This is a genomic window from Pseudoalteromonas sp. Z9A6, from assembly GCF_011378805.1.
Taxonomy (GTDB): Bacteria; Pseudomonadota; Gammaproteobacteria; order Enterobacterales; family Alteromonadaceae; genus Pseudoalteromonas; species Pseudoalteromonas distincta.
Window position 1 is genome coordinate 1 of sequence record NZ_WTKZ01000023.1, and the last position, 57,671, is coordinate 57,671.

General features: G+C 39.5%; 55 protein-coding genes, 1 pseudogene and 1 riboswitch (1 of these 57 running past the window's edge). Of the genes and pseudogenes, 35 read left to right on the forward strand and 21 right to left on the reverse strand.

From position 1 onward, the window contains the following. Nucleotides 1–97 precede the first annotated feature (97 nt). From ruvX to GQR53_RS10385, 6 genes are all read right to left on the reverse strand, one after another. Nucleotides 98–547: a Holliday junction resolvase RuvX gene (ruvX, locus tag GQR53_RS10360; protein WP_002961947.1), complete on the reverse strand. Its 450-nt coding sequence runs from the start codon at nt 545–547 to the stop codon at nt 98–100. Nucleotides 548–584: 37 nt separating this feature from the next. Beyond that, on the reverse strand, nt 585–1,142 hold the full coding sequence (locus tag GQR53_RS10365) for a YqgE/AlgH family protein (RefSeq protein WP_149593913.1): 558 nt from the start codon (nt 1,140–1,142) through the stop codon (nt 585–587). A gap of 115 nt (nt 1,143–1,257) precedes the next feature. Further along, nucleotides 1,258–2,208: a glutathione synthase gene (gshB, locus tag GQR53_RS10370; RefSeq protein WP_154903711.1), complete on the reverse strand. Its 951-nt coding sequence runs from the start codon at nt 2,206–2,208 to the stop codon at nt 1,258–1,260. Nucleotides 2,209–2,262: 54 nt separating this feature from the next. Then, nucleotides 2,263–2,997 (reverse strand): 16S rRNA (uracil(1498)-N(3))-methyltransferase, encoded by a 735-nt coding sequence (gene rsmE / locus GQR53_RS10375; RefSeq protein ID WP_165743887.1) that lies wholly within the window; start codon nt 2,995–2,997, stop codon nt 2,263–2,265. 68 nt (nt 2,998–3,065) lie between these two features. Continuing rightward, a complete protein-coding gene (locus GQR53_RS10380) occupies nt 3,066–3,566 on the reverse strand; it encodes a hypothetical protein (protein WP_002961951.1) in 501 nt (166 codons plus the stop codon). A 65-nt stretch (nt 3,567–3,631) separates the two neighbouring features. After that, entirely contained in the window at nt 3,632–4,525 is an 894-nt protein-coding gene (locus GQR53_RS10385) for a hypothetical protein (protein WP_002961952.1), read from the reverse strand. A 77-nt stretch (nt 4,526–4,602) separates the two neighbouring features. Between GQR53_RS10385 and glnE the strand changes: the two genes are divergently transcribed. After that, nucleotides 4,603–7,398 carry a bifunctional [glutamate--ammonia ligase]-adenylyl-L-tyrosine phosphorylase/[glutamate--ammonia-ligase] adenylyltransferase gene (glnE, locus tag GQR53_RS10390; protein ID WP_165743888.1) on the forward strand — a complete coding sequence of 932 codons (2,796 nt, stop codon included), beginning with the start codon at nt 4,603–4,605 and terminating at the stop codon, nt 7,396–7,398. Between the two features lie 61 nt (nt 7,399–7,459). Here the strand turns inward: glnE and GQR53_RS10395 are convergent, their stop codons facing one another. The 3 genes from GQR53_RS10395 to tolC all read right to left on the reverse strand — a co-directional run bounded on the left by GQR53_RS10395 (nt 7,460) and on the right by tolC (nt 10,470). Beyond that, complete coding sequence (locus GQR53_RS10395) at nt 7,460–8,032, reverse strand: toxin co-regulated pilus biosynthesis Q family protein (RefSeq protein ID WP_165743889.1); 573 nt, start codon at nt 8,030–8,032, stop codon at nt 7,460–7,462. A 41-nt stretch (nt 8,033–8,073) separates the two neighbouring features. Further along, on the reverse strand, nt 8,074–9,003 hold the full coding sequence (lpxL, locus tag GQR53_RS10400; protein ID WP_149593920.1) for an LpxL/LpxP family Kdo(2)-lipid IV(A) lauroyl/palmitoleoyl acyltransferase: 930 nt from the start codon (nt 9,001–9,003) through the stop codon (nt 8,074–8,076). Nucleotides 9,004–9,114: 111 nt separating this feature from the next. Continuing rightward, the gene (tolC, locus tag GQR53_RS10405; RefSeq protein ID WP_165743890.1) at nt 9,115–10,470 is read right to left on the reverse strand and encodes an outer membrane channel protein TolC; all 1,356 of its coding nucleotides are present in this window, start codon (nt 10,468–10,470) and stop codon (nt 9,115–9,117) included. A 151-nt stretch (nt 10,471–10,621) separates the two neighbouring features. Here tolC and GQR53_RS10410 point away from each other — a divergent pair, with 151 nt between their 5' ends. From GQR53_RS10410 to GQR53_RS22260, 10 genes and pseudogenes are all read left to right on the forward strand, one after another. After that, nucleotides 10,622–11,248, forward strand: a complete 627-nt coding sequence (locus tag GQR53_RS10410; RefSeq protein WP_165743891.1) for an NUDIX domain-containing protein — start codon at nt 10,622–10,624, stop codon at nt 11,246–11,248. A gap of 26 nt (nt 11,249–11,274) precedes the next feature. Then, nucleotides 11,275–11,733 (forward strand): DUF1249 domain-containing protein, encoded by a 459-nt coding sequence (locus GQR53_RS10415; protein ID WP_002961958.1) that lies wholly within the window; start codon nt 11,275–11,277, stop codon nt 11,731–11,733. Beyond that, nucleotides 11,720–12,505, forward strand: coding sequence for a metallophosphoesterase (locus GQR53_RS10420; protein WP_165743892.1), 786 nt, complete (start codon nt 11,720–11,722; stop codon nt 12,503–12,505). Before GQR53_RS10415 ends, GQR53_RS10420 begins: the two co-directional genes overlap by 14 nt. After that, complete coding sequence (locus GQR53_RS10425) at nt 12,490–13,050, forward strand: YqiA/YcfP family alpha/beta fold hydrolase (protein ID WP_165743893.1); 561 nt, start codon at nt 12,490–12,492, stop codon at nt 13,048–13,050. Before GQR53_RS10420 ends, GQR53_RS10425 begins: the two co-directional genes overlap by 16 nt. Nucleotides 13,051–13,157: 107 nt before the next feature. Beyond that, on the forward strand, nt 13,158–15,047 hold the full coding sequence (gene parE / locus GQR53_RS10430; RefSeq protein WP_165743894.1) for a DNA topoisomerase IV subunit B: 1,890 nt from the start codon (nt 13,158–13,160) through the stop codon (nt 15,045–15,047). A gap of 29 nt (nt 15,048–15,076) precedes the next feature. After that, nucleotides 15,077–16,171 (forward strand): PQQ-dependent sugar dehydrogenase, encoded by a 1,095-nt coding sequence (locus GQR53_RS10435; protein ID WP_024605067.1) that lies wholly within the window; start codon nt 15,077–15,079, stop codon nt 16,169–16,171. A gap of 10 nt (nt 16,172–16,181) precedes the next feature. After that, nucleotides 16,182–18,476 (forward strand): DNA topoisomerase IV subunit A, encoded by a 2,295-nt coding sequence (parC, locus tag GQR53_RS10440; RefSeq protein WP_002961963.1) that lies wholly within the window; start codon nt 16,182–16,184, stop codon nt 18,474–18,476. Nucleotides 18,477–18,638: 162 nt separating this feature from the next. Continuing rightward, a complete protein-coding gene (locus GQR53_RS10445) occupies nt 18,639–19,352 on the forward strand; it encodes a 1-acylglycerol-3-phosphate O-acyltransferase (protein ID WP_165743895.1) in 714 nt (237 codons plus the stop codon). Then, a complete protein-coding gene (gene rraB, locus GQR53_RS10450; protein ID WP_002961968.1) occupies nt 19,352–19,687 on the forward strand; it encodes a ribonuclease E inhibitor RraB in 336 nt (111 codons plus the stop codon). The genes GQR53_RS10445 and rraB overlap by 1 nt, the downstream gene beginning before the upstream one ends. A 608-nt stretch (nt 19,688–20,295) precedes the next feature. Next, nucleotides 20,296–21,467 (forward strand): annotated as a pseudogene (locus GQR53_RS22260) (polysaccharide lyase family 7 protein). A gap of 57 nt (nt 21,468–21,524) precedes the next feature. Here GQR53_RS22260 and GQR53_RS10460 read toward each other — a convergent pair. Beyond that, nucleotides 21,525–22,496, reverse strand: a complete 972-nt coding sequence (locus tag GQR53_RS10460) for a zinc transporter ZntB (protein ID WP_165743896.1) — start codon at nt 22,494–22,496, stop codon at nt 21,525–21,527. A gap of 285 nt (nt 22,497–22,781) precedes the next feature. Here GQR53_RS10460 and GQR53_RS10465 point away from each other — a divergent pair, with 285 nt between their 5' ends. Genes GQR53_RS10465 through GQR53_RS10475 form a run of 3 tightly spaced genes read left to right on the forward strand, consistent with a single transcriptional unit; the run spans nt 22,782 to nt 25,169 of the window. Next, nucleotides 22,782–23,216 carry an ATP-dependent zinc protease gene (locus GQR53_RS10465; protein WP_007585784.1) on the forward strand — a complete coding sequence of 145 codons (435 nt, stop codon included), beginning with the start codon at nt 22,782–22,784 and terminating at the stop codon, nt 23,214–23,216. 2 nt (nt 23,217–23,218) lie between these two features. Next, complete coding sequence (rimK, locus tag GQR53_RS10470; protein WP_002961977.1) at nt 23,219–24,124, forward strand: 30S ribosomal protein S6--L-glutamate ligase; 906 nt, start codon at nt 23,219–23,221, stop codon at nt 24,122–24,124. After that, nucleotides 24,111–25,169: a succinylglutamate desuccinylase/aspartoacylase family protein gene (locus tag GQR53_RS10475; protein WP_165743897.1), complete on the forward strand. Its 1,059-nt coding sequence runs from the start codon at nt 24,111–24,113 to the stop codon at nt 25,167–25,169. Before rimK ends, GQR53_RS10475 begins: the two co-directional genes overlap by 14 nt. A gap of 88 nt (nt 25,170–25,257) precedes the next feature. Here the strand turns inward: GQR53_RS10475 and GQR53_RS10480 are convergent, their stop codons facing one another. From GQR53_RS10480 to recQ, 4 genes are all read right to left on the reverse strand, one after another. After that, nucleotides 25,258–25,830, reverse strand: coding sequence for a mechanosensitive ion channel domain-containing protein (locus GQR53_RS10480; RefSeq protein ID WP_165743898.1), 573 nt, complete (start codon nt 25,828–25,830; stop codon nt 25,258–25,260). Nucleotides 25,831–25,894: 64 nt separating this feature from the next. Then, nucleotides 25,895–27,604 carry a BamA/TamA family outer membrane protein gene (locus GQR53_RS10485; protein ID WP_165743899.1) on the reverse strand — a complete coding sequence of 570 codons (1,710 nt, stop codon included), beginning with the start codon at nt 27,602–27,604 and terminating at the stop codon, nt 25,895–25,897. Between the two features lie 169 nt (nt 27,605–27,773). Then, nucleotides 27,774–28,058, reverse strand: a complete 285-nt coding sequence (locus tag GQR53_RS10490) for a DUF3630 family protein (RefSeq protein ID WP_002961372.1) — start codon at nt 28,056–28,058, stop codon at nt 27,774–27,776. A gap of 7 nt (nt 28,059–28,065) precedes the next feature. Beyond that, entirely contained in the window at nt 28,066–29,889 is a 1,824-nt protein-coding gene (recQ, locus tag GQR53_RS10495; RefSeq protein ID WP_165743900.1) for a DNA helicase RecQ, read from the reverse strand. A gap of 133 nt (nt 29,890–30,022) precedes the next feature. Between recQ and GQR53_RS10500 the strand changes: the two genes are divergently transcribed. Together GQR53_RS10500 and rarD are read left to right on the forward strand one after the other, a co-directional pair. Further along, a complete protein-coding gene (locus tag GQR53_RS10500) occupies nt 30,023–30,478 on the forward strand; it encodes a thioesterase family protein (protein ID WP_024596241.1) in 456 nt (151 codons plus the stop codon). A gap of 51 nt (nt 30,479–30,529) precedes the next feature. Then, nucleotides 30,530–31,447 (forward strand): EamA family transporter RarD, encoded by a 918-nt coding sequence (gene rarD, locus GQR53_RS10505; protein ID WP_039488332.1) that lies wholly within the window; start codon nt 30,530–30,532, stop codon nt 31,445–31,447. A gap of 16 nt (nt 31,448–31,463) precedes the next feature. On the opposite strand, the gene GQR53_RS10510 is transcribed toward rarD, so the two are convergent. Both GQR53_RS10510 and GQR53_RS10515 read right to left on the reverse strand, forming a co-directional pair. After that, nucleotides 31,464–32,699: a response regulator gene (locus GQR53_RS10510; RefSeq protein ID WP_165743901.1), complete on the reverse strand. Its 1,236-nt coding sequence runs from the start codon at nt 32,697–32,699 to the stop codon at nt 31,464–31,466. Nucleotides 32,700–32,783: 84 nt separating this feature from the next. Continuing rightward, nucleotides 32,784–33,158: a DUF413 domain-containing protein gene (locus tag GQR53_RS10515; RefSeq protein ID WP_024596244.1), complete on the reverse strand. Its 375-nt coding sequence runs from the start codon at nt 33,156–33,158 to the stop codon at nt 32,784–32,786. 91 nt (nt 33,159–33,249) lie between these two features. Here GQR53_RS10515 and GQR53_RS10520 point away from each other — a divergent pair, with 91 nt between their 5' ends. The 8 genes from GQR53_RS10520 (at nt 33,250) to ung (ending at nt 41,395) form a co-directional block, all read left to right on the forward strand. Beyond that, nucleotides 33,250–34,119 (forward strand): LysR family transcriptional regulator, encoded by an 870-nt coding sequence (locus GQR53_RS10520; RefSeq protein ID WP_165743902.1) that lies wholly within the window; start codon nt 33,250–33,252, stop codon nt 34,117–34,119. Nucleotides 34,120–34,289: 170 nt separating this feature from the next. Continuing rightward, nucleotides 34,290–35,222, forward strand: coding sequence for a porin (locus GQR53_RS10525; protein ID WP_165743903.1), 933 nt, complete (start codon nt 34,290–34,292; stop codon nt 35,220–35,222). Between the two features lie 60 nt (nt 35,223–35,282). Then, nucleotides 35,283–35,417: riboswitch (cobalamin riboswitch) on the forward strand. Nucleotides 35,418–35,976: 559 nt separating this feature from the next. Further along, nucleotides 35,977–36,789: an ABC transporter ATP-binding protein gene (locus GQR53_RS10530; RefSeq protein ID WP_165743904.1), complete on the forward strand. Its 813-nt coding sequence runs from the start codon at nt 35,977–35,979 to the stop codon at nt 36,787–36,789. Between the two features lies 1 nt (nt 36,790). After that, nucleotides 36,791–37,795 (forward strand): iron ABC transporter permease, encoded by a 1,005-nt coding sequence (locus GQR53_RS10535; RefSeq protein ID WP_024604204.1) that lies wholly within the window; start codon nt 36,791–36,793, stop codon nt 37,793–37,795. Between the two features lie 4 nt (nt 37,796–37,799). Further along, nucleotides 37,800–39,284 (forward strand): cobyric acid synthase, encoded by a 1,485-nt coding sequence (locus tag GQR53_RS10540; protein WP_165743905.1) that lies wholly within the window; start codon nt 37,800–37,802, stop codon nt 39,282–39,284. After that, nucleotides 39,277–39,876, forward strand: coding sequence for a cob(I)yrinic acid a,c-diamide adenosyltransferase (cobO, locus tag GQR53_RS10545; RefSeq protein ID WP_024604202.1), 600 nt, complete (start codon nt 39,277–39,279; stop codon nt 39,874–39,876). Before GQR53_RS10540 ends, cobO begins: the two co-directional genes overlap by 8 nt. Continuing rightward, a complete protein-coding gene (locus GQR53_RS10550) occupies nt 39,876–40,736 on the forward strand; it encodes a cobalamin-binding protein (RefSeq protein WP_165743906.1) in 861 nt (286 codons plus the stop codon). The genes cobO and GQR53_RS10550 overlap by 1 nt, the downstream gene beginning before the upstream one ends. Continuing rightward, nucleotides 40,733–41,395, forward strand: a complete 663-nt coding sequence (ung, locus tag GQR53_RS10555; protein ID WP_165743907.1) for a uracil-DNA glycosylase — start codon at nt 40,733–40,735, stop codon at nt 41,393–41,395. Before GQR53_RS10550 ends, ung begins: the two co-directional genes overlap by 4 nt. A gap of 87 nt (nt 41,396–41,482) precedes the next feature. On the opposite strand, the gene GQR53_RS10560 is transcribed toward ung, so the two are convergent. Both GQR53_RS10560 and tal read right to left on the reverse strand, forming a co-directional pair. Continuing rightward, the gene (locus tag GQR53_RS10560; RefSeq protein WP_165743908.1) at nt 41,483–41,662 is read right to left on the reverse strand and encodes a DUF3545 family protein; all 180 of its coding nucleotides are present in this window, start codon (nt 41,660–41,662) and stop codon (nt 41,483–41,485) included. A gap of 190 nt (nt 41,663–41,852) precedes the next feature. Continuing rightward, nucleotides 41,853–42,803 carry a transaldolase gene (gene tal / locus GQR53_RS10565; RefSeq protein WP_165743909.1) on the reverse strand — a complete coding sequence of 317 codons (951 nt, stop codon included), beginning with the start codon at nt 42,801–42,803 and terminating at the stop codon, nt 41,853–41,855. Nucleotides 42,804–43,028: 225 nt separating this feature from the next. Here tal and yaaA point away from each other — a divergent pair, with 225 nt between their 5' ends. Next, the gene (gene yaaA / locus GQR53_RS10570) at nt 43,029–43,808 is read left to right on the forward strand and encodes a peroxide stress protein YaaA (RefSeq protein WP_039488339.1); all 780 of its coding nucleotides are present in this window, start codon (nt 43,029–43,031) and stop codon (nt 43,806–43,808) included. A 120-nt stretch (nt 43,809–43,928) separates the two neighbouring features. Then, entirely contained in the window at nt 43,929–44,885 is a 957-nt protein-coding gene (locus GQR53_RS10575; protein WP_024604199.1) for a mechanosensitive ion channel family protein, read from the forward strand. A gap of 571 nt (nt 44,886–45,456) precedes the next feature. Here the strand turns inward: GQR53_RS10575 and GQR53_RS10580 are convergent. Next, nucleotides 45,457–45,777 (reverse strand): BON domain-containing protein, encoded by a 321-nt coding sequence (locus GQR53_RS10580; protein ID WP_002961403.1) that lies wholly within the window; start codon nt 45,775–45,777, stop codon nt 45,457–45,459. 273 nt (nt 45,778–46,050) lie between these two features. Then, on the reverse strand, nt 46,051–47,277 hold the full coding sequence (gene srmB, locus GQR53_RS10585) for an ATP-dependent RNA helicase SrmB (protein WP_002961405.1): 1,227 nt from the start codon (nt 47,275–47,277) through the stop codon (nt 46,051–46,053). A 75-nt stretch (nt 47,278–47,352) separates the two neighbouring features. Between srmB and GQR53_RS10590 the strand changes: the two genes are divergently transcribed. The 4 genes from GQR53_RS10590 (at nt 47,353) to GQR53_RS10605 (ending at nt 51,037) form a co-directional block, all read left to right on the forward strand. Next, complete coding sequence (locus tag GQR53_RS10590; protein WP_138489641.1) at nt 47,353–48,051, forward strand: methyltransferase; 699 nt, start codon at nt 47,353–47,355, stop codon at nt 48,049–48,051. 61 nt (nt 48,052–48,112) lie between these two features. After that, nucleotides 48,113–49,822, forward strand: a complete 1,710-nt coding sequence (locus GQR53_RS10595; RefSeq protein ID WP_165743910.1) for a DUF4153 domain-containing protein — start codon at nt 48,113–48,115, stop codon at nt 49,820–49,822. 163 nt (nt 49,823–49,985) lie between these two features. Then, a complete protein-coding gene (locus GQR53_RS10600) occupies nt 49,986–50,432 on the forward strand; it encodes a DUF2147 domain-containing protein (RefSeq protein WP_154903693.1) in 447 nt (148 codons plus the stop codon). Nucleotides 50,433–50,569: 137 nt separating this feature from the next. Further along, nucleotides 50,570–51,037: a YHS domain-containing (seleno)protein gene (locus tag GQR53_RS10605; RefSeq protein ID WP_165743911.1), complete on the forward strand. Its 468-nt coding sequence runs from the start codon at nt 50,570–50,572 to the stop codon at nt 51,035–51,037. A gap of 77 nt (nt 51,038–51,114) precedes the next feature. Here the strand turns inward: GQR53_RS10605 and fldB are convergent, their stop codons facing one another. Further along, entirely contained in the window at nt 51,115–51,636 is a 522-nt protein-coding gene (gene fldB / locus GQR53_RS10610; RefSeq protein WP_007583764.1) for a flavodoxin FldB, read from the reverse strand. A 94-nt stretch (nt 51,637–51,730) separates the two neighbouring features. On the opposite strand from fldB, the gene xerD reads away from it, so the two are divergent. From xerD to lysS, 5 genes are all read left to right on the forward strand, one after another. Continuing rightward, nucleotides 51,731–52,657, forward strand: coding sequence for a site-specific tyrosine recombinase XerD (gene xerD, locus GQR53_RS10615; protein WP_002961416.1), 927 nt, complete (start codon nt 51,731–51,733; stop codon nt 52,655–52,657). Nucleotides 52,658–52,720: 63 nt separating this feature from the next. Further along, nucleotides 52,721–53,449 carry a bifunctional protein-disulfide isomerase/oxidoreductase DsbC gene (gene dsbC, locus GQR53_RS10620; RefSeq protein ID WP_002961417.1) on the forward strand — a complete coding sequence of 243 codons (729 nt, stop codon included), beginning with the start codon at nt 52,721–52,723 and terminating at the stop codon, nt 53,447–53,449. Nucleotides 53,450–53,527: 78 nt separating this feature from the next. Then, nucleotides 53,528–55,249: a single-stranded-DNA-specific exonuclease RecJ gene (recJ, locus tag GQR53_RS10625; RefSeq protein ID WP_165743912.1), complete on the forward strand. Its 1,722-nt coding sequence runs from the start codon at nt 53,528–53,530 to the stop codon at nt 55,247–55,249. Between the two features lie 144 nt (nt 55,250–55,393). Then, nucleotides 55,394–56,492, forward strand: a protein-coding gene (gene prfB, locus GQR53_RS10630; protein WP_100218355.1) for a peptide chain release factor 2 whose coding sequence is annotated in 2 segments (ribosomal slippage) — nt 55,394–55,468 and nt 55,470–56,492 — 1,098 coding nt in all. Because the reading frame shifts where the segments join, the coding sequence is not laid out codon by codon here. A 26-nt stretch (nt 56,493–56,518) separates the two neighbouring features. Then, on the forward strand, nt 56,519–57,671 hold the 5' portion of the coding sequence (gene lysS / locus GQR53_RS10635) for a lysine--tRNA ligase (RefSeq protein ID WP_002961420.1). It continues 383 nt past the right edge of the window; 1,153 of the gene's 1,536 nt are visible here — the first part of the coding sequence; the start codon lies at nt 56,519–56,521; its stop codon lies off the right edge, out of view.

Consider the following 57,671-nt stretch of genomic DNA (forward strand, 5'->3'; position numbering starts at 1 on the left):
ATCCCCATAAAAAGAAAAATGCCAGTCAGCTTAACTGACTGGCATTAGCCAATTGGCGCTTTTTTTATTTGTATAAAGGGTTATTTATATAGCCAGTTTATTCACCGTAACTAGATTCAAAAAAGCTTTCTAAAATAATAACCGCAGACATATTATCTACGTTACCTTTACCTAAGTTTTTATAGCCGCCACTTTCAAAAAGTCGCGCTTTAGCGTCCGCTGTCGTTAAGCGCTCATCCTGTGTTTGCACAGGAATGCCATAATGATTATGCAATCTGTTGGCAAACTTTTTTGCTTTAAAGGTAACCTCTTGTGATGTTCCATCCATATTTAGTGGTAAACCAACAACCATTAAGTCAGGCTGCCACTCGGCTACTTGTACGGCGATATGGTCCCAATTAGGAATACCATCTTGTGCTTTTACAGCCTTAAGGCTAGACGCACTGCCGGTTAACTCTTGCCCAATAGCAATACCAATACTTTTGGTGCCAAAGTCAAAGCCCATTACAGTGCGTTCGCCTTGCGGCTTAAGCGATTTTTTTGTCATGTGTATCTTGTTTAAGTTTGCTAAGGTTAAGTTACTATTATGCGTGACCAGCTTCAGGGCTAAGTTGGCTAATATCAAAGCCCAACATTGAAACTGCTTTTTCCCATCGTTTTTCAACGGGGGTATCAAAAATGATCTTCGGATCGGCTTCTATGATCAACCAGCTGTTATCAAGTAACTCTTGTTCGAGTTGTCCTTGCTCCCATCCTGAATAACCAAGTGTAATAATAAATTGATCAGGTGCTTGTGCAGTGGTTAAGTTTGCTAAAACGTCTTTTGAGGTAGTGATCATAATATCGCTACTGAGTTTTTGACTTGCTGAATAACCCGATTGGGGAGAGTGCAGTACAAAACCACGGTCAGTTTTAACGGGTCCACCTGCAAACACAGTTACTTTTGCTGCGTTTTGAGTTTTGTCGTTATCAATTTCTATTTTATCTAAAAGTTCGCCAACAGTAACATCAATAGGTTGGTTTATTACCAAGCCCATAGCCCCATCTTCGTTGTGCTCACAAATATAGGTAACAGCACGTTTAAAAAAAGGGTCTTGCATCGACGGCATCGCGATTAAAAAATGATTTTCTAATGACTGCATAGATTTCACCCTTTTTAGTTAATGAACTTTGAGTATGGCATAGTTATTTAAATTGACATAAAAAGCCCATTAATTGCATGAAAGGCTTAAACTAATGGGCTTTTTATTGTGGTAATTACTTACCTAATTTACGCTCAATTGCATCAAATAAAATACCTGTGATAGAAATATCATAAGCAGCTTCAATTTCGCGTACGCACGTTGGTGCAGTTACGTTAATTTCAGTTAATTTATCGCCAATAATATCTAAACCTACAAATATTAAGCCTTTTTCTTTGAGCGTTGGTGCAACAGCTTGCGCTATTTTTAAATCTGATTCGCTAAGTGGACGGGCTTCACCTCGACCGCCTGCAGCCAAATTACCGCGTGTTTCACCATTTTGTGGTATACGCGCTAAACAATATGGAATAACTTCGCCATCAACTACTAGTACGCGCTTATCGCCTTGTTTGATCTCTGGAATGTAATTTTGCACCATTGCGAAGCGGCTGCCGTGCTCGGTTAACGTTTCACAAATTACACCAATGTTGGCATCGTCTTCTCTGATGCGAAAAATCGATGCGCCACCCATGCCATCAAGCGGCTTTAAAATAATGTCTTTATGCTGTGCTAAAAATTCACGAATTTGTTTTTGGCTACGTGTAACAAGTGTGTCTGGCGTATGCTCGCTAAACCATGCTGTAAACAGCTTTTCGTTAGCATCGCGAAGGCTTTGTGGCTTGTTAATTATTAACGTACCTTCTTGTTCAGCTCGCTCTAAAATATACGTCGCGTAAATGTATTCAGTATCAAAAGGAGGGTCTTTACGCATTAAAATTACGTCAAGATCGGCAAGGGCTATAGTGGCTTTTTCTTCAAGCTCATACCATTTTTCTGCATTATTAAACACTTGCGCTTTAGACGCTGTAGCGTACGACTTGCCTTTACGAAGAGATAAATCGTCCATCTCCATATAATAAATTTCGTAGCCACGTTCTTGCGCTTGCATCATCATTGCAAAACCGGTGTCTTTTTTGATGTTAAATCCACTAATAGGATCTGAAATAATACCTAACTTAATTGCCATGCGCTGTGCCTTACTATAAATGTTACTGTTTATATGAGGGTGCTTTTAGTTATTTCAATTAGCTAAATCGCCAAATTGAAGTTGTAATGCACTTAAGACCGTTAAAGCGGCTGTTTCCGTTCGTAAAACGCGCGGGCCTAAGCGAATATCTACAAACTCTAGTTGTTTGGTTAGTGTCATTTCATCATCGGTAAAGCCACCTTCGGGGCCTACTAAAAAGCGTACGCCATCTTTAGGTACCGTAATGGTTTTAATGCTGTGCTCAGCACGAGGGTGAAGAGTGAGCTTAATTGCATCGGTTTGTTGTGCAAGCCATTGTTTTAAATCTATAGGTGGGTGAATAATTGGCACAAAATTACGCCCTGACTGCTCAGCCGCAGCAATTGCAATTTTTTGCCATTGTTGGTGTTTTTTCTCAAGGCGATCGCCCATTAGTTTCACACCACAGCGTTGACTAAAAATAGGGGTGATTTCGGTAATACCTAGTTCAACTGACTTTTGAATTGTAAAATCCATTTTATCACCACGGGATACACACTGACCTAAATGAATTTTAAGTGGAGATTCTACATCGTGAGGGTTAAGTTCTAATGGCATTACGACGACTGTTTTTTTTGTTACCTCAATTATTTCACTAAGGTATTCGCCACCTTCGCCATTAAAAATAGATACATGCTCGCCTACTTTCATGCGCAGCACTCTGCCAATATGCCCTGCAGCATCGTCATCTAAAGTTACAGGGGTGTTTAGGGCAATACTCGATGTTTGATAAATATGAGGAACTCGCATAGGGCGTCACTTACTACATAGCGTAAAATATATATTGCTATGGTAAGTAAGCTGGGGGCTGTGCGCAATTATTTATTTTTATTAAGTTGTTCGGCGAGATCTATTAAATCTTGTGGGGTATGCGCTATATCGTGATGATTTTGCGAAGGTTCCGTTAACGTCTCATCGGTAACCCGGCTTAGTGTATAGCCTGTATCATCAAGATTTATTAAAAAGCGTTCTTTATGCAATGAGTTATAAATAAAGCGTTGCTTATCACTTGCGAGTAAATAATCGGTGCTATTGAAAAGGACCCCGTGTAAATCGTGATGATCTTTTAAGTAATTAATTAACTCAGAAACGCTTATTTCGTTTTCAAGATCGCAATAACTATAGTCTTTAATAAGCTCGTCAAACATCATTTTTACTAATTGGCGGGTATTACTCCCTGCAGCAATAAGTGTACTCGCTTTTGTTATGCCATTACTATTTACATAGTATTCGGCAAATGCGCGGCTAAATTCGTTGTCTATGTCAATTAACAAATAGTTCGTTATTTCAGGCGGCATAGAGCTAGGACCTTGTTGCATCTAAGTAATTACCATTATTACTTAAATGCAGACGTTTTAATTGCTGTATTTTCAGTAAAAAAGATCTAAAGAGAAAACATACTAATAAGTAAATAACCTATAGCACAAAAAACAGCAAATTCTATGCATGCTACCCCAATATTATCTTGATGGTCTATTTCAAGAGCCGTATCAATATTTGGTAAAGAGATAACTTTTATCACATACGTTAAGCCGTAAAGTAGTATCCACATTACACCGCAATGCATTACAAGTGTAAATATGTTTTCAACCATTTTACCGTTTTGAAATGCTGCGCTAGATAAACCAGCATATACAGCCAACGCTAAGCCAATTGATTTTCCAGCATATCTTATACCAATAGATGTATTTTCTAGGTTAAAGTTACTTTGTAGTGACGCACCTTGGTTTGCTTTTGCAAAACGGTGTTCTCGTATTTTGCTATCAAGTGCAAACATCCCCTGAAGTGTAAAAAAGCTAACGCAAGCAATAAGTAAGTTGCTAAACCCTTGGGTGTGCGTCCACGTGTACAAGCCCAGAGCAATAATACAGTTAGCGATTAACATTCCTGAGTCTACCAATGCAGCACATACATTTTGTTTTAGTATGGCAGCTTCTTCATTAAATCTGTGGAGTATCCATTTTCTGTGAATTAAATGGCCCACTTTTATAAAAGTGAATAAGAGAACAATAATAATTAACACTTTTAACGGGTTTGACTGTGCAGTGCTTACGCTTATTTCGTCAAATAAAAAGGCTATAGTGGCTATAACAACCGATATTTCAGATGCAAAACTAATACCCATGGCAAAGTTGTCGTGTTGCGCTAACTCATCTTTAAGCGCTTGTTTTGCTTTGATTTGAGTGACAACTCGTAAACAAAAAATAGTTATGCAAATAACCGCAAAACTAATGGCAATCGCAATAAAACTAGTGTTAGATAAAGACAAATATGACATGGTGATCCTAATTAAGTTAACCTTTCTAGGTTTTAATCATTCTAGTACGGTTATTGATGATATAAAAGAGAGGATTGATGAGTAACGTAAAGCAACTTCCTATTCAATTACAAAAACTTGGCTTGATGCGCTTTGAACAGTTATACCCGCAGCAAAGTAAACAAAGTGAAGTTGTAAGGTTATTAGCATTAAGCGACTTTGCTTGGCGCAGTTTAGAGTCACAACCTGATTTAAATACCTGGCTATTATGCAAAGACGAAATACAAAATAGAGTAATAGATTCTCCTTTTAAAAACCTGAATTTAGCTGACCTTGATGAAGCACAGTGTCATAAAGTACTTCGTCAATATCGTGAAAAGTACTGGCTTAAAGTCGCCTTTTTAGATTTATGCTGTAATAACCCCATTGCCGATAGTATTAATTATATAAGCCAACTGGCTGACATGCTAATTAATAGCGCCAACCAATGGGCGCATGCACAGGTGGCAAAAGTAAATGGTGAACCGCTTGATGAGCAAAACCAAGCAATGCCGCTAATGGTATTGGGGATGGGGAAGCTTGGCGGACAGGAGCTAAATTATTCCTCTGATATTGATCTTATTTTTGCGTATCCGCGCAGCACAAAAACCCAAGGTGGCCGCAGAAGCCTTGAGGCCCAAGTGTTTTATACCAAAGTTGCACAAAAACTGATTGCAGCACTTAACCAAGCCACCGGTGATGGGCAAGTATTTAGAGTTGATATGCGCCTACGCCCGTTTGGCGAAAGCGGCCCTTTGGTTATGAGCTTTAATGCCATTGAAGATTACTACCAAGAACAAGGGCGCGACTGGGAGCGCTACGCAATGTTAAAAGGGCGCTTAATTGGCACGCCTAATAAATATTGGGATGAATTTATTAAGCTTTTAAAGCCGTTTGTTTACCGCCGATATATTGATTTTTCGGTGATTGAATCCTTGCGTAAAATGAAGCTAATGATTGCACAAGAAGTGCGCCGTAAACGCTTAACTAATAATATAAAGCTCGGTGCAGGTGGTATTCGTGAAGTTGAATTTATAGTGCAAGCCCTGCAAATGGTTCGAGGTGGGCGAGAGGCTAATTTACAAACTCAATCTTTACTCAAAGCATTAAATGAGTTGGCACTTAACCAAGTTATAGATGAGCAAGAAGCAAGCGAGCTTAAGCGCAATTACCTTTATTTACGTAAAGTTGAGCAGTACCTTCAAATATTTGACGATCAGCAAACGCAAACACTCCCCGATGATGAATTGAATCAGCAGCGCTTAAATTTATTATTAGAACAAGCTGATTTCTCTGCCACTTTAAACACTATAGAAAAGGTGATGAAGCAGGTTAACGGTGAGTTTGCACTTGTGATTGGCGAGGAAACTGCGCCACTTGATACCTGTGAAGGCGCATTTATTAGTGCTTGGGATCATGGTGATGTGAGCTTTTTAAAAGAGGCCAGAGATGAATGGCAAGCACCCCTTAACGATTTTAAATTAAGGCTGTCTAAGGTAAATATAGGTAACCGAGGGCGTGACACTCTTGATAAGTTAATGCCTGTTTTACTAAATCAATTAAATGACTTTAATGCCAGTGCAGCAGCTTTCACAATGGTTTGCCAAATTTTTAATAAGATAATTTCGCGTACTGCCTATTTAGAATTGCTTTACGAAAACCAAGGTGCATTAAAGCAACTTGTTTTACTGTGTTGTCATAGCAAATGGATAGGGGAGCATATTTCTCGCTACCCCATATTACTCGATGAATTAATAGACCCTGCGGTACTTTATAAGCCAACCCCATTAACGGCATATAAAGATGAAATAAGACAGTATTTTTTACGAATAGAGCATGACGATTTAGAACTGCAAATGGAGTCGCTTAGGCAATTTAAGCAAACTCATCAATTACGAATTGCTGCCGCCGATGCAACCGGTGTTCTTGACGTAATGAAAGTAAGCGATCACTTAACCGTACTAGCAGAGGCGATTGTTGACCAAGCTGTTAATATTGCATGGCATAACACTGTTAAGCGCTTTGGTATGCCCCCTGGCACAGATGATGAGAATAAAAGTTTTGCTGTTATTGCATATGGTAAAACAGGTGGCTTAGAAGTCGGGTACGACTCAGATCTAGATTTGGTGTTTGTGCATAATCATGATGGCTCAAGCCTAACTAATGGTGAAAAACCGATAGATTCTCGTCAGTTTTATTTAAAGCTCGCTCAGCGCTTAATGCATTTATTTAATACCCGTACTGCATCGGGCATTTTATACGAGCTTGATACGCGATTACGTCCTGAAGGAGCCTCTGGTTTATTGGCTATCAATTTAGAGAGCTTTAATCACTATCAGCAAACTCAAGCATGGACGTGGGAGCATCAAGCACTTGTTCGGGCTCGATTAATTTTAGGGCAAAACGATCTGATAGATCGTTTTTCACAAATTCGTAAAAACATACTTAGTCAAAAACGCGACGATGCCGCATTAAAAGCAGACGTGATAAAAATGCGCGAAAAAATGCGCGATCATCTAGCGAAAGGAAATACTGAGCAATTTGATTTAAAACAAGATGTTGGTGGCATGGCTGATATTGAGTTTATTACCCAATACTTAGTACTTAAACACGCAAACGAGTTTGAACAGCTTACAGTTTACTCAGATAACGTAAGAATATTAACGGATGCAGCAAATATAGGTTGTATTACTAAAGAGCAAAAACAGCAGTTGATAAAAGCGTATATTGATTATCGCTCGTGTTACCACGTGCTGAGCTTGGAGCAAAAAGGCAAGTTGATCCCACGAGAAACGTTTTTACAAGATATTACTAACGTAACTAATGTTTGGAATAGTATTTTTGAATTGAATTGAATTGAATTGAATTGAATTGAAAAACCCAAGCGCTTGCTTGGGTTTTTGTACGTGTAAACCCTTAAACCTTTATTTTTAAACAGTTTGTACGTACAAATTCTGATGGTAACTCGGTAATAACCGCGGCTCTTTGTTTATGGCAAAAGTAAGTATAAACCTCGTGCTCAAAGTCATCATTTATAGCGCGTCCAATTTGGTACAGTGCTGAAGTAAAGTTACTGTCTACTCTAAAATGATCTTTAACTACGTAATCTTTACTTAAGTACCAGTAAAGCTCAATCCCCTCATTTTTAGCATATTGATTAAGTACATCTTTAAGGGTTGTGCCATTTTCAAAGCGTCTAGGTTCAACCTCTCCAGTCCAAGTGGTCGGCATTGGATCAACTGTTCGCGCACGTTCAGCCAATACTCTATCCAAGGTTTGTTCTGGTGTTTTGAGTTTTAAAACAAATTGCTCTCGTTCTTTATTACTTTTTACTTGGTTACGAATGGAGGAGTAAAAGCGTGATAGTCCTTCGGCGGCTGCATTTTTAGATTTTTTAATATCAAATACAGAACCATCACCCACTAAAAAGTATACGGCGAGTGCTATTAGCACGGCTGCAAATGATAAATGTCTAATCCAAAACCACATGATTATTACCCACCTTATAAGTTCCTATTCTTGTTATACCATTACTTTTTGTAAAAAGAAGGGGTATTCTTATCCGGTCGAGTTTTAAAGCGACGGTGTAGCCACATGTATTGCTCTGGAGCTGCATTTATACATAGCTCTACGCGTTGATTAACGCGTGTTACATCAGCCTTGTCATCACCACTTGGGAAGTTTTCAAGCTCAGGCACTACCTCTAAATGATACTTACCATTTTCGTCACGGCGCGAGATTAAGCTCATAGTTTCGCAGTTTTTACTGCCAGCAAACATAAGAGTACCTGTTGTCGTTGCTGTGTCAGGGACTGCGTAAAATGGCACAAACTCACAGCGGTTACGGCCGTAATCTTGGTCAGGTAAGTAATAGCATACTTTTTTATTTTTTAATGATTTTAGTAAGCCTTTTACATCTTTCCTGCCAATTAAGTATTCGTTAGAACGAAGGCGGCCATTAGTTGTAAAGTATTCCATTAGAGCGTTGTTATGAGGGCGATAAAAGCCTAAACCTTGGCATTTTAATCCCATTACACGACTTGCCATTTCAAGATGCAAAATGTGGGGAACAAGTAATAAAACACCTTTACCAGATGCCTGTACGCGCTCAAAATGCTCCAAACCTTTGATTGAGCCATATACACTTTTTACTCGCCACTGCGGCCACCACCAAGCCATGCCTGTTTCAACCATTGCAATGCCGGTGTTTTCCATATTTTTTAGTACAAGTTTTTTTTGATCTGCTTCGCTCATATCAGGAAAGCACAGCTTAATGTTTACTTCTGCAATATGGCGACGGCGCTTCATAAATTTATGGACTAAGCGGCCAAGTTGCTTACCCATTGCCAGCTGTAGCTTTTGTGGTAGCCAAGAAATTAAGTATAAAAATAAAACGCCAACCCACGTTAGCCAGTATCGAGGGCCTAAAAAAGATGCTTTAAAAGGAGATGAGGTGACCACAAAAATCTCTCTGAGAATAAAAATGATAGTTTAACGCTAAGCGCTATAAAATACAAAAAGCCAGCTACATGCTGGCTTTGAATAAATTTATATTATGTTTAGCTGTAAAAGTTAAGCTGATTTTAAACCTTGGTTTATAGCAACTAAATCTTCACTTGTTAGTGTACCCGCTGCTTGTTTTAAGCGAAGGGTAGATAACACATAACGGTAACGCACATCAGCAAGGTTACGTTTTGCATCGTATAAATTTTGCGTACTCACAAGTACGTCAACAATGGTACGAGTACCTACTTCAAAACCGGCTTCAGTTGCTTTAAGGGCACTTTGAGCTGAAACAACCGCTTGCTCTAGCGCTTTATAAGTCGCAATATCTGAAACAACTTGATTATAAGATGTAATTACTGTGCGAGTGACTGCGCGGTAATTTGTTTCATAATCTTGGCTCGCTGATACGTAAAACGCACGGGCTTGGTTTGTTGCAGCAACCGTTGCACCACCTGAGTATAAAGGTACGCTAAAGTTAAGCCCAACAGAACTTGAGTCTGAACGCGGTTGGTCATCAAAATTAGCGCCATTTATTTGAGTGTCTGTAAGAGAGTCACCATAATTTGCACTTAGAGTTAGTTTTGGATAATGACCTGCTTTTGCTAATTCAATTTGATCTTTTGCAATATCAACCGTTACTTTAGAAACTTGTAAGTTGATATTTTTATCTTCAGCTACTTTAACAAAGTCGTTTGAGCGCTTAGTTGGTTTAGTTGTTGAGAAAGTATCTGTATTTAAAAAATCTAATTTTTCGTGGTATTTACCGGTTATCTCACGAAGTTGCTCGCGTGCTGTTTCTACAGCATTACTGGCAATAATTTCTTGGGCTACTGAGTTATCAAACTGAGCTTGTGCTTCGTGTACGTCTGTAATAGCTGTTAAACCTACTGCATAACGTTGTTTAGTTTGCTCAAGTTGACGTGCTATGGCACGTTTTTCAGCTTCGACAAATTCAAGGTTATCACTGGCACTTAATACGTTAAAATAACCTTCAGCAACGCGTACAATTAAGTTTTGTTTAGCTGCATCATATAGGCCGCTTGCTTGAAGCGCTTGCTTATCGGCAATATCTAACGTATTCCAAGCACCTAAATCAAACAATGTTTGGCTTAAACTTACACCACGAGAAAATTGGTCTGTGTCACTTTCAACTTTAACTTGGTTAGATAAGTCGCCAACGCTTTGGTACGACGTTGCATCGCTTTTTGTATAACCCATAGTTAAACCAATTTGAGGTAATAGTGCACTCATCGCCAAATCGCTTTGATAAGACTGCGCATCGGCTTGGGCTTTTGCTTTTAAAACAGTAGGATCGTTAGCTGTTGCTATTTCAAAAACTTGTAGTAAATCTTCAGCTTTCACTGCTGTTGCACCTAGTGCGCATGATAAACTAACTAGCGCCGCAAGAATATTCTTTTTCATGTGGGGTTCGGTCCTTAGACAATTTTTGTACTAAAAGCATGTTAACCTGTTTTACTGCATAACAAAAAAAATAATTAGTAAAACAGTATGTTCAAGTGTAACAGAATATATTAACGCATTTTAAAGCTTTAGATAAGTAGGAGGTAGGTACGTGGTTGATAAAAAGCTCGTTCAGTTTACACATAAAGATGTAAATCTAAAGCCAATAAAAAACCTTTATAAAGGTTTTTTTCAGGTTGATTTATACCAGTTTGAACATGCTCTTTTTGCGGGTGGAAAATCAGAGCTAATTAGCCGAGAAATATTAGAACGTGGCGATGCAATTGCAGTACTGCCTTACGACCCAATATCAGATACTGTTCTTTTAATTGAGCAAATACGTATTGGCGCTATTAAAAGTAAGCATTCGCCGTGGCTACTAGAATGTATAGCCGGAATGACTGACGGCAGTACGGATTACGAATCAGTTGTAAAAAAAGAAGCGTATGAAGAAGCAGGGCTTGAATTAACCGAGCTTGAATTTATGCTCTCATACCTATCAAGCCCAGGTGGAACAACTGAGCGCTTACACTTATATTTAGCACGTGCTGATTTAAGCCAAGTAGAATCAGGTGTATATGGTCTTGAAACTGAAGGCGAGGATATAAAAACTCATATTTTATCGGTTGATGATGCGCTAATGCGCCTCAATAACGGTGAAATGGATAATGCGGCAACGGTTATTTGTATGCAGTGGCTTGCGCTAAATCGCGAAAAAATGGCAAGCAAATGGGCATAAACTCTTACTAATATTATGGCGGAACTTTGACAGCACAATTAGCAACAAATCGATATATTCAAAGCCTCCCAAAGTATTTAACACTTTGTGAGCATAACTATGTGCGACTATTAAAGTTGTTACCGAGCGAGCGCAATATAGGAAGCATTCGTGAAGTAAAACTTGGCAACAGTGAATTTGCTACAAAAATTGATGGCAGCGCAAAATACACTATGGATATTTCAATTAAGCAGCTAACAGGAATGGTTAAAGGGATAGCGCCGCTGTATTTAACGGCTCGCTTGTATCACGATGCGAAAGTAGCTGAAATTATTCATCACGATTATCATCAACGCATAAAACCATCGTACGGATACCCCAACCCTAAAATGCATCAAAAAGATGAAAAGTATCAACTTAATGCTTTTTTATACGACTGGTTAGTGGCCTGTGTAGAGCACGGGCAAGCAACATTAAATTGGGATGTAAATAATGGCTTGGTTTGATGATGCATATACATTTGATAAATCATCTTTGTGCATTGCGCATATTACCGACAGCCATTTATTTGCAGATAAAAATGGTGAATATTTTAATGCAAATACTGCAGCTCATTTTGAACAAGCTTTGGCACACATCGCTGAGCAGCCAGTAGATTGCGTAATTTTTGGTGGTGATTTAACACAAGACCATAGTTTCGAATCGTACTTATTATTTAGTGAACTTATAAATGCCAGTGACATCACTTGCCCTGTATTTTGGGTACCAGGTAATCATGATGAACTAGTAATGCTTAATCGCATAAGTGGCGGAAAAATAAATTCGGCTAAACATATTATTGCTAACGGGGTTGAGCTGCTTCTTATTAATTCTAAAGGGCCCACGCCCGCAGGATGGGTTACTGGCGCGCATTTAGATGAAATAACTGATACTTTAGTCAACTCGAATAATAGTAAAGTTATCTTTTGTCATCATAATCCACTGCCAATAAATGGCTATCTTGATAAGCACTTATTAGAAAATGGTCCACAGCTTTTAAATATTTTAGTTAATAGTAATAATGTATCTGCGCTTTTTCATGGTCATGTACACAACGACTATGAACAAAATTTTAGAGGCTTGCCTATATATGCAAGTCCTGCCAGTTCAGTACAGTTTGTAAAATACACTCCAAAGTGGGAGCAAAAAAATGCGGGGCCTGCTTACAGAATGCTAAATCTAAAGAGTACAAAAGATAAAGTTGAAGTAAAAACGGAAGTGGTATGGCTAAGCGCGTAATTTATATTCACGGCTTTAATAGTTCACAAAAATCATATAAAGCTGTGCGCTTTGGTGAGCTTATGGCAAACTATGACGTTGATTATTGTGTACCGAACTTAAACCACGAGCCCCTACAAGCTATAATTGAGCTTGAACAATTGCTAACGCCAGATACCGTTTTATTAGGTAGCTCGTTAGGTGGTTTTTTTGCCACGTATTTATCGCAGCGTTATCAAATTCCTGCAGTGGTTATTAATCCCGCGGTCGCACCCTATAATTTATTACAGTCGTTACTTGGGCCTAATTATAATCCGTATCAAGATTATCATTACGATTTAAATAACAGTCATATTGAGGCGCTGAAATTACTCACTGTAGATAAATTAGCACATCCTGAGTTACTGTATTTATTACAGCAAACAGGCGATGAAGTGTTGAACTTTCAACACGCAGTAAAATATTATTCGCAATGCAAGCAATTGATAGAGTTTGGTGGCGATCATAGCTACGTTAAATTTGAACGCACCTTTGCAAGTATTGTAGATTTTCTTAAAATCACGTAAAACTAGTTAGCCTGAACTGAGGTTAGTTACTATATTAACGCTTTAGCGCATATAACAATAAAACTAGTAAACGTATTAGAGCCTTAGCGGATATAAAGACAAAAACTATGAGTGATCAAAATTATAACGCCGAAGCCATTGAAGTACTTAATGGATTAGATCCGGTAAAACGACGCCCAGGGATGTACACCGATACCGTACGCCCAAACCATTTAGGCCAAGAGGTTATCGATAACAGTGTCGATGAAGCTATGGCGGGTCATGCCACTCGTATCGACGTAATACTCCACGAAGATAACTCGCTCGAAGTGAGCGATGACGGACGTGGTATGCCTATTGATATTCACCCAGAGGAAGGTATCCCAGGGGTTGAACTAATCTTCACTAAGTTACACGCCGGTGGTAAGTTTTCTAATAAAAACTACCAATTTTCGGGTGGTTTACACGGTGTAGGTATTTCTGTAGTAAATGCGTTATCTACACGTGTAGAAGTAACGGTAAGGCGCGACGCTCAACAATTTAGAATGGCCTTTGAAAACGGCGACAAGGTAGAAGACTTGAGCGTAATTGGTACTGTTGGTAAGCGCAATACAGGTACCACCGTTCGTTTTTGGGCTGACGTTAGCTATTTTGATTCTCCAAACTACTCAATTACCAAGCTTAATCATTTATTAAAAGCCAAAGCGGTTTTATGCCCAGGACTGCGTATTAAGTTTGTTAATAAGCAAACGAAAGAAACCAAAGAATGGTTTTACGAAACTGGCTTAAAAGATTACCTAATTGAAGCCGTTAAAGGGTTTGAAACATTACCGCAAGACCCATTTGTAGGTGAATTTAAAAGCTCAATTGAAGGCGCTGATTGGGCTGTTGTATGGCTACCTGAAGGTGGCGAATCAATAGCGGAAAGCTACGTAAACTTAATTCCTACCGCGCAAGGTGGTACACATGTAAATGGTCTGCGCCAAGGCTTGCTTGAAGCAATGCGAGAGTTTTGTGAGTTTAGAAATTTACTACCTCGTGGCGTAAAGCTAACACCAGATGATATTTGGGAGCGTTGTAGTTACGTATTGTCGGTTAAAATGCAAGACCCACAATTTGCAGGGCAAACCAAAGAAAAACTTTCATCGCGCTCATGTGCCGCATTTGTATCGGGTGTTGTAAAAGATTCGTTTAGTTTATGGCTAAATGAACATACCGATACCGCAGAATTATTAGCTGAGTTATGTATTTCAAACGCGCAAAGCCGTTTGCGTGCAGCTAAAAAGGTCGTACGTAAACGAGTTACTGCAGGGCCTGCATTACCAGGTAAATTGACCGATTGTAGTGCTGCCGATAATGACCGAACCGAGCTGTTTTTAGTGGAAGGTGATTCTGCTGGTGGTTCTGCGAAACAAGCGCGAGACCGTGAATTTCAGGCAATTATGCCGCTACGTGGTAAAATTTTAAATACTTGGGAAGTAGAGTCGGGGCAAATACTAGCATCACAAGAAGTACATGATATTTCAGTGGCACTGGGTATTGACCCAGAATCAACAGATATGTCGGGACTGCGTTACAATAAGATTTGTATACTGGCCGATGCTGACTCGGATGGATTACACATTGCAACACTGTTATGTGCACTGTTTGTTCGTCATTTTCCAGAGTTAGTAAAAACAGGGCATGTGTATGTTGCAATGCCGCCATTATTTAGAATAGATATTGGCAAAGAAGTTTATTATGCCCTAGATGAAGAAGAGAAAACCGCTATTTTAGCGCGCATAGAAGCCGAGAAAAAACGCGGAAAAGTAAACGTACAACGATTCAAAGGTCTGGGTGAAATGAATCCGTTACAGCTTCGTGAAACCACTATGGATCCTAATACACGACGCTTAGTGCAGCTTACGCTTGATGAAGAAGTAGAAACCATGGAAATGATGGATATGCTACTTGCTAAAAAACGATCGCCTGATCGTCGTCAATGGTTAGAAGATCATGGTAACAAGGCGCTCGTTTAATTGCTTGTGCCTAACACTAGGAGAGACGAATGAAAAAATTACTAGGAAGTTTGCTGTTACTTGGGCTGACTAGCGCTCCTGCAATGGCTAAAAATATACTTGATAAGCTCACCGTAGCACCTGGGTTTGAAATTAGTTTATTTGCAAATGATGTAGAAAATGCACGTCAAATAGCTGTTTCAAAAAAAGGTATTGTGTATGTTGGCTCTCGTAAAGCAGGCAACGTATATGCGCTTATTGATCACAATAGCGACGGCGTAGCAGATAAAAAAATTGTTGTGGCTAAAGGCTTAAACATGCCCTCTGGCATAGCAATTAAAGATGGCGATTTATATGTAGGCGAAGTGCATCGTATTATTCGCTTTAAAAATATTGATACCCAATTAAAAGATCCAAAGTTTGATGTGGTCTATAACAAACTACCGAGTGAGCGTCATCATGGTTGGAAATTTTTACGTTTTGCACCAACGGGAGAATTAATCATTCCGGTGGGTGTACCGTGTAATATTTGTGCTGAGGATGAACGTTTTGGTCGTATTTTTGCCCTTAATGTAGAAACAAAACAAATAAAAACAATAGCTAAAGGCGTTAGAAACACAGTGGGTTTTGATTTTCATCCTGCTACTCAAGCTTTATGGTTTAGTGATAACGGTCGCGACATGATGGGCGATGATATTCCGCCTGATGAGTTAAACCGTGCAACGCAAGAAGGTGAGCATTTTGGTTTTCCGTATGTTCATGCCGGCGCAATTATTGACCCTGAGTTTGGGGAAGGTAAAAACATTGCCGATTACACATCGCCAGCACTTGCACTTCCAGCGCACGTAGCGCCACTAGGTATTCATTTTTATAACGGTAAGCAATTTCCAGCAAGTTATAAGCAACAATTATTTGTTGCTGAACATGGCTCATGGAACCGTTCTAAAAAGTCAGGCTATAAAGTAGGCCTTGCAACAATCGAAGTAGGTCGCGTAACTAAATATACGCCATTTATTACTGGCTTTATGAAAGACGAAACAACATTTGGACGCCCTGTTGCATTTGCAGAATTAGGTGACGGCAGTCTGTTAGTAAGCGATGATTACGCCAATGTAATCTACCGTGTAAGCTATAAGAAAAACTAGGTAAGCTTTAATGAGTGATACAGATACCTTGCTAATGCAAGGAATTGAGCAACAAACAATGGGGCGTTTTACCGAAGACGCCTATTTAAATTATTCCATGTACGTAATCATGGATCGTGCCCTACCGCATGTAGGTGATGGCTTAAAACCAGTGCAGCGTCGTATTATTTATGCGATGAGCGAATTGGGCTTGTCGGCTAACGCTAAGTACAAAAAATCAGCCCGTACAGTGGGTGACGTACTCGGTAAGTACCATCCACACGGCGACAGTGCCTGTTACGAAGCGATGGTATTAATGGCGCAGCCGTTTTCTTATCGCTACCCTTTGGTAGATGGACAAGGAAACTGGGGTGCGGCAGATGACCCTAAATCGTTTGCAGCAATGCGTTATACTGAAGCGCGTTTATCTAAGTTTTCAGAAGTACTGCTCAAAGAGCTTGGCCAAGGCACTGTTGATTGGACACCAAACTTTGATGGCACCATGGATGAACCTGTAGTATTGCCTTCACGTTTACCGCATATTTTACTCAATGGTATAACGGGTATCGCCGTAGGTATGGCAACAGATATTCCGCCACATAACGTACGTGAAGTGGCTAGCGCATGTTGTTTATTACTTGATAAACCAAAAACAGAGCTTGAAGAATTACTTGAGCTTGTACATGCACCAGATTACCCAACAGATGCTGAAATAATTACCCCAAAAGCCGATATTCATAAAATATATAAAACCGGTCGTGGGTCTATCAAAATGCGTGCGGTTTACACCGAAGAGCATGGCGATATTGTTATTACAGCGCTGCCGCATCAATGTTCAGGTGGTAAAGTACTTGAGCAAATTGCAGCGCAAATGAACGCTAAAAAATTACCTATGATTGCTGATTTACGTGACGAGTCAGATCACGAAAATCCAACGCGTATTGTAATTATTCCGCGCTCAAACCGCATTAAAGCTGAGCCATTAATGGCGCACTTATTTGCAACCACCGATCTTGAAAAAAATTACCGCGTAAACTTAAACATGCTAGGCCTAGATGGTCGCCCGCAAGTTAAAGACTTGCGCTGTATTTTAAGTGAGTGGCTAACATTTAGACGCGAAACAGTGCGTCGTCGTTTGCAGTATCGTTTAGATAAAGTATTAGCACGTTTGCATATTTTAGAAGGTTTATTAGCCGCCTTTTTAAATATCGATGAAGTGATTGAAATCATCCGCAGCGAAGACAAACCAAAGCCTGTATTAATGGAGCGCTTTGATTTAACTGATACGCAAGCAGAAGCTATTTTAGAATTAAAACTTCGTCATTTAGCAAAACTTGAAGAGTTTAAAATTCGCGGTGAGCAAGATGAACTAGCCAAAGAGCGTGATAAATTAGCGCAAATTTTGGGCTCAGAACGTCGTATGTCGACACTGCTTAAAAAAGAAATTCAAGAAGCCGCTGAAATGTACGGTGACGATCGTCGCTCGCCAGTGATTGAGCGCTCAGAAGCGAAAGCACTTAACGAAAAAGATTTAATTCCATCAGAGTCAGTCACTGTTGTGCTATCTGATAAAGGCTGGGCACGCGTTGGTAAAGGCCATGATTTAGATGTACAAGGCTTAAATTACCGTTCAGGTGATGGCTTTAGAGCCTCGGCTCGGGGTAAGAGCAATCAACCTGCTGTATTTTTAGATTCAGCAGGGCGGGCATTTGCAACCGATGCGCACAGTCTGCCTTCGGCGCGTAGCCAAGGTGAACCAATGACAGGTCGTTTTAACTTAACACCAGGTGCTAATTTTGAGCACGTGGTAATGAGTGAAGACGAGCAAGTATTGCTTATGGCGTCAGATGCAGGTTACGGCTTTATTACTGACTTTAAAGACTTAGTGAGTAAAAATAAAAATGGTAAAGCGCTGGTAAGTGTCCCTAAGGGTGGAATATTACTTTCTCCTATTAGGGTGAACGATGTTGCTAGTGATTACTGTATGGCTATTTCTAACGAAGGTCGCATGCTTTTATTCCCGCTACGTGACTTACCAAAACTTAGCAAAGGTAAAGGGAATAAGATTATTTCTATTCCTGGAGCTAAAGTACAAGCCCGTGAAGAGTTTGTAAAAGTGCTTGCTGTTGTGCCACAAGGAAGCAGTGTTACGCTTCATGCTGGTAAGCGTAAACTAACGCTTAAACCATCTGATTTAGAGCATTATCATGGTGAGAGAGGGCGTAGGGGTAATAAACTACCGCGCGGCTTACAGCGTGTTGACGAAGCCGTTGTTGAGCTAACCCCACAAGATGATGAACCAATAGAAGCCATTAACGAAGAGTAACCAATTACTTTTTTGTATAAATAAAAACGGTCTGCATTTGCAGGCCGTTTTTGTTTTAAAGTAAAGAGCTTGCATATTTCAGCGTACACTTGTGCGCTATTGACTCGTCTGTGTCACAAAATAACGCTATAATAATCATAATTGATCTTTGGAGAAACTCATTTGCTAGCTGTTATACGCGTTTTTATTATGCTGATGTTTATATTATTCAGTTGTATTTTTGGTTTATTACTTTCGATTGTAAGACCATTTCATCCCAATAATGTACATATAATAGCGGGCTGGTTTGGCTCAATGGCTAAAATGATTGGCGTTAAATTAGTTTTAATACGTCATAAAGATGCAATTGATGCAGGCCCTGCTGTTTATGTTGCTAATCATCAAAATAGCTACGACTTATTTACAGTGCCTGCAATGGTGCCTAAAAACTGCGTAAGTTTGGGGAAAAAGAGCTTAAAGTGGATCCCATTTTTCGGTCAGCTTTATTGGTTGTCGGGTAATATATTAATAGACAGATCGAATCGCTCCAAAGCAGCGGGAACTATCTCCAAAGCAGCCGAAAAAATTAAAAGTAATGGCTTATCTGTATGGATGTTTCCAGAAGGCACACGAAGCTATGGAAGAGGGTTGCTACCGTTCAAAACAGGTGCTTTTCACACCGCAATGAGCGCAGATGTACCCATAATTCCGGTATGTATGAATACAACACATAAAACCATTAAGCTAAATCGTTGGGATAATGGTACAATTTACATCGAAATGTTAGCGCCTATACCGCTTGATAAAGAAATTAGCGCGCGTGAGCATGCTAAAAGCGTGCATAGCATTATGGCTGCTAAAATAACTGAATTAGATGCTCAAGTGAGAGAAAAATAATGGAAAACTGGCGTGAAATAAGTGAAGACATCGTAAGTTCACTACTTGAAGATGGATCAGATCCTGAAATACTTTATGAAGTAGAACACCATTTTGTGTGTGAAGACTTCCCTAAACTAGAGCAAGCTGCATTGGCTGCTTTTAAATTAGGCTACGATGTTGAAGAGCCAGCAGAGCTTGAGCTTGAAGATGGCAGTAAAATTTGGAGCTTTGACATTGTAGTTGAAGCTGAGCTAGACGTAGACGTTATTATGGAAGACGTTGATAAGCTAGCGCAACTAGCCGTTGAGTGCGATGTTGAATACGACGGTTGGGGTACTTACTTTCAAGAGTAATTAATTATCCAGCATTAGAAAAATAGTAAAGGCGAGCATTTAACAATGCTCGCCTTTTTTAGTTTTACCCCCTGTTTAAGCTTTAAATACACTCACTAGCCTTTATATAAATCAAAAATGTACATTACCAATTTAAATCTGGTTGTTACCAATTTAAGATTGGCCTTTAATTTATCTCTATTTTTATTTTTTATTCATACTAAATTAATATTGTCCATAATTATTGGTAAGCAGTGTTATTTATTTTTTAATACTTATGTCTGAAATTAAAATTTATTTTTAAAAATTAATTCGTTACTTAATAAAATATAATGTGTTGATTAAATTGAAAATTAAATTTGTTTTTAAGTGGTAATAAAGGTGTAAGTAATACTTATTTGCTGTACCACACTGTGTTGACATATTGGTAACAATAAATGTAACCTTTATCCGCCTTCGGGCATACTTTTTGGTAATGTTAATTGGTAGGTTTTATTTGCCATTTAAATTACCATTACTATTCATACACAATTAAAAACCTGTATAGCGGTAAGATCTAAGTGTTAGTGAATTTCACTAACCTAAGTAGTTAGGTTGTTTTTATGTTCAGGTTTAAAGGAATAAAGATAATGATTAACCACGAGAAATTGTTTATTTGCACTGCAATTACTGCAACCTCAGCGTTATCTCACGCTGCAACTATTAATAACCCTGGCTTTGAAAGCGGTTTTAGTAGTTGGAACGAAACTGAGCCAGCGGCTATCTCATCTGATGCATATAGCGGATCTAAATCGTTAAAAATTCAGGGAAGTCCTGCACGTGTTTATCAATTAGTAATATTCAGCCAAACACTGAATATACGTTAAGTGCTTATGTACTTGGTAAAGGGCAGATTGGGGTTAACGACTTAAACGGTTTATTTAAAAACAAAACCTTTGATGTATCGTCTTGGACTAAGGTAACTAAAACGTTTACTTCAGTGAATACCAATTCACTGCAAGTATTTGCTAAGCATTACAATAGCTCAAGTGATGTACGCTTTGATAATTTTACATTAGTTGAGGGCAGTAATAATGGTGGTGGCACTGATGATGGTGCAGGATCTGGAGACGGTACAACGATTCCAAGCAGCATTACAAGTGGTAGTGTTTTTGATTTAGAAGGGGATAGCCCTAACCCGTTAGTTAACGATAGTACGTTAGTGTTTGTACCTTTGGAGGCACAGCATATTACGCCTAACGGGAATGGCTGGCGTCATGAGTACAAGGTAAAAGAAAGCTTGCGTGTTGCCATGACACAGTCTTACGAAGTATTTGAAGCAACTGTAAAAGTTGAAATGTCTGATGGCGGTAAAACAATTATTTCACAGCACCACGCCAGCGATACTGGGACTATTTCTAAAGTGTATGTTTCAGATACTGATGAATCAGGTTTTAACGACAGCGTAGCGGGTAATGGCATTTTTGATGTCTATGTTCGTTTGCGTAATACCAGTGGCAATGAAGAAAAATTTGCGCTAGGTACTATTACAAGCGGTGAGTCATTTAACTTGCGAGTGGTAAATAATTACGGCGATGTAGATGTAAGTGCACTAGGTAATTCGTTTGGTATTCCTGTAGAAGATGATTCTGAATCTTACTTTAAGTTTGGTAACTATTTACAGTCTCAAGATCCAAATACTCTAGATAAATGCGGTGAAGCAGGTAACTCTAATTCATTCAAAAATTGCTTTGAAGATTTAGGTATTACTCAATCAAAAGTAACAATGACTAATGTTACTTATACCCGGCAAACAAACTAAGTAGTCACTTAATTATGGCCACTCAATTGAGTGGCCATAATAAATATGCGTTTTAATTTACAGCCATTTTTTATTTTTAAAATACACACCAATACTGCCAGTGAGCACAATTAAAAATATGACAAAAGCACTAAACGCATAAGGGCTCTCTGTACCAGGAATGCCTCCTACGTTTACACCTAAAAGCCCCGTTAAAAAGCCCAGTGGTAAAAAAAGTGCTGCCACTACAGACATAACATACATTCGCTGGTTTAACTGCTCAGAAACTTGGTTAGTGATTGTTTGCTGAATAATTTGCGCACGTTCAACCGAACTATCTAGCTCTTCAAGATAACGAATTAATAAGTTAGTGGTTTCATTAAGTTTTGCTTTATCGTCATCTAATAACCATAGGTAGTGGTTATTTACCATTGAGCTAAGGGCTTCTTTTTGCGGTTTTAAATAACGTTTTAAGGCAATAGTTTGGCGTCGCAATTGTGATAAGCCTTGGTTGTCAAACTTTTTACTTGGTTCATCTATTTCTTCTTCAAACTCGTCGAGTGTTTCATCTAGTGAGTCAATAACGCTTTGCATACGTGAGGTTAATTTTTGTGTAATAGAGCACACTAATTCAGAAATGTTGCATGGGCCTTTATTTTCATTTAAACAGGCGAGCGTATCTTGCACCGATAATAAACGGCGCTTACGGGTAGTAATAAGAATGTCTTCGCTAATAAATAAACGAATTGAAACCATGTCTTCAGGGCTTTGTGCTGGATTTAAATTTACACCACGTAAAAATAACATGTGCCCGTTAGTTGTAGCCGTAATACGTGGGCGTGTTTCATCAGCAATTAAGGACTCTAATTCGTAGTCGTTTAAATGAGGTTGTGCCTTGAGCCATTCAACAGCCTCGCTTTGGCTATAGTCCATGTGCACCCAAAGTTTTCCGTGGCTTGGTTGCCAGCTATTTAGCTCATTAGTGCTTTCAATAGGGCGAGCGCCGCCTTGTCCATCAAGTACAAGTGCATGTAGTAAACCATTAATCATAATTATTTCTCATAATAGTGTATTTTTAATACCGTTAACTATAGTGTATCTACTTAAGTATTTTAAACTTACCTTTATTTTTAATAAGTTAAGCTTAAATAGCAAAATATATGCAGAGCCTTTGGGCTGAGTAAAGTGGCATAAAGTACTATTCAGCAAGGCGTGCATTGTGTGACCAGTTGTTTAAAAAGATCAATTTAATTTACTAATCGACTAGATAAATTTATTTCGTTGGTGTTTTTTTACCTGTAGCGTATAAGTCACTTTTTTATTAAGGGCACATTTATGACAGCAAAGATCACAGTTGGTTGGCGTGAGTGGTTAAGTTTACCTGGGCTTGGTATTAACGAGATAAAAGCAAAAATTGATACTGGCGCTCGCACTTCATGTATTCATGCAATTAACATTGAAGAATACGAAGTTGACTCAGAAAAATGGGTTAAATTTACGGCCCAGCCACTGCAAGATGATGAGCAAACGCAAGTCACTTGCAATGCAAAAGTTAAAAAAATGAAGTACGTAACCAGCTCAAGTGGGCAAAAAGAGTTACGTTACTTTATAGAAACTACATTGCATGCAGGCGAGCATAGCTGGCCTATCGAGCTTACTTTAACAAGCCGTGCAACAATGAAGTTTAGAATGTTATTAGGGCGTACAGCCATGGAAAATCGTATAGTCGTTGACCCGGCTTTATCTCAACTATTAGGTCGTAAGGTTTAACTATGAAAATCGGTATTTTATCTCGCAACAGAAAATTATATTCAACACGTCGCTTAATTGAGGCGGCAGAGGCACGCGGTCACGAAGTTAAAGTGATTGATGCATTGCGCTGTTATATGAATATCAACTCTGAGCAACCAGAAATTCACTATCGCGGTGAAAACTTAAAAGAATTTGACGCAATTGTCCCGCGTATTGGTGCATCGGTTACATTTTATGGCTGTTCGGTACTTCGTCAGTTTGAAATGATGGGTGTTTATCCTGTAAACGAATCAGTCGCTATTTCTCGTTCGCGCGATAAATTACGTTCACTTCAGTTACTTTCGCGCAAAGGCGTTGGTATGCCAGTAACAGGTTTTGCCAGCAAACCCGATGACGTAAAAGACTTACTAGAAATGGTAGGCGGTGCACCTGTTGTAATTAAATTACTTGAAGGCACACAAGGCATTGGTGTTGTACTTGCTGAAACACGCAAAGCAGCTGAAAGTGTTATTGAAGCATTTATGGGCTTAAAAGCTAATATTATGGTTCAGGAATACATTAAAGAAGCGGGTGGTGCCGATATACGTTGTTTCGTATTAGGCGATAAAGTAATAGCAGCAATGAAGCGCCAAGCACAAGAAGGTGAGTTCCGCTCTAACCTTCACCGTGGTGGTAGCGCTACATTAGTTCGCATTACTCCAGAGGAACGTAAAACGGCAGTAGCAGCGGCTAAATCAATGGGCTTAAATGTAGCGGGAGTTGATTTACTTCGCTCATCTCGTGGACCACTTGTGATGGAAGTTAACTCATCACCGGGTTTAGAGGGCATTGAAATAGCAACAGGTAAAGATATTGCAGGTATGGTGATTGATTTCATCGAAAAAAATGCCTCAAGTAAAGGAACAGCAACACGTGGCAAAGGTTAAAATTAACCGTCCTTTTTTCTTATTAGGAGAAAATGTAGGCGTAGGCGAGCGTAAAACGCTTGCCTTAGAAGCAGCTAAGCTTTACACCCATTCACCACTTAATATTCCTATTGAAGTGGTTAATGGTGTAATGGAAGGCCCTGTGCTTATGGTGTGTGCGGCTATTCATGGTGATGAGCTAAATGGTGTAGAAGTTGTGCGTCAGTTACTTGCTAAAATAGATCCAAGCCAACTGCGCGGAACAATAATCGCTGTGCCTATTGTGAATGTGTTTGGCTTTATTCACAAATCGCGTTATTTACCAGATAGACGCGATATGAATCGCAGTTTCCCAGGTTCTGAACGTGGTTCATTAGCTGGGCGTATGGCTTATATGTTTTTTAATCAAGTGGCAGTACATTGTACTCACATTATTGATTTGCATACTGGCGCTATTCATCGTACTAATTTACCGCAAATTCGCGCTAATTTAGAAGATGAAGCAACCGCTGAAATGGCTAAAGCATTTGGTACGCCGGCGGTTATAGATGCATCATTGCGTAATGGCTCATTACGAAGTGAAGCTGCAAACCTAGGTATCCCGGTTATAACCTATGAAGCTGGTGAAGCACTGCGTTTTGATCCAATCGCAATTGCGGCCGGTGTACAGGGTGTTGATTATGTTATGCGTCATTTAAAAATGATCCGTGGCAAGCGTCCTAAAAAGTTACCAGATCCTATTATTGCAGGTTCAACTAGTTGGATACGTGCCGAAGTTGATGGCATTGTGCGTGCACAAGTATCACTAGGGGAGCATGTAACTAAAGGGCAAGTGCTTGCATATATAAGTAGCCCTCTAGGGGATTCTGAGCTTGAGCTATTAGCGCCTAAAGGCGGTATTGTTATTGGTCAGCAAACTATGCCATTGGTAAATGAAGGTGATGCGGTATTCCACCTTGCTTACTTTGCAAATGATAATAGCCTAGTAGAGCAGCAACTAGAGAACTTTATTGATGAGATAAATGATTTAGATGACGAGCTTAAAACAGCTGAATTAAATAACTAGTAGCCAACCTGAACTCTATTTAGTTAAAGCATTAAAAAGCCGCAGTAGGTAATTACCTACTGCGGCTTTTTTGTGTGTTTATTTTAATTTAGGATTTTTTAGGTCCAATAATACGCTTTATAACGGGAGCTTTTGTTGGCTTTGGTTCTTTATTTAAAACCATGACAGGACGGGTCACAAATAAATTGTTAGGGTAAATTACACGGTGCCCATCAATATGTTCAAGTACTACATTCATTAAGCCCATTTCAACAATGCGCCCTTCAACATGATTCGCACCATCAATAATTCGTACCCAATAACCAACGCGGCAATCGTTTTGAATAAACATCAGTAAAAATGCGGTGAGGTTACTCAATAATGACCAGGCGGCAAAAAGTGCTACCCCTAACATGGCAAATAAAGAAGAGCCTAAAACCAATAAACCACGCAGCTCTATACCCCAAAATACTAAAACCAAACACAGTACTACAAAGGCGAGTATAATTTTTAGTAAAAGCTCTGCACGGTATTTTCGGTGTAAATCTACTTTGCCTTTAATCGCTTTTTCGAGTAGTTTTTTGGTTATTTTTAATAGAAGAGGGAAAACCAAAATAGCGATTATAGTTACAACTAACTTATATTGTGATGCAAACAATTCTAAAACTTCTATTATTTCCACATTAGGTCCTGAACTTTCATAACAATTTAATGCAATTGGTATTAGTTTAACGTGTTTGTATTATTTAAAAAGTGTTTTTAACGCTTACTAGCCACTGGACTGAGTCTACATCGTCGTAGCTATCAACAGGGGCGGCAATATCAATGTGGATCATGGTTCCTGAGTTTGCGCGACTTGGTGCTAAACGAAGACCAACGCCTACATTTTTCAATACATGTGCATTTTCACCGTTATCTTCATCGTTAAACCATGCTCTGCCTACATCTACAAAAGCTGCGCCACCCACTTTAAATAGTTGTAGTAAATCGTACTCCCAGTAATAGCGCTTTTCTAGATTAACTAAAAAGCTGCGATCGCCATGTTGATAATCCATCGGGTAACCACGCAGGCCTGTTTCGCCACCTAAAGTAAGCTGTTGATCAGCAGTCAGGTTTTTGGCGTATTGCACGCGGGCTTTAACATACCAAGATTGGTCTTCACTGGTATTTAAATAATATTGTACTTGGCTGGTGGCCATAAAGTTTTCGAGTTTTTTCTGTTCTTTATTCCAATAGCCATCAATATCAGCACTAAAACGCCATAAGGTATTATCGTTAGTAAAGTGGGCTTTTTTAAAGTTAAAAGAATACACCGCGCGGCTGTCGTCATTACTTAATGACTCATCTGAATAGCCAATTAAGCTTTTAATATTCCAACCTAAGTTTAAATCCTCAGTGCGAGATATACTGTCAAAATTGCGTACTTTTATGTAGTTATCTTCAAACCAATGGCCGCTTATAAAGGGATAACTTAAACTTCTGTCATCGGCAAGTGGTGCAAATGTAGTGTCTATAGCTTCAAAGGTATGCTGCTCGTCGGTATAACCTAAGGTTAAGCGTTGGGTCCAATTATTATTAAGCGCTTTAGAGTGTCCTATAAATGCACGGTTTAAATCAGTAGTTTGATCAAATTCGCTAAACTCTTCGCCGCGTTTATATAGTGACTCTTCGCGCTGCTCAGAATAGCTTAAAATACCGTAACTAAAAGGGGTGTCAATTGCGTAAAATGGATAGGTTAGCTCAAGCAAATGGCGCTTGCCGTCGCTGTTATCGGCGTACTCTAAACGGCCTCGGTAGCGAGTAGATAAAATATTAGGATCGTCGTAAACAAATAAGTAACCGCTGCGATCGCTGTCAGTCGTGCGCGAAAAAGAAAGGCGCTTACCCCAGCCAAGCAGGTTAGATTCTCTAAAACCTATACTCGATTTGTTTTCTCCACCGCTCCGACTAAAGTTCACTTCAGGTAAAAGTGTCCATAAATCACGGGTAACCACTTCTACATTAACGTCGCCGTCGCAGTTTTCGGTAGCACTAATTTGTGCATCATATAAGTAGCTTTCTTTGCGAAGTAAACGCTCAGATTCTGCGAGCTTTTTAGCGTCGTACTTGTCACCTGGGGAGAATAATAAAAGGTTATTAATGACATCGGGCTCTGTTTGAATGTGAGCGCGGTTAGCAAATCGGAATAGGGCATTATTTTCCTCTTCAAGCTCAGTATTAAATACATTAAGTTGCTTGAGCTTTATTGAGGCTATTTTAGCGTTACTATTACTGTGCGTGAGGGTTGTTTTGTCTTGAACTTCTCGGCGTAGGTTTTTATTTGTGCTTAAATCTGTCTGTTTTACAAGGCAGTTATCAGTTTTCATTGAAGATTGTTGTGCGAACGTATTAGGCACATAAAAGCTTAAAACCGTTAAACTAATACAACATTGTGCTATCCATTTCTTGCTCACCATTAAACCTCTTACTGCTACGTAGCAAATGACTATCGTAATATCAGCTTACATCATTGTTATTATAATGTAAGTAAAAGGTATGGATTTTGAAATTAATTAATTGTTACTCATATTCACTTTTGTTAATAGCCAGCTGGTTTGCAGCGACCTATGCGCTAGGCATTAAAAGCTAGCTTAAATAAAATGCTAAAGCGGCGAGTAAGTGTTCAGCTTCATGACCTTCGGCATTAATCCAGATGCTTTGGCTGTAATGCTCATAGTTTAAATTAAAGGTTTGATGATTATAGGTAAAGCGAACTTGATGTCGATCGGCGCCAGCAGAGTACTCATTGAGTGTTACTTCGTCTGAGTGTAAAAATAATGTACTCCACAGCTCAAAGTCTTCATCGTTTGGTAGCTCAATGGGATTAATCAAAATACATTTGTGTGTATGGTCATATTCTATTTGGGTCATAATGCTCTTAATTAGTAGCTAGGTAATGTCGAATTGCCGTTAAAAATTCGCCGCCGTATTTATTTAACTTAGTAAAACCAACACCTGAGACCTTTAAAAACTCACTGTCGTTTGTTGGCATAAGCTGCGCCATTTCGGCTAACGTTTTATCATTAAATACTACATAAGGTGGCACATCGTCGGCATCAGCAAGTTCTTTACGAAGTGCGCGCAGGCGAGCAAATAGCTTTTTGTCGTAATTAAATTGCGCTAACTTATCTTGATAAACGTGTTTGGCTTGCAGGCGTGGCTCGGCTAATTGCAGTGCGTATTCACCTTTTAAAATTACACGCGCGGCTTCTGTTAATCTAAGTGACGCACCTTGTGTTATATCTTGGCTAAGTAAGCCTTGATGAATAAGTTGGCGTAAAATACTAAGCCAAAACTCACTGCTTTTATCTTTACCTATGCCGTAGGTACTTAACTCATGATGATTATTATCGCGGATGCGGCTCGTATTTGCACCGCGAAGTAATTCAACAATATAACCAAGTCCAAAACGTTGTCCCGCTCTGTACACACACGAAAGTGCTTGCTGGGCGACTAACGTACCATCAAAGCTTTTTGGCGGATTTAAGCAAATATCGCAGTTGCCACAAGGTTCGCGTTGATATTCACTAAAGTAGTTAAGTAATATTTGACGACGACATGTTTGCGCTTCGGCAAAGCTTGCCATTGCGTTAAAGCGTTGTTCTTCTACGCGGCGGCGTTGTTCATCGTCTATGTCTTCAAAAAAGCGCCTTACGCGACCTATATCAGCTGGATCAAAATACATTATAGCTTCTGCGGCAAGTCCATCTCGCCCAGCTCGACCAGTTTCTTGATAGTACGACTCTATACTTTTTGGAATATCGTAATGCAGTACAAAACGCACATTAGGCTTGTTTATACCCATACCAAAAGCAACGGTTGCGACCACTATCTGTATATCGTCACGGGCAAACCCGGTTTGTACAAATTGTCGTTGCTCGTTACTCATACCAGCATGATAAGCGGCAGCGTTTAGTCCTGCATCTGCAAGCTTTTCAGCAATGTCGTCTACGCGTTTACGGCTGGTGCAATAAATGATACCGCTTTGGCTTTTTTGCTCCTTTAGGTAGCGAAGCAATTGCACCATAGGTTTAAATTTTTCTTCTATGGTGTAACGAATATTGGGGCGATCAAAGCTGCCAGTATGAATATAAGGCTGTTGTAGTTTTAATTGCTCAACTATATCAAACCGTGTGGCTTTATCGGCGGTGGCGGTTAATGCCATCATTGGGACATGTGCAAAACGTTGCTTTAATTCGTTTAAGCGAAAGTAATGAGGTCTAAAGTCATGACCCCAATGCGACACACAGTGCGCTTCGTCAATAGCAAATAAATTCACATTTAAATGCGATAAACGCTCTAAAAATTCGTGTTGTAATACTTTTTCAGGCGCCACATATAAGAGCTTAATTTGCCCCTGATGAAGCTGTTGATACACCAATTGCTGTTCTTCTCGTGCTAAGCTGTTATTAACGTAAGCGGCTTTTACCCCAAGAGCTTGCAGTTGCGTTACCTGATCTTGCATTAGCGATATAAGCGGAGATATAACAATGGTTACGCCTTCGAGTACTAAAGCAGGGATTTGGTAGCACACCGATTTTCCGCCGCCAGTAGGAAGCAATACAAGCGAGTCTTGACCGTTAATAGCGGCATCAATAACTGCTTTTTGACCGTCGCGAAATTCACTGTAGCCAAACACTTGTTTGAGGACAGTTTCGGGTTTACGCACAAGGGTGCTAGAAGGTGGAGTTGATGTATTCATTGGCGGGTATTTTAGTGGTTTTTTAGTGAGATGTCTTTAGCTGAGTTACTTGATAAATTATTTAAGTGGAGTCTCGTAGTTTTACACTATGTATGTTTTACTCATCTTACCTGTTTTGACATAGAGAATAATAATGAATAAAGAAATGTTAATTGAACAAGTGGGCGCGTTATTTGTAAATGGCATGCCGTTTAACCAGTTTTTACAAATATCGGTTGAGTCGTTAAGCCCTGAACAGGCCAAAATTACGTTCCCGTGGCAGGATGTACTAATTGGTAACCCTGCGCAAAAAATACTCCATGGTGGTGTTATTTCAGCCGTACTTGATAATGTAGGCGGTATGCTCGCTGCAGCAAGTGTAATTGATAAACTCACCGATTTAGATATTACAAGCGTGCAAACAAAATTAGCCACGCTTGGGACTATCGACTTACGTACTGATTATTTGCGCCCTGGTAAAGGAGAGAGCTTTACTGCCAGCGCAACACTTATTCGTTCAGGTAATAAAGTATGTGTATGCAGAATGGAATTACATAACGAACAGTCTGTTCAAATTGCTTTTGGAACCGGCACGTATTTAGTTGGATAAAACGCGTATGGCAAGTAAACTAGCGGCCTTTTAAATCACTAAGTGTTTATTATGTCGATTGATACTGAGCAGCGTAAAGGTGCTATTTTTGCTTGTCTTGCTTTTTTAATGTGGGGCCTTGCGCCAATATACTTTAAGTTAATTCAGCATGTTTCTGCTTTTGAAATTTTAATGCATCGGGTTATTTGGTCGGTTGTGTTTTTAGTATTGGTAGTAAGTGTTTTACGGTATTGGGGTAAAATTAAACGCATTATCGTTCAACCTAAGCTTTTGCTTATGCTTGTTATAACCTCTGCACTGCTTGGGTTTAATTGGGGTTTATTTATATGGGCTATAAATAATAACCACATGCTTGATGCAAGCTTGGGCTATTACATAAATCCTCTTTTAAATGTATTACTGGGTATGCTTTTTTTAGGCGAACGCCTGCGTAAATTCCAAGGCGTAGCAGTAGCCCTTGCCTTTAGCGGTGTAGTGCTGCAGCTAATTAGTTTTGGCTCGTTTCCGGTAGTTGCCTTTTCACTGGCTATATCATTTGCACTTTATGGTTTATTACGTAAAAAGTTACCGGTTGAAGCCTTGCCTGGCATTTTACTCGAAGCACTTATATTACTGCCTGTCGCACTTATTTACTGGTGGTTAATGGTGCCTACAGCAACATCAAGCCTGCCAGCTAATGATTGGCATACTAATGTACTACTGATTAGTGCAGGTATTGTAACTACATTACCACTGCTGTGTTTTACCGGTGCAGCTAAGCGTTTGCAATATACTACACTTGGCTTTTTTCAATACATTGGGCCAAGCTTAATGTTTATACTAGCTGTGGTGTTTTATGGTGAAGTGTTTGATGCAGAGCGTGTAGTAACATTTGCATGTATTTGGAGTGCACTGGCTATTTTTAGTTGGGACTCTTACCATCAATCACGCAAACGTAAAAAAGCGGCTATTACAGCCGCAGAAGTATAATTAACTAATAAAATGGTTAACTAACTACTTTATTACGACCAGATTCTTTAGCGTCGTAAAGCTTTAAGTCGGCCTGTTTTAAAAGTTCATCAATTTGATAAACAGGCCCGTTTGCAAAGCCAATAGAAATGGTGAATTTTATTTTAGCTTTACTAAACTCTTGGCTATTCATTTCTATAAAATACCTAAAGCCTTCAAGGCGTTTAAGGGCTTCTTGTTTATCTACATCTATAAAATAAACTGCAAACTCTTCACCACCTAAGCGCGCTACTAAGTGCTTTTTAAAGTATTTACTGAAGCAAATAGAGAGCCCTTTTAATACTTCGTCGCCAACATCGTGCCCGTATGTATCGTTAATTGATTTAAAGTGATCAATATCAAGCATAGCTAAAGCACCGTCACCTTTAGTATGTTTTATTTGCTTTAATGATTTTTCAGCTTCTTCAAAAAAGTAACGACGATTTGGTAAATTAGTTAAATAATCCGTGTTGGCTTGTCGCCTTATGGTGGCTATAAGTTCTAACATATCGACGTTTTGACTAAGCCTGCAGTAAAACTCTTCGCTATTAAAAGGTTTGTGCAAATAATCGTTTGCGCCATTTTTTAAAAATAAGCTAGAAAGCCCTACAGAGTCAGAACCCGAAATACCAATAATAGCCTTTTCATCATTGCTATATAAGCGGCGAATCTCGCTACATAGCTCATCGCCATTCATGTTGGGCATTTCATTATCAGTAATAATAACTGAAATATCAGGTGAAGCTTCAAGCAGATTTAACGCTTCTTGTCCGTCTTGCGCTTCAATAATTTGATACTTATGGCGCACTAATAAACTACAAATGTATCGTCGGGTCGATTTAGAGTCGTCAACAACGAGTACTTTTACATTTTCGTTACGAGGCAGGCGCTGTAACTGTTTTCCGAGGTACTGATAAGCTTGTTTATTTTCTTTAATGATGTAATCGATGATTGGGTATTTTTCTACAGTGTCGCGAGTTTTTTTATCAATATTGCCCGTCATTACAATAGTTGGAATGTCTGCATTAATAGTACAAGGTACAGCCTCACCAGATGGGGCATCAGGTAATATGAAGTCAACTACAGCGCAAAAATAGCTATTTTTACTTATAAGCTCTTTTGTTTGCGCTAATGACTCAGCTATATCAACTTCATAACCAGCCTTAAGCGCGATGTGCTTTTGCACTCGCGCCATGGCAGGTGTATCTTCAACTATTAGAATTTTTCGCGTCACGGAACAACCCTATATATTTTGCAAAAATATTTGCTTATACAAGTTGTAACTGTTAAAACGCAAAAAAGCAAATAACTTAAGTACTTACAGATTATCCGCTTCTGAATAATACTCTTGGCTAATCGGTGCCGGGCTCGACATTTTTGAACGGCCAAATAAAGTATGAAACTTAGTTTTGCAGGTCGTTAGTTTTAAGTATTTTACCCAAGCTCGTTCGATTGGGTTGGTAGGTTCTTGTGAGCCAGTTACGACTGCTACAAACTGTTCCTGGTGTTCGTTTTGCGGCTCAATTGTTTTACTGTATAAGCCTTTTAAAACAACTCCGTGTTGTTCAAGTATGCTGGCTTCTAATAAGGTGAAGTTTCCGCTGCGGCTAAAGCCTCGTGGAAAGTTTTGATCATCATAAAATTGACGTTGGCTAACAAATGCTTGGCGTAGTAATGAAATGTTATTGCTCATAGCTTTATCCTCATACCTTAGTAATTAGCTGGAGTATGATGCAAGTTTGGCAATTTATTAAACAAATTATTTTTATCGTGAGGATAAAAAATTGGATATCGATTTATTAAAAACATTCGTTGAGGTAGTACGTACGCGTCACTTTGGTAAAGCGGCCGAAAACCTTTATATTACGCAGTCTGCAGTGAGCTTTAGAATTCGCCAATTAGAGCAAGGGCTTGGTGTTAATTTGTTTATTCGCCAGCGTAATAACATTCAACTTACAGCACCTGGCGAGCGCTTATTACCCCATGCACAAATGATTATTACGGGCATGCAACGCGCCAAAGTGGATGTTGCGCTTGCCGATAATATGCATAAGCAAATTAGCTTAGCAGGAACGCCCAATATTTGGGATGCTTTTTTACAGTTTGGTATAACAAATATTGTCTCGGCGATGCCGGGGGTGTCATTAGTCGCAGAAGTTAAAGCACAACAAGAAAGCACTCGGCTGTTATTAGAACGCACGCTTGATTTGGCAATATTGTTTGATCCACCAAAAGTAGACGAGTTAGTGGTAGAGCGAATCTGTGAGTTGCCAATCATTCCCGTAAGCGGATACGACACTGCAACGAACGAAAACTTTTTTGATAATCAGTATGTATATGTTGATTGGGGAACTACTTTCTCACTTTGGCATGCACGCCAGTTTACTGGAAAAACCCCTCCTTATTTTAGAACTAGCACAGGACGTATTGCACTTGATTTAATACTGCAATGTGGCGGCAGTGCGTTTATACCTCAAGTATTGGTAGAAGGACATTTAGAAAAAGGTGAACTGTTTCATGTTAAAGATGTAGAAAATACCTCGCGAGACGTGTTTATAGCGTATCACAGAGACAACGAGCAAAAAGAGTTAATAGAAACCTTAGTTAATTTACTATCGCAAATGACCCCCAAGCTTGTCATTAAAGAAAAGTAAGTAAGTTCGGCCGTTTATTAGGCTTTCATGTTATTTTGATTTCAAATTTAATGCATTTTTATTAATAAAAAAAGACATTAATATTTCCATTGTAATATTACTGTCATTTAGCGGTGACAAAATGCAGCAGTTTTAAAAATTAGTCTTTTGTGATTATCCAAGGAAATAACATGAAATTTGTAAAATCGAGCTTATGCTTAGCACTATTAAGTGGTTTATCTTTTAATGCACTTGCCGATGTAGACATTTACGGTAAAGCGAATGTAACAGTGCAATCATCTGATGACGGCGAAGGGTCTTTTACTGAGATAAAAAGTAATGCATCTCGTCTTGGTGTTAAAGGTTCTGAAAAAATAAATGATAGTTTAGAAGCGGTATATAAGTTTGAGTTTCAAGTTGATGTGTCTGATGCTGATTCAAAAGGCGATAACGACGACAATATTTCTGCGCGTAACCAATACGTTGGTTTAAAAGGTGCGTTTGGCCAAGTGGTTATTGGTCGTAACGATACTGCGCTTAAACAATCTCAAGGTAAGTTAGACTTGTTTAACGACCTTGAAGGCGATATTAAAAATGTATTTAAAGGTGAAAACCGTTTAGGGAATACTGTTAGTTATTCATCAAACTCATACGAAGGTTTTAAAGTACTTGCTACTTTTGTAGCTGAAGATGATGTAGACGCTGATAACGGTTACTCAATGGCGGTTACTTACGGTGACGTGGCACTTAAAAAGAGCGCAGTATATGCCTCTATCGCAGCCGATAGTGAAGTAAATGGCTACGATGTAGTACGCGCGTCAATCCAAGGTAAAGTTGAAAACTTTAAGTTAGGTGCAATGTACCAAACACAAGAAAAAGTTGACGGCAGCGCAGAAGCGGATGGTTATCTATTAAATGCAGCTTACAGCATGGGTAACAACACATTTAAAGTACAATACCAAGACATGGACTTTGACGACAGCGACGATAAGTCAGCAATATCAGTTGGTCTTGAACACAAATTAAATAAAAACATTAAAGTATTTGGCTTTTACTCAAGCTTCGACATGGACAACAACGTTGACCAAGACTACGTAGGCTTAGGTATGGAATACAAGTTTTAACTATTCGCTAAATTAGTTAAAACACTCCCTTTTAATCGCGCTCTTTTGAGTGCTGTTTTTTTTGCTTTAAATTATTTACTTAGCCGCCCATAATAGAGCTTCATTTGGAATGAGGTGCGAGTCCTCGACTGTTCCCGCAACTGTAATTAGCGCAAAGCTTTAAGTCAGATACAAATGGTATAATACCAATTTTATTAAAAACATGATCTTTCTAGCGAATTATATAACTTACTAACTTCGTTAAAAATTATTTATATAGAAAAAGTATATGTCATAATTTCCGCCTTGTTATTAAGCTATTTATTTGTCGCTATAATAAATCACTAATTTAATACAATTGGTATGAATTCTTTTAACGAGAGGGTTTACTCATTTTTTCTTGTAGTGCATTAGTATTTTTATCGCATTTTTAGTGAGTTTAACCTAGGGTCTGTTGAACTTTGCGGATTAAAATTTGTTCAAACTAGGGGCTATTTAATCGCGGCTCGAGGTTTGTAACCTAGTGGGCTCGATAACTGCTCCTGCGTTATTCTAATGGCTTACATCCATGTAAGAATAAGTAAAAACCGAGTAACAAAGAGTAAATAGCCCCTAGGAAGAACCCTTTGGGCAGCGCCTGTTTGGCATTAATGCTACGTTATCGCCCATTTATGGGGAATAACCACACTACATAGGCTCTGCTTTGCCTAAATACCAAACAGACTGTTGCAAATTTAACCTTGAAAGATCAACAGACCCTATCTAGGACTGACTATTGTACACTCAAACGCCATTAAATATACCATTACTAAACGTTAAAAACGTATCGTGGGGTATTGGCAATAAAACGATCCTCAAAAAAATAAACCTTAAAATAACCACAGGTAAATTTGTTGGCTTAATTGGACCTAATGGCGCAGGTAAATCGAGCTTATTGCGTTGTTTATATCGTTTTAATAAACCCAGTAATGGCGTTGTAGAGTTTAACAACACCGATATTTGGCAGCTAAAAAGCGATGAGTACGCAAAAAAAGTAGCGGTTGTTTTACAAGAAACCCCGTCGCAATTTAACTTAAGCGTATTTGATGTTATTGCACTTGGGCTAACGCCTCATAAATCGCTATTTAGCTCAGTAACTAACATTGATAAACACAAAATTACCCAAGCTATCAACACTGTAGGGTTGGCAGATCATAGCGATCAAAGCTTTGAGTCACTTTCGGGTGGAGAAAAGCAACGTGCCTTGATAGCCCGCGCCATAGTTCAGCAACCTCAGTTGTTAATAATGGACGAACCAACTAGCCATTTAGATGTTAAATACCAAATACAGGTAATGGAGCTTGCTAAATCGTTGGGTGTAACGGTGTTTGCATCGTTTCACGATTTAAACTTAGCTTCTGCAATGTGCGATGAACTAGTGGTTATTAAAAATGGTGAAATTACACATACAGGCACGCCAAGTGAGGTATTAACCGAAAACATGCTAAGCGACGTTTTTGGTGTCTGCGCTCAAGTAAATAACCACCCGCAAATATCGGAGTCGGGAAATAGCATCCCTCATATCACTTACTTTTATGGTTACGAATAATATGAGCGCAGTTAATACTCGCCAATCACTTGCGCTATTTATCAGTGCTGCAGCTGCTTTATTTAGCTTATTTGCAGCACTTAGTTTTGGCGCAGCAGAGACCTCACTTCAAGATGTATTTAATAGCTTTTTACTCTCAAATGATGCGTCTTTTAATTCGCGTATTATTTTTGAACTAAGAATGCCACGCACATTACTCGCCTTTTTAGCCGGCTCTGGCTTAGCAATTGCGGGGCTTATTTTACAAACGGTAACGCGCAACCCTTTAGCCGATCCTTACTTATTTGGTATATCGTCGGGTGCTTCATTTGGGGTGGTGTTACTTATGGCATTAGCAGGTATTAGCGCAGGTTTTATGTTATCGGCAGCAGCATTGCTGGGTAGCTTACTCGCCATGAGTTTATTAATACTTATTGCAGGTAGGCAGCAAAGTGCACAGGTAGAATCAATGTTATTAGCTGGTGTTGCTCTGTCGTTTTTATTTAGTGCATTTACCAGCTTGCTGCTTTATTGGAGCGACCCTCAGGCGGTAGCCGCTATTTTATTTTGGACACTGGGCAGCTTTTCGCGTGCGCAGTGGGTTACGCTTTGGTTGCCTTTATTGGTAATTACATTGTGTACGTTTGTAATGCTGAGCTTTAGAAGGCAGCTAAATGCTATGTTACTGGGCGATGAAAGCGCAATTACATTAGGTGTGAGGGTTCAGCGCTTTAGAATACTTATGCTGGTTTTAAGCTCATTAATTACCGCTGTGCTGGTGGCTATGTGTGGTGGTATTGGGTTTGTAGGATTAATGGTGCCGCATATTGTGCGCTTTTTTATATCCCAAGGCACCATCGCTGGCTTACTGGTAACCAGCTTGGTGGGCGGTACATTTATGGTGTGGGTTGATGTACTTTCGCGCTCATTGCTGAAAAACCAAGAACTGCCCGTAGGTGTTATTACTGCAGCTATTGGTAGCGTGTTCTTTTTGAGTTTATTGTTTTTTAGAAAGCGAAGGGTGTAATTCCATGAAAACCTTAATGGTGCAAGGCACTACATCAGATGCTGGTAAAAGCACTTTAGTTGCTGCCCTTTGCAGGGTGTTTGCTAAGCGAGAGGTAAAGGTTGCGCCTTTTAAACCACAAAATATGGCACTTAATAGCGCAGTAACAAAAGATGGCGGCGAAATTGGTCGTGCGCAAGCTTTGCAAGCAATAGCAGCTAAAGTAGAGTCCGAAATAGACTTTAATCCTATTTTACTTAAACCTAATAGCGATACTGGCGCACAAGTGATTATTCACGGAAGAGCCATTAGTAATATGGAAGCGGGCAAATATCACGACTATAAAAAAGTGGCGATGGATGCAGTAATTACCTCACATAACCGCTTAGCTAAACGCTTTGATTTACTCCTCGTTGAAGGGGCAGGTAGCCCTGCTGAAATAAACCTGCGTGAAAACGATATTGCCAATATGGGTTACGCCGAAGAGGTAGATTGCCCAGTAATTATAATTGCTGATATTGATAAAGGTGGTGTGTTTGCACATTTGGTAGGTACGCTTGCGTTGTTAAGCGAGTCAGAACAGGCGCGCGTAAAAGGCTTTGTTATAAACCGCTTTAGAGGCGATATAGGTTTGCTGCAAGGCGGGCTTGATTGGCTTGAAGAATACACAAACAAACCCGTACTTGGCGTATTACCTTATTTACACGACCTTGCGCTTGATGCTGAAGACGCCGTCGCAATTGATAATAACGTAACCAACGCCTCAATTAATATTGCAGTGCTACTTGTTCCCCACATTAGTAACCACACCGATTTTGATGCACTGCGTTTGCACCCAAACATTAATATAAATTACGTGCGCCATACGCAAACGATCCCAGACGTTGATCTGATAATTCTCCCAGGCAGTAAAAACGTGCTGGGCGATTTAACCTTTTTGAAAAATGAAGGCTGGGACACTCAAATTAAACGCCACTTACGCTATGGTGGTAAAGTACTTGGCATTTGTGGCGGCATGCAAATGCTGGGCAATACGCTCAACGATCCCGAGGGTATTGAGTCATCATTAAAGCAAGTAAATGGGCTTGCTCTGTGCGATTTTGAAACCACGCTAACAACACAAAAAGTATTAACTAAAATAACCGCTACACTGCTTTTAAATAACCAATCAACACCCTGTAGTGGTTACGAAATACATGCAGGGATTAGCCAAGGTGCAGCGCTTAATAAGCCATTTTTAACCTTTGATAAAAGCCACCCACATGGTTTTGTGTTCGATGGCTTTATTAGCGATGATAACGCCATTGCGGGCACTTATTTACATGGCTTATTTGATGAAGCTGATGCTACATCGCAAATTTTAAAATGGGTAAAACCAAGCGCCTCAATTAACCCAATTAGTATTGCCACTCATCGCGAGCAGCAGTTAGAACGATTAGCAACCATGTGCGAAACGCATTTAAACATACAGCAAATTATCTCGATTTATGAAGGGCACAATAATGACTGAACAAAACAACGATAAGCACAAGCAGCGCCAACAAAAAGTAAAAGAACAAGTGGATGCACGTGTTGCCGCCGCACAAGATGTAAAAGGTATTTTTCAGGTAATTACCGGTAACGGTAAAGGTAAATCAACCTCAGGCTTTGGCGTTGTAGCACGCTGCGTAGGGCATGGTAAAAAAGCAGCCGTTTGCCAATATATTAAAGGTACGTGGGAGTGTGGCGAGCGTAATTTATTACAAAGTGCAGGCGTTGAGTTTGTTGTAATGAACACCGGTTTTACCTGGGATACACAAAATAAAGAAGCCGATACCGCAGCCGCCCAAGCAACATGGCAAGAGTCAAAACGCATGCTTGCTGATAGCAGTATTGATTTAGTATTACTCGATGAGCTTACGTATATGGTGACATACGGCTATGTTGATTTAGATGAAGTAGTAACAGCCCTTAATAACCGCCCGCCAATGCAGTCAGTTATTATCACAGGGCGTGCAGCACATCGTACTTTAACCGACCTTGCCGACACGGTAAGCGAAGTGCGTAATGTAAAACATGCATTCGACTCAGGCATAAAAGCGCTAGAAGGATTTGATTACTAATGTTTAAAGCGTTTTTTATTGGGGGGCTGCTTTTTTGTGTATCGGGCAGTGCACTTGCAGAGCAGGCTAATGATTCTAAAAAACTGCGAATAATCGCGCTTGCACCACATATAGTCGAAAACCTATTTGCCATAGGTGCGGGCGATAATATTGTGGGCACGGTTGATTACGCCGACTACCCAAGTGAAGCCCAAAGTATTGAGCGCATAGGGGGTTATTACGGTATCTCACTTGAAAAAGTGTTAGCGCTTAAACCTGATTTAGTAATTGCGTGGAAAAGCGGAAACCAAAGCGAAGATTTAGCCCAAATAGAGCGTTTAGGTATAAAAGTATATTTGAGTAATCCCACCACAATCGCTGGTGTAGCCGACGAGTTACTTACTTTTGGTGAATTTACAGGGAATATTGAGCAAAGCCAGCAAGCGGCAAATGCATTTACACAAAAACTAAACGCGATTGTTAAAAGCCAGCAAGATAAAAAAAATATTACCGGATTTTATCAGTTATGGGCTGAGCCCATGATGACAGTAAGTAAAAATACGTGGATAAGCCAACTGATTGAAACATGCCATGTAAGTAATGTATTTGCACAAAGCATTACAGATTACCCGCAAATTAGTATCGAAAATGTCATTGTTACTAAGCCACAAGTTATTATTATCCCTGATGAAAAATCAAAAACACCACAGCCGATTGTTAATTGGCAAAAGTGGCCAGAAGTACCAGCAGTTAAAAATGATCAATTTATTAGCGTAAATGCCGATTTATTACATCGTTTTACCCCGCGCATGCTAGATGGACTCGCGGATATGTGTGATAAAATAGACGCATCACGTAAACAGATTAAGAGTACACAATGAGCAATTGGGCTACATTTTTAGAAAGTGAATTACAGCAAACTTACATGCAGCAAACGTTAGAGTATGTGGCTAATCGCCGCAATGAAGGTGTTGCTGTTTACCCGCCTGAAGCTCAAGTATTTAGTGCTTTTGATGCCACCGCACTTAATGACATCCGCGTTGTAATTTTAGGACAAGACCCATATCACGGAGAGGGGCAAGCGCATGGCTTGTGTTTTTCGGTATTGCCTGATGTAAAAAAGCTGCCGCCGTCGCTTAAAAATATGTACAAAGAGTTAGCTGTCGACATCAGCGGGTTTATTATTCCTGAGCATGGTTACCTGCAAAGCTGGGCAGATCAGGGCGTGTTTTTACTCAATACAGTATTGACCGTGGAGCAAGGACAAGCGCATTCACATAAGCATTTAGGATGGGAGCAATTTACCGATAATGTAATTGCCCATATTAATAAGCACTGCGAAGGTGTGGTATTTATTTTATGGGGTGCACATGCACAAAAAAAGGGTAAAGGCATAGATAGCGCTCGCCATCATGTTTTAAAAGGGCCGCACCCATCGCCGCTTTCGGCGCATAGAGGCTTTTTTGGTTGTAAGCATTTTTCACAAACGAATGAGTTATTGCAAGCCCAAAAAGATAAGCCAATTAACTGGCAAATCTAATTTATTCTAAAGAACTCAAATTGTTTAAACCATTAAAAAAGGCTTCCAGATTCTGGAAGCCTTTTTGTTTAGTTGGGGCGTATTGAATTAAAAATCGAGCTCATCAATTGCAATACTGTCTGTAAAGTAGTCTAGTTCTTGTAGTTCTTTACATAGGCGCTGTTTGTCTTTTATTGCTTCTATTTCACGCCATTTTCTTTTTTTATTTTTTTGAGAGGTTTTTCTTGTTGTATCTGGTCCTTCTAATATCTCGTTTAGGCTATCCATGAACTTCTCCTATTGATTTTATTGACCTCAAGAATACCTATACCACAGGCCTAGTTAAAATAGAATAAAAAAGTGTCAGTTATGTTACATAAGTGTGATTGATTGATGAAGGTTAAATAGAGAAGTAGCCTATTTTAGGCATAAAAAAACGCCGCTATTGCGACGTTTTCTAAAACACGATTATAACAAATTACATTGCTTTAAAACGCGCTTCTAGTTGTTCTTGTGCATCAGCAAAAGAGCGAATACCTTCAGCTAGTTTTTCAGTAGCCATAGCATCTTGGTTATGTAACCAACGGAACTGCGCTTCTGTAAGTGGCTCTGGTTTTGGCTCTTTAGGAATATCTGTTTCTAGCAAGTATTCCTGTGCGCCTTCAAGGTTACCTAAATCTTCTAAAAGATTAGGGCTAATTGTTAGCTTGTCGCAACCAGTAAGAGCAATAATTTCGCCTGTATTACGGAAACTTGCACCCATCACAACTGTTTTGTAGTCATGGCGTTTGTAAAATTCAAAAATGCTGCGTACAGACTGAACACCTGGATCTTGTAGCGGATCGGTTGGTTTTTCCATACCGTTAGCAACGTGCCAATCTAAAATACGCCCTACAAATGGCGAAATTAGAAATACGTTTGCATCGGCACATGCGCGGGCTTGGGCATCGCTAAATAATAAAGTAAGGTTACATTTAGTCCCTTCTTTTTCTAGCTGCTCAGCGGCTTTAATACCTTCCCATGTAGATGCTACTTTAATTAAAATTTTGTCTTTGCTTACACCTTCTTTTTCGTAAAGGCTAAGTAGGGTATGTGCTTTATCAATCGTAGCTTGCGTATTAAACGAAAGGCGTGCATCTACTTCAGTAGAAATATAACCAGGTACAATAGCGCTAATTTCTTTACCTAGTAATACGGCAAAGTAATCACATGCTAGTTCAAGTTGTTTAGCTGGCTCTTGCTCGGTTTCTTTTGCATAGCTCCAAGCTTTATCTAGGTAAGGCTTATATGCTTCAATCTCGCTCGCTTTTAATAAAAGCGACGGGTTTGTAGTTGCATCTTCTGGTTGATGCTTTTTAATAGCTTCAATATCACCAGTATCGGCTACGATAGATGAATGTTGTTTTAGCCTTTGTAGAGCTGAAGTCATTTGCTTTCCTCATTCCAAGCAAGTTAAAAGAAAAATCTAATCACTCTTAATATATACAATCCATACTGCAACAGTGTGACAATGCTTGATAGGTCTTATGTCCTTATCAATAGAAAAACGGCAATGCATGGGTTATTAAGAGAGGATTTATTTAAACAAAACGTGCTTTTCGTTTCATTTAATGTTGAAATTGACACTAAATAAATTACAAGTCAATAGCTAACTATGATCACTGTTATTTCACCTGCAAAAAATCTTGATTACGAAACGCCACCCGCAACAGACAAGTTCACTCAACCTGAATTACTAGAGCACAGCGAAGAGCTCATGAAAGTATGCCGTGAACTAACACCAGCGCAAATTGGCAGTTTAATGAAAATTAGCGATAAGCTATCTGGGCTTAACGCTGCACGCTTTAGCGAGTGGGCGCAGCCGTTTACACAAAGTAATGCTAAACAAGCAGTGCTTGCCTTTAATGGCGATGTATACGGCGGTTTAGATGCAAGTACGCTTAAAGCTAGCGAGCTTGATTACGCACAAAATCATTTGCGTATCCTTTCTGGCTTATACGGCTTATTAAAACCACTTGATTTAATGCAAGCTTACCGTCTTGAAATGGGCACCAAGCTTGAAAACTCGCGTGGCAAAAACTTATACGAGTTTTGGGGCAGCGTAATAGCGAACAAACTAAACGAAGTATTAAAAGCACAAGACGCACAATACCTCGTTAACCTTGCTTCAAACGAATACTTTAAAGCGGTAGATAAAAAAGCGCTTAATGCACAAATTATTACCCCACACTTTAAAGACTGTAAAAACGGTCAATACAAGGTAATTAGCTTTTACGCTAAAAAAGCACGCGGCATGATGGCGCGATACATTATCGAAAATAAAGTAACGCAATTAAGCCAACTTAAAGAGTTTACTGTGGCGGGTTATTACTTTAGCCCTGAGGCAACAGTTAAAGAGCTTGAGCCGGTATTTATGCGCGACGAACAAAATTAGGTCATAAGCCTAAATAAACAATTGAAAAGCCATGCATTGCATGGCTTTTTTGATACTGGCGTTATATTTGCAATCTCATCTAATATTAATGAGATTATTAATTAAAGAGGTGCAAACAAAATGATCAGTATTCCGTCAGTTGGCGAAGCCGAAAAACTAATAGAAGAAAAGCTCGGAGGGTGGTTTGATGTTGTCATCAGCCATATCCCTAATTTTATAGTGGCAATTGTAATTGCCATAGTATTTTCAATATTGGCACGCTTTGCTGGCAAGCTGATGAAAAACGTATTACGCCGCTCACTCGACTCAACGCAAATTGCCGATTTAATGGCGTCAATATTTAAAGTTATTGTGTTGTGCATAGGTTTATTTATAGCGCTCGATTTTGTTGGCTTAAAAGGCACCGTTACTTCGCTACTTGCTGGTGCGGGTATTGTGGGTTTAGCCATTGGTTTTGCGTTTCAAGACATGACCGAAAATCTAATTGCTGGTATAGCAATGGGTGTACGTAAGCCATTTAAAACAGGTGATGTAATAGAAACCGATGATGTGTTTGGTTCGATACATTCTATAAACCTACGTAACACGCTAATAGAGAGCTTTTACGGGCAACTAATACTTGTACCAAACAAAGTCTTATTTAGAAATGTACTAAAAAATTACACCACGCTAGGTATAAGACGTATAGAAGTACCTGTAGGTATTTCGTACGGCGATGACATAGAAAAAGCAAAAGACGTTATAGTCGAAAAAATTAACGAATTTGACTTTGTAATACGTAAAGACGAAACCGCTGTATACGCTGAAGGTTTTGGCGACAGCAGCATTAACTTACTGGTGTGGTTTTGGATTAAATACCCAGGCGAGCCTGACTTTATGACGGTACGCCACAAAGGTGTTGTTGCCGTTAAGCAAGCATTAGACGAAGCTGATATTAGTATTCCTTTCCCAATTCGTACGCTCGATTTTGGCATTAAAGGGGGTGAAAAACTCGATGCCATGATAAGCGATAAAATAAGCCAGCAATCATCAAATAAAGACAGTAGCGACGGTGCTGACTCTAGCCAAAGTGAGTAATTTAGTTAAAGCTCATTAGGCAAAAGCATTGGGAAATAGTTACTTACCAACAGCGCATTTTTACAGAGTAAAAATGCGCTTTTTTTATAAACGGATTATTAGCTAAAAGTTTAAATACCTAGTTTTGTGTTTATTGAATATCAATTCTAATTAGTTGCGTTTGGCCATGGGAGTATTAACAAGTAAAAGTAGTGTTTACCCAACGATTTTCTCACTGCCTTTGCTGCACACTCTGAAATAACGCCCTCATCTATTTCAATAACTAAATCATCCTTTTAAGCCCGTTAGGTCGGCTAAAGAATCAGTGTAAGTTTTTACAATATTAATTGAGTTAACTTAAGGGCTAAAAAACAAAGACAAACACGCCAGCATCAATTCTAAATCACTCTTCTTCAGTATAAGTGTGAGCTATCGATTTTAGGGGGAGGGATAATTGGATTGCCTGGGCTTTATTTTATCTTTTTCACAGCAGCAATGCTTGCCTTAAACAGAATATAAAAAAGCGCAGCTTGTGTTGGAGTAACAAGCCGCGCTTATGAATTAGTTATACAAATAGGTTTTGTGGTGCGTATTAAATAACGCTAATTTTGTTACGAATGATTTTAACCCCATCTATATTTTCTAAAAACTTTTGAGCTAGTGCGCGCTGAAAACCAGTTTGTGCTTCACCGTATAAATCTACTTCACCATTTTTTACCTGCACACGAATATCACTTAACGCCAGGTTAGGGTTAGTTCGTAGGGTGTTGGTGATAGTTTGTTGTAGGTTAGGTTGAGTGGCTACACTGCTTACTACGGCCATATTGGTTGCTGCACTTACCTTTGTAGCGCAAGCTAATAAAAATAAACAACAAAATGATACTAAAGCGATAGTTAACTTGAAGCGGTTCATAACTTAATCCTTACATTACGGTGAATAGTGCAGCCACAAAATGGAAATTCCATCGGCTAGGTTATCTTTGTAGTTACAATTTCGGTGCCAATATTAACGCTATGAAATATAAGGTGATTTTATTAAGTGGGAATTAAGGTGGGCAAAAATTACATTTAAATGAGTATGAGTTACATGCTTGGGTTACATATGTAACAGGTACAAACACCAGAGCCTGTAAGGCTTGCATTAAAAAAGCCGACAAAAGTCGGCTTAGAATAAAAATATGTTAGGTTACTTTTTCTTTTTAACCTTGGCCTTTTTCTTGGCTTTCATTTTTACTGGATCTTTACGCTTTTTAGCCGGCGGCTTAGCTTCTTTATGCTGTGGCTCAACACCTTTAATTACACGGCGTTTTAGTTTTTGTTCAACGTAGCGCTCTACTTTATACAAAATACCAATGTCGTGTGCTTCAACTAATGATATTGCAATCCCTTTTTTACCAGCACGGCCAGTACGACCAATACGGTGTACGTATACGTCGGCAGTGCGCGGCATATCAAAGTTAATAACGTGGCTAATGTCAGATACGTCAATACCACGTGCGGCTACATCGGTCGCAATTAATATACGTGTTTTGCCACTGTGGAAGTTTTCCATGGCTTTCATACGTTTGTCTTGTGGCATTTCGCCGCGTAACCAAGCTGCTTTAACGCCGTTATTGGTTAGCTCGCCAATCAGTGTTTCTAAACGCTCACGGGTTTTAACAAACACAATTGCTTTAGTCACATCTGGACCATTTAAGGTATTTACTAAAAGCTCTAGTTTATGATGATAGTCATCGGCTAAATGTACCCACTGGTGAATTTTAGCTTTTTCTTTACGTGACGATTCAGCTTCTAATAGAGCAGGGTCGTTTAATGTTTTTTCAGCAAACCTTTCTACGCTGTCACCTTCGAGTGTTGCTGAGAATAAGAAACATTGGCGACGATTTTTAGCTTCGTCACAAATACGGCTCATTTCTTTTTTGAAACCCATGTCTAACATGCGATCTGCTTCATCAATAATAAGCATTTCTACGTGTTCAGCATGAAAGTTTTCGGTTTCTAGGTATTCCATTAATCGACCTGGTGTGGCGATTAAAATATCATTATTTTTTTCGAAAATTTCTTTATGCGTGCCGTAGTTAATACCGCCTGTTACTACACCAATTTTTAGGTGTGTGCGTTTAGCTAGCAGTTCACATTGTTCATGAATTTGATAAGCCAACTCACGAGTCGGGGTCATAACGAGGACGCGCGCAAAACCAGGATCACGACGTGGGAAATCCAGTAAGTACTGAATAGCCGGAATTAAAAATGCCGCTGTTTTACCTGTACCAGTAGGCGCAGATGCTAAAATATCGCGCCCCTGAAGTGCTTCAGGAATAGCTTGTTGTTGAATGCTGGTTGGCGTCTCGTAGCCCATTTTATTAATGGCATCGAGTAGCTTGTTATCAAGATCAAATTCAGAAAATTGCATAGAGTGTCTAAAATAAGGGACAATTACCCTGATTATACGCGCTATGCTGCGCTTGGTGAATGAAAAGGTGAAAAAATGTCTGGTTTTGTATTTAAACAATTTAAAGTTGAACACGACCACTGTGCAATGAAAGTTTCTACCGATGGCATTTTGCTTGGCGCATGGGCTAATTTAAGCGGTGCAAAGTCATTACTTGATATAGGCACTGGCACCGGCTTACTAGCATTAATGTGTAAGCAGCGCAGTAATGAGCTTGATATAACTGCGGTAGAAATTGACGAAAGCGCCTATACCCAAGCATTACAAAATGTAGCTAATAGTCCGTGGCCAACAATAAGTATTAAGCACCAAACTATTCAAAGCTTTAGTAGCGAAGTTAAGTTTGATGTTGTTATCTCTAATCCACCGTATTTTAATCACAGTTTAAAAGGCGATAATGCTGCGCGTAATACCGCACGCCATACCGACGGCTTAAGTTTTGAAGAGTTAATAAATGCCTTTAAACGCTTAAGCCATAGTCGCTCTCGCTTTAGCTTAATACTCCCAAGCGTTGAAGGTGCATTATTTATAGAGCTTGCTACTCAAAATGGGCTTTATTTAAATGCTCATTGCCAAGTAAAAGCCACGCCTAATAAAGATATTAGCCGCAGTTTAATGGCATTTAGCTACGTAAAAAGCGATTTAGAATCATCAACCCTGTGTATTAGAAACTTAGATAATACCTACACCGCTGATTATATAGCCCTGTGCAAAGCATTTTATTTGAAAATGTAAAGCAATTGTAAAATAGGAACGAATAACGCAAACTGACTAAAACCTATTGTTGAGAACAGATATGGATAGTCAGTTACCAAAATCTTTTATAATTATACTTGCCGTATTACAGGCTATTGCTCTTACCCTTTTGTATAGCAGTATAGAAAATAATGTGTGGCCAGCAACAAGCCCTACATGGTTAGTCTCACTTATTACATTTTCTATGAGCTTTCCTTTATTAATGCTAATGACCGTTAATAAAAATAATATAAAAACGTCGTTGCTTTTAATCCTTCCTTTTTCCTTGTTGTTATCTTTATTGGGGGCGTATGTTGGCTTTCAGCAAGAGCCTCAAGAGTACGTAAGTAATAACACTTTAATGTCAGTTTTTATTTTTACTAGTTTAATAGCTGGCTTTAAAGGCCTTATGTACATACAACAATTTGGTAGCTCAGAAAATGTTAGTTACAGTCGTTTATTTAAGCTCTCTTGGCGTAATTTTATAATATTTGGAGAATGCTGGCTGTTTGTACTTATTTTTTGGGGAATTCTAAATTTAGGTGCGGCTTTATTTGATATTTTAGATATAGAATTTTTCTCTGAGCTACTAAGAAATGAATGGTTTTGGATCCCAACCTTAACGCTCGCATTTGCCTTTGCGAGTGTCATATTTAGAAAGCTTTTGAACATTGAAGATAATATCGCTTTTTTACTACAAACTTTAATTAAGTTTTTATTGCCTGTTTTATCAGTTATTTCTCTCGGTTTTTTAGCAACACTTCCTTTTACCGGACTCAATAAATTATGGGAGACCGGAAGTGGCAGTTTATTAGTAATGTGGCTGCAGGTGCTCACGTTGTTTTTTGTTAACACTGTTTATAAAGATGACTCATCAGTTCGCCCTTATCACATGCTCTTGCACCGACTCGTTTTTATAAGCGTTGCGTTACTTCCAGTTTATAGTGTTATTTCTGCCTATGGAATTTACTTACGGGTAGAGCAGCATGGGCTAACAGTAAATCGTTGTTGGGGCATTTTAATTTGGTTTTTATTGGCGTGTTTTTCGTTTAGTTATCTTGTTGGAATTATAACAAAGCGAGACAATTGGCTAGAGCCGCTTAGCAAAATAAATATTGTGATGGGGTGGGTGGTGCTCGTTAGTATGCTTGCTGTTAACTCCCCTTTATTAAATTTTCAAAGCTTATCTACAAACAGCCAAATAGCGCGTTTAGATGCAGATAAAGTAACAATAGAAAAGTTTGACTATTACTATTTTGAGCACAGCTTAGGTCGCCAAGGTTATTTAGCTATGCAGTTATTAAAACAGAAAATTGAAACGAGTCACCCAGAGCAATACGCTATCATCGATAGGATGTATGTAAATAATGAGTTTGCTTTAACGCTTGAACACACAGTCGATGATTTTATTGAGCGCAGTGTATTTTGGCCATCACAAGTGCTAATACCTCAAGGTTTAATAGAGGCAGTATTTTCTGAACAACATTTTTACGATCGTAACTCTTTAAAAGAACATACTTACTATTTCATTGGCATGGATTTAAACAAAGATGATGAACTCGATTTTATAGTGATTGACGAAAGTAATGAAAATATATCCGCATATTTCTGGTTATTCGACATGGGTAAGTGGCGCTCAAGGTATATGAATGTCGAAAATCCTGAAGAGATTAGATACCTTAAAAGCATGATTGATAATAACGAATTATCTTTAGTTGAGCCTGAATATTCAAATCTAAAAATAGGGGATGTTGTTTTTAAAGTGAGGTAATACGTAACTTTTTTTATGCTACTGCCCCTTAAACCTAAACTAATGATTATTAGTTTAGGTTTTTTCTTTTAGTTTTTTATTTTATGTACAGCGCTTTAATAGTGTGTTTATAAATCACCTGATATGATTTAGCCATTGGCCACTTAATTTAAAAGGCAACACAATGAAAAAGTTAAATAAATTAGCATTACTTAGCACGTTAACAACCACCATTTTTGCAAGCCAAGGTGTGTTTGCTGCTATTACGCCAGTAGGCCTTTGGAAAACAATTGACGAGGATACAAACCAAGCTAAGTCGTATGTACGTATTAGCCAAACCAACGGTACTTTAAGCGGTAAAGTTGAAACTATTCTAGACCCTGCAAAACAAAACGATATATGCAGTAAGTGTGATGATGAGCTAAAAAATCAGCCTATTTTAGGAATGACCATAATCACTGATGTAAAAGCACAAGATGATGGCACCTGGGGAGACGGTGAAATACTCGACCCAACAAATGGTAAAACCTACACCTTACAATTAACCCCGCAAGATGAAGGTAAAAAGCTCGAAGTGCGCGGTTACATTGGCTTTTTTTACCGAAACCAATATTGGCTAAGAGTAGAGTAAGTTTTACTACTTACTTAATTACTAAACGTTAAATAATTAAGCATTAACTGAAATCATTTTTGCGCTTTGCCTTTCTTACTCATTAAGCCTGCCATATTTAATTGGCATAAAATTTTGAGTAAATAAAAGGGTAAAATATGATTAAGTACATAGTTGCTTTAATAATGCTTAGCGCACTGTTAATAAGCGGTGGGGCAAACGCAACGGATGATGCGGTAAACACTGGCTGGTTTAATAACACGGCTATTAAAGGGTACGACAGTGTTGCTTATTTTACCCAAAATAAAGCCATTAAAGGCAATGACAAATATACGTTTAGTTATTTAGGTGCCGACTGGCATTTTTCGAGTGAAGAAAACAAAACGGCATTTGCAGAAAACCCAAAGCGTTATGCACCGCAATACGGTGGTTGGTGTGCTTATGCAATGGCTGATGAGGGTAATGCTGTAGGGATAGACCCAGAAGCATTTTATATTCACGAAGGTAAGCTTTACTTAAATTACAGCCAAAGCGTACAACAAAAATGGTTAAGTAATTTATTGCCGTACATTGTAATGGCTGATGGATATTACCCACAAACGACCAATGTTATGACGTTTCAATAAATTACTCATATTGCTAATCAAAAGCCCGCAACTAAACTAGTTGCGGGCTTTTTTCTTTTTATTTATTAGCTTATTAATTAAAGCGTTTCGCCGTATTCAGTCATTACCTGTTCAACCCATGTTGCAATGCGGTCGTCGCTTAGCTCGTATTGACTGTCTTCGTCGAGCGCGAGTCCTACAAACTGTTTACCATCAGGCGTTAATGCTTTTGAAGCTTCAAACTCGTAACTACTGTCGTTTGGCCAAAAACCAAGTTGAGTAAATGTTTGCGTATTTATTTCGTCGTGTAGCATGCCTAGCGCATCTTGAAACCACTGCCCGTAACCTTGTTGATCGCCCATGCCAAATAAAGCAATGGTTTTACCGTTTAGGTTTACGTCGGCTATGTCGTCCCACTTTGACTCCCAGTCTTCTTGTATTTCACCAAAATCCCATGTTGAAATACCAAAGATGATAAAGTCGTACTGCTCTGCATTTTTTAGTGGCTCGTCTTTAATATTGTGCAGGGTAACTATATCGGCACCAATAATGTCGCGAATCTTTTCTGCTGCCATTTCGGTGTAGCACGTAGTAGAACCAAAAAATAAACCAATTTGCATCGTATTTATCACTGTGTAATTGCCTGATATGATAGGCTCAAGTTTACCGTAAGGTATTTTTAATTGATACCTTAGCAAAGCATGAGAGCATAATGTGACAACGCTATCTGACGATTCTTTTGAAAATAACAGCAGTATGAGCAGTAATAGCGACTACCTAGAAACCTTTTTAGATAGCCTGTACTTAGAACAAGGCGTAAGCGAAAATACATTAAGCGCTTATCGCAGTGATTTAGATAAGTTTTGCCTATTTTTAAAGGGCGAAAATTTAATGACGGTAACGGGGCTAGACATAGAAAGCTACTTAGCCCATCGAGTTGATTTAGGTTTAAAACCACGCAGTACAGCACGTAGCATTAGTGCGCTAAAGCGTTTTTATCAGTACTTTGTGCGCGAAAAAATAATTAGTGATTCGCCCATGCTAAACATTGCTCAACCAAAAGCCGGACAGTCGTTACCTAAAACACTCTCAGAAGCTGAAGTTGAGGCATTGTTAAATGCGCCCAACACAGAAGAAGCGATGGGGCTGCGCGACAAAGCCATGCTAGAGCTACTTTATGCAACGGGGTTGCGTGTAAGTGAGCTTGTTGGGCTTCGTATGGAGCAAATTAATTTGCGCCAAGCGGTGGTGTTTGTAAAAGGCAAGGGTAACAAAGAGCGCTTAGTGCCACTGGGTGAAGAAGCCATGTATTGGCTGGAGCAATTTTTAAAGGGTGGGCGTGCACAAATGATAAAACACGCCACTGATTTTGTGTTCCCATCTAAGCGTGGAGTAGGCATGACGCGACAAACCTTTTGGCATAGAATTAAACACTATGCTATTTTGGCATCAGTTGAGTCTCCATTATCGCCCCATACCATGCGCCATGCTTTTGCTACGCACTTATTAAATCATGGGGCAGATTTACGTGTGGTACAAATGATGTTGGGCCATAGCGATTTATCAACGACGCAAATTTATACCCATGTTGCCAATGAACGGTTAAAGTCGGTACACGCAGAGCATCATCCGCGAGCGTAAGTTTGAAAGTAAATATTATTAAGCCGGTCAATATATTAAGTATTTTTAGGATAGAGAGAAGTTATGAAAAAATTAATGTTAGCGGGTGCCATGTTGTGCACAAGTATTAGTGCATTTGCAAATGGCGTTGCTGTAACACCAGATGCTAATGATCCTATTATTACTAAATTTGCCGAGCTTGGTGTAACTGTAAAGCAAATTAACCCAAGCCCAGTAGCGGGTTTAAAAGAGTTGATCACTAATAAGGGCGTGCTTTACGCAAGTCCAGATGGTCAATTTTTAATGCAAGGTACGTTAATCGATTTAAATAATCGTAACAACTTAACAGAGCAAGCATTAAACGGCGTGCGTGTTGAGGGCATTAAAGAATACGAAGATTCGATGATTGTGTACAAAGCACCAAACGAAAAACACAGTATTACCGTATTTACCGATATTAGCTGTGGTTACTGTCGTAAATTACATCGCGAGTTAGACGATTTACTTGATGCGGGTATTACCGTTAAGTACCTTGCGTTTCCACGTGGTGGCTTACAAGGTTCAGGCTACGCCGATTTAATGAACGTATGGTGTGCACGCGATCAGCAAGAAGCACTAACAGAAGCTAAGTCGGGTACAAGCACTAAAGTAGTTGCAGGCTGTAGCGCACCGGTTGCAGAGCATTATCAGCTTGGTCAAAGCTTTGGTATTAGCGGCACACCTGCCATTATTTTAGAAGATGGTACGATGATCCCAGGTTACCAGCCAGCAGCAGCACTAAAAGCAGCATTAGATGCTAACAAAGCGTCGTAATACGTTTTATAGCTAATAAAAAGGCCTTAATGGCCTTTTTTTGTCTTTTTAATACGACCCAATAAGTTAAAACTCTGCATGAAAAAACTAATCATTGCGCGTGAAAACGTTGACGACTCGCATCTACCGAGTAATTTACACCCTGTAATTAAACAAATTTATGCTAACCGCAATGTATTTAATGCCGACGAGCTAAATAACAGCGTAGCTACGCTTCACGACTTTAAATTGTTTAAAGATATCGACAAAGCCAGCGATTTACTAATTGAGGCATTAAAGACGCAAAGCCAAATATTAATAGTCGGCGATTTTGATGCTGATGGCGCAACAAGCACTGCAACATTAATGCAAGGCCTTGAGATGTTTGGCTTTAAGCATTTAGATTACTTAATTCCTGACCGGTTTAGCTTAGGTTATGGTTTAAGCCCCGCACTTGCAGAGCAAATAGTACAAATAAAGCCTGATTTAGTGATCACCGTAGATAACGGCATATCGTGTATTGCTGGTATTGATATTTTAAAAGCGGTTGGTATAAAAGTGCTGGTAACAGATCACCACTTACAAGGTGAGCAGCTGCCAAATGCAGATGCAATAGTAAACCCAAACAGGCATGAATGTGATTTTCCGTCTAAATCCATTGCTGGCGTTGGCGTTGCTTTTTACTTATTAATAGCACTGAGAAGCGTAATGCGAGACTTAGGTTATTTTGAGCAGCAACCGCCGCCTAATTTAGCTAACTTGCTCGACATTGTAGCGCTTGGTACGGTTGCTGACGTGGTCGCACTTGATGCAAATAACCGCACCTTAGTACATCAAGGTTTAGCACGTATTCGCAGTGGTAAAACACGCCCAGGCATTACCGCGCTTATTGAGGTGGCTAACCGCAATGCTGCGCGCTTAAGCGCAAGCGACTTTGGCTTTTCACTTGCCCCGCGTTTAAATGCAGCAGGGCGATTAGACGACATGAGTTTGGGTATAGCATGCTTACTTAGCACCGATATAAACCAAGCACGTAGTATTGCCAGCGAGCTTGATAGCTTAAACTTTGCAAGGCGCGAAATAGAACAAGGCATGCAAGCCGAGGCGCAAGCCGTGCTTGATAGACTCGCATTTAGCGACGATAACGTCCCTGATGCAATCTGCTTGTTTCAAGACGATTGGCACCAAGGTGTTATTGGTATTTTGGCTGGTCGCTTAAAAGAAAAGTACCACCGACCAACCGTTATATTTGCTGGTGGCGAAAATGGTGAAATAAAAGGTTCGTGCCGCTCTATAGAAGGGTTGCACATGCGCGACTTACTCGAAGGGCTTAATACTGCTGAGCCACACTTAATTAATAAATTTGGTGGCCACGCAATGGCCGCTGGTTTAAGTATTAATGAGCAACACTTTAACGACTTTAAAAAGGCATTTGATGCTGCAGTGAGTGCGCAACTGAGTGAAGAAAGTAAGCGCTGTATTGTATTTACCGACGGTGAGCTGCCAAACGACTGCTTTACGATGGAGTTTGCTCAGCTATTAAAGCAATCGGGCCCTTGGGGGCAACAATTTCCTGAGCCGGTGTTTGAGCACACATTTGAAGTAATACAGCAGCGCATAGTCGGCGAAAAGCACTTAAAACTTGTATTAAAGCATCAATCAGGGCGATTAGTTGACGCCATTGCCTTTGGTATTGATGTAAAAGAATGGCCCGACACAGAAGCGAAGTTTGTAAAAGTAGCCTATCAACTCGATATAAATGAGTTTAGAGGTAAATTTACGCTGCAATTAATAGTTAGAGAGCTTGAAAAAGTGCACTAAAAAATATGCACAAATCATGCATAAAAGGCTAATAAAGCGCGCGGTTTTTTGTTAAAATCGGGCGTTTTTATCATTTGACGATAATTTGTTGCGAAAATCCCATGTAAAGGGGCGCAATTACCTAGCCATTTTGGAGTGATGTACATGTTTGAAGTGAATCCTGTGATTAACCAAATCAAGGAAATTCGCGAACGTACTGAATTGCTTCGGGGGTACCTTTGACTACGCTCTTAAACAAGAACGCCTAGAAGAAGTTAACGCCGAACTTGAAGATTCAGCCGTATGGAATGAGCCTGAACGAGCACAAGCGCTTGGCCGTGAAAAATCAGCATTAGAGGCTGTTGTTGAAACAATCGACAACCTTGTAGCCGGTACTGACGACGTTGAAGGTCTACTTGAACTTGCTGTAGAAGCCGAAGATCAAGATACCTTTGATGAAGCACAAAGCGAACTTAGCGATCTAAACGAGCAGTTAGAAGGTTTAGAGTTTCGTCGTATGTTTTCAGGTCCTCATGACTCAAACGATGCGTACCTTGATTTACAATCGGGTTCTGGCGGCACTGAAGCACAAGACTGGTGTAACATTCTACTTCGTATGTATTTACGTTGGGGCGAGGCTAAAGGCTTTAAAGTTGAGCTAGTTGAAGCAACCGACGGTGATGTTGCCGGTATTAAAGGCGCAACAGTTCGCTTTGTTGGCGAATACGCTTACGGTTGGTTACGTACAGAAACAGGCGTTCACCGTTTAGTGCGTAAAAGCCCGTTTGACTCAAGTGGTCGTCGTCATACCTCATTTGCTTCTGCGTTTGTATACCCAGAGATTGACGATAATATTGAAATTGATATTAATCCGTCAGACCTACGTATAGACGTTTACCGTGCATCAGGCGCGGGTGGTCAGCACGTTAACACCACCGAATCGGCGGTTCGTATTACTCACGTACCAACAAATACCGTAGTGCAGTGTCAAAACGAGCGTTCACAGCATAAAAATAAAGCCCAAGCGATGAAGCAGTTAAAAGCTAAATTATTTGAGCTTGAGCTACAGCAGCAAAATGCTGAAAAACAAACGCAAGAAGACGCTAAATCTGATATAGGTTGGGGTAGCCAAATACGTTCATACGTACTTGATGACGCACGTATTAAAGATTTACGTACAGGCGTTGAAAACCGCAATACCCAATCGGTACTTGACGGTAACTTAGATAAATTTATTGAAGCCAGCCTTAAATCTGGCCTATAACCACCAAGCTAATAAAGAGCTAAAAAATGACTGATAAAATCCAAGACGAAAACAAGTTAATCGCTGAGCGTCGCGGCAAGTTAGACGCGATACGCGAAAATTGCCCAGCCAACGGTCATCCAAACCAATTCCGTCGTGAGCATTACACGGCTGATTTGCAAGCCCAGTTTGGTGATAAGAGCAAAGAAGAATTAGTTGAACTACAAGAAGTTGTGTCTATTGCTGGACGTATTTTAGCAAAGCGTGGACCGTTTTTTGTAATTCAAGACATGAAAGGTCGCGTACAAGCGTATGCATCTAAAGATGTTCAAAAAGACCTTAAAGAAAAATATGGTCAGCTAGACACTGGCGATATTATAGGTGTTAAAGGCGCGCTAAATAAATCGGGCAAAGGCGATTTATACGTAGAAATGACTGAGTATCAATTACTAACTAAGTCACTTCGTCCGTTACCTGAAAAATTCCATGGCTTATCAGATCAAGAAACAAAGTACCGCCAACGTTATGTTGACTTAATTACTAACGAAGCAACGCGCGAAACATTCCGCATTCGCTCACAAGTAGTTGAAGGTATTCGTCGCTTTTTAGCAGACCGTGACTTTATGGAAGTAGAAACACCTATGCTACAGGTTATACCAGGTGGTGCATCTGCGCGTCCGTTTGTAACTCACCATAACGCGCTTGATATCGACATGTACCTACGTATAGCGCCAGAGCTTTACTTAAAGCGCTTAGTGGTAGGTGGTTTTGATCGTGTATTTGAAATTAACCGTAACTTCCGTAACGAAGGGTTATCTACACGTCACAACCCAGAGTTTACAATGATTGAATTTTACCAAGCATACGCTGATTACATCGACCTGATGAACATCACCGAAGATATGCTACGTACTGTTGCAGAAAACGTACTAGGTAGTGCAATTGTAGTTAATACAACTAAAGACGAAAACGGCGAAGTTATCGATTCAGTTGAATACGACTTTGGCCAACCGTTTACACGTTTAAGCATGGCAGATGCTATCTTAAAATATAACCCTGAGTTTGATGCTGCGGTATTTAACGACCCAGAAAACCACTTTGAAGAGTTAAAAGCGTACGCTAAACAAGTGCACGTTAAAATTCCTGAAAACTGTGTTTGGGGTCCAGGTAAGTTTCTTTGTGAAATATTTGAAGAAACAG

Coding starts and splice junctions, on each gene's coding strand:
- ruvX (WP_002961947.1), bottom strand. CDS start 547: ATGACAAAAAAATCGCTTAAGCCGCAAGGCGAACGCACTGTAATGGGC.
- GQR53_RS10365 (WP_149593913.1), bottom strand. CDS start 1,142: ATGCAGTCATTAGAAAATCATTTTTTAATCGCGATGCCGTCGATGCAA.
- gshB (WP_154903711.1), bottom strand. CDS start 2,208: ATGGCAATTAAGTTAGGTATTATTTCAGATCCTATTAGTGGATTTAAC.
- rsmE (WP_165743887.1), bottom strand. CDS start 2,997: ATGCGAGTTCCTCATATTTATCAAACATCGAGTATTGCCCTAAACACC.
- GQR53_RS10380 (WP_002961951.1), bottom strand. CDS start 3,566: ATGCAACAAGGTCCTAGCTCTATGCCGCCTGAAATAACGAACTATTTG.
- GQR53_RS10385 (WP_002961952.1), bottom strand. CDS start 4,525: ATGTCATATTTGTCTTTATCTAACACTAGTTTTATTGCGATTGCCATT.
- glnE (WP_165743888.1), top strand. CDS start 4,603: ATGAGTAACGTAAAGCAACTTCCTATTCAATTACAAAAACTTGGCTTG.
- GQR53_RS10395 (WP_165743889.1), bottom strand. CDS start 8,032: ATGTGGTTTTGGATTAGACATTTATCATTTGCAGCCGTGCTAATAGCA.
- tolC (WP_165743890.1), bottom strand. CDS start 10,470: ATGAAAAAGAATATTCTTGCGGCGCTAGTTAGTTTATCATGCGCACTA.
- GQR53_RS10420 (WP_165743892.1), top strand. CDS start 11,720: ATGGCTTGGTTTGATGATGCATATACATTTGATAAATCATCTTTGTGC.
- GQR53_RS10425 (WP_165743893.1), top strand. CDS start 12,490: ATGGCTAAGCGCGTAATTTATATTCACGGCTTTAATAGTTCACAAAAA.
- parE (WP_165743894.1), top strand. CDS start 13,158: ATGAGTGATCAAAATTATAACGCCGAAGCCATTGAAGTACTTAATGGA.
- GQR53_RS10435 (WP_024605067.1), top strand. CDS start 15,077: ATGAAAAAATTACTAGGAAGTTTGCTGTTACTTGGGCTGACTAGCGCT.
- parC (WP_002961963.1), top strand. CDS start 16,182: ATGAGTGATACAGATACCTTGCTAATGCAAGGAATTGAGCAACAAACA.
- rraB (WP_002961968.1), top strand. CDS start 19,352: ATGGAAAACTGGCGTGAAATAAGTGAAGACATCGTAAGTTCACTACTT.
- GQR53_RS10460 (WP_165743896.1), bottom strand. CDS start 22,496: ATGATTAATGGTTTACTACATGCACTTGTACTTGATGGACAAGGCGGC.
- GQR53_RS10465 (WP_007585784.1), top strand. CDS start 22,782: ATGACAGCAAAGATCACAGTTGGTTGGCGTGAGTGGTTAAGTTTACCT.
- rimK (WP_002961977.1), top strand. CDS start 23,219: ATGAAAATCGGTATTTTATCTCGCAACAGAAAATTATATTCAACACGT.
- GQR53_RS10485 (WP_165743899.1), bottom strand. CDS start 27,604: ATGGTGAGCAAGAAATGGATAGCACAATGTTGTATTAGTTTAACGGTT.
- GQR53_RS10490 (WP_002961372.1), bottom strand. CDS start 28,058: ATGACCCAAATAGAATATGACCATACACACAAATGTATTTTGATTAAT.
- recQ (WP_165743900.1), bottom strand. CDS start 29,889: ATGAATACATCAACTCCACCTTCTAGCACCCTTGTGCGTAAACCCGAA.
- GQR53_RS10500 (WP_024596241.1), top strand. CDS start 30,023: ATGAATAAAGAAATGTTAATTGAACAAGTGGGCGCGTTATTTGTAAAT.
- rarD (WP_039488332.1), top strand. CDS start 30,530: ATGTCGATTGATACTGAGCAGCGTAAAGGTGCTATTTTTGCTTGTCTT.
- GQR53_RS10515 (WP_024596244.1), bottom strand. CDS start 33,158: ATGAGCAATAACATTTCATTACTACGCCAAGCATTTGTTAGCCAACGT.
- GQR53_RS10525 (WP_165743903.1), top strand. CDS start 34,290: ATGAAATTTGTAAAATCGAGCTTATGCTTAGCACTATTAAGTGGTTTA.
- GQR53_RS10535 (WP_024604204.1), top strand. CDS start 36,791: ATGAGCGCAGTTAATACTCGCCAATCACTTGCGCTATTTATCAGTGCT.
- GQR53_RS10540 (WP_165743905.1), top strand. CDS start 37,800: ATGAAAACCTTAATGGTGCAAGGCACTACATCAGATGCTGGTAAAAGC.
- cobO (WP_024604202.1), top strand. CDS start 39,277: ATGACTGAACAAAACAACGATAAGCACAAGCAGCGCCAACAAAAAGTA.
- GQR53_RS10550 (WP_165743906.1), top strand. CDS start 39,876: ATGTTTAAAGCGTTTTTTATTGGGGGGCTGCTTTTTTGTGTATCGGGC.
- ung (WP_165743907.1), top strand. CDS start 40,733: ATGAGCAATTGGGCTACATTTTTAGAAAGTGAATTACAGCAAACTTAC.
- GQR53_RS10560 (WP_165743908.1), bottom strand. CDS start 41,662: ATGGATAGCCTAAACGAGATATTAGAAGGACCAGATACAACAAGAAAA.
- tal (WP_165743909.1), bottom strand. CDS start 42,803: ATGACTTCAGCTCTACAAAGGCTAAAACAACATTCATCTATCGTAGCC.
- yaaA (WP_039488339.1), top strand. CDS start 43,029: ATGATCACTGTTATTTCACCTGCAAAAAATCTTGATTACGAAACGCCA.
- GQR53_RS10575 (WP_024604199.1), top strand. CDS start 43,929: ATGATCAGTATTCCGTCAGTTGGCGAAGCCGAAAAACTAATAGAAGAA.
- GQR53_RS10580 (WP_002961403.1), bottom strand. CDS start 45,777: ATGAACCGCTTCAAGTTAACTATCGCTTTAGTATCATTTTGTTGTTTA.
- srmB (WP_002961405.1), bottom strand. CDS start 47,277: ATGCAATTTTCTGAATTTGATCTTGATAACAAGCTACTCGATGCCATT.
- GQR53_RS10590 (WP_138489641.1), top strand. CDS start 47,353: ATGTCTGGTTTTGTATTTAAACAATTTAAAGTTGAACACGACCACTGT.
- GQR53_RS10595 (WP_165743910.1), top strand. CDS start 48,113: ATGGATAGTCAGTTACCAAAATCTTTTATAATTATACTTGCCGTATTA.
- GQR53_RS10600 (WP_154903693.1), top strand. CDS start 49,986: ATGAAAAAGTTAAATAAATTAGCATTACTTAGCACGTTAACAACCACC.
- GQR53_RS10605 (WP_165743911.1), top strand. CDS start 50,570: ATGATTAAGTACATAGTTGCTTTAATAATGCTTAGCGCACTGTTAATA.
- fldB (WP_007583764.1), bottom strand. CDS start 51,636: ATGCAAATTGGTTTATTTTTTGGTTCTACTACGTGCTACACCGAAATG.
- dsbC (WP_002961417.1), top strand. CDS start 52,721: ATGAAAAAATTAATGTTAGCGGGTGCCATGTTGTGCACAAGTATTAGT.
- recJ (WP_165743912.1), top strand. CDS start 53,528: ATGAAAAAACTAATCATTGCGCGTGAAAACGTTGACGACTCGCATCTA.